The 57,671-nt window shown below is 53.2% G+C and carries 59 protein-coding genes (1 of these 59 only partly in view); 3 read left to right on the forward strand and 56 right to left on the reverse strand.

Annotated elements, in window-relative coordinates; translation table 11 throughout:
* The first annotated feature begins 90 nt into the window (after positions 1–90).
* Positions 91–717: an acetate uptake transporter family protein gene (locus tag IT084_RS02810; protein WP_195710931.1), complete on the forward strand. Its 627-nt coding sequence runs from the start codon at positions 91–93 to the stop codon at positions 715–717.
* Positions 718–966: 249 nt separating this feature from the next.
* Here the strand turns inward: IT084_RS02810 and IT084_RS02815 are convergent, their stop codons facing one another.
* From IT084_RS02815 to IT084_RS02950, 28 genes are all read right to left on the reverse strand, one after another.
* Positions 967–3,465, reverse strand: a complete 2,499-nt coding sequence (locus IT084_RS02815; RefSeq protein ID WP_195710933.1) for a sugar phosphate nucleotidyltransferase — start codon at positions 3,463–3,465, stop codon at positions 967–969.
* A 22-nt stretch (positions 3,466–3,487) separates the two neighbouring features.
* Positions 3,488–4,729, reverse strand: a complete 1,242-nt coding sequence (locus IT084_RS02820) for a glycosyltransferase family 4 protein (RefSeq protein ID WP_195710935.1) — start codon at positions 4,727–4,729, stop codon at positions 3,488–3,490.
* Between the two features lie 144 nt (positions 4,730–4,873).
* A complete protein-coding gene (locus tag IT084_RS02825; protein ID WP_243276721.1) occupies positions 4,874–5,245 on the reverse strand; it encodes a carbohydrate-binding protein in 372 nt (123 codons plus the stop codon).
* Positions 5,246–5,372: 127 nt separating this feature from the next.
* Complete coding sequence (nifV, locus tag IT084_RS02830; protein WP_243276723.1) at positions 5,373–6,530, reverse strand: homocitrate synthase; 1,158 nt, start codon at positions 6,528–6,530, stop codon at positions 5,373–5,375.
* Between the two features lie 247 nt (positions 6,531–6,777).
* Positions 6,778–8,220: an Asp-tRNA(Asn)/Glu-tRNA(Gln) amidotransferase subunit GatB gene (gene gatB / locus IT084_RS02835; protein ID WP_195710937.1), complete on the reverse strand. Its 1,443-nt coding sequence runs from the start codon at positions 8,218–8,220 to the stop codon at positions 6,778–6,780.
* Positions 8,221–8,240: 20 nt separating this feature from the next.
* A complete protein-coding gene (gene gatA / locus IT084_RS02840) occupies positions 8,241–9,695 on the reverse strand; it encodes an Asp-tRNA(Asn)/Glu-tRNA(Gln) amidotransferase subunit GatA (RefSeq protein WP_195710939.1) in 1,455 nt (484 codons plus the stop codon).
* Between the two features lie 24 nt (positions 9,696–9,719).
* Positions 9,720–10,001, reverse strand: coding sequence for an Asp-tRNA(Asn)/Glu-tRNA(Gln) amidotransferase subunit GatC (gene gatC, locus IT084_RS02845; protein ID WP_195710941.1), 282 nt, complete (start codon positions 9,999–10,001; stop codon positions 9,720–9,722).
* Positions 10,002–10,090: 89 nt separating this feature from the next.
* Positions 10,091–12,109 carry an NAD-dependent DNA ligase LigA gene (gene ligA, locus IT084_RS02850; RefSeq protein ID WP_195710943.1) on the reverse strand — a complete coding sequence of 673 codons (2,019 nt, stop codon included), beginning with the start codon at positions 12,107–12,109 and terminating at the stop codon, positions 10,091–10,093.
* A 14-nt stretch (positions 12,110–12,123) separates the two neighbouring features.
* Positions 12,124–14,295 carry a DNA helicase PcrA gene (pcrA, locus tag IT084_RS02855; protein WP_195710945.1) on the reverse strand — a complete coding sequence of 724 codons (2,172 nt, stop codon included), beginning with the start codon at positions 14,293–14,295 and terminating at the stop codon, positions 12,124–12,126.
* A gap of 92 nt (positions 14,296–14,387) precedes the next feature.
* Positions 14,388–14,777, reverse strand: coding sequence for a phosphoribosyl-AMP cyclohydrolase (gene hisI / locus IT084_RS02860; RefSeq protein ID WP_313885408.1), 390 nt, complete (start codon positions 14,775–14,777; stop codon positions 14,388–14,390).
* An 81-nt stretch (positions 14,778–14,858) separates the two neighbouring features.
* Complete coding sequence (gene hisF / locus IT084_RS02865; protein WP_195710949.1) at positions 14,859–15,617, reverse strand: imidazole glycerol phosphate synthase subunit HisF; 759 nt, start codon at positions 15,615–15,617, stop codon at positions 14,859–14,861.
* Complete coding sequence (hisA, locus tag IT084_RS02870) at positions 15,586–16,353, reverse strand: 1-(5-phosphoribosyl)-5-[(5-phosphoribosylamino)methylideneamino]imidazole-4-carboxamide isomerase (protein WP_195710951.1); 768 nt, start codon at positions 16,351–16,353, stop codon at positions 15,586–15,588. The genes hisF and hisA overlap by 32 nt, the downstream gene beginning before the upstream one ends.
* Positions 16,347–16,961 carry an imidazole glycerol phosphate synthase subunit HisH gene (hisH, locus tag IT084_RS02875; protein ID WP_195710953.1) on the reverse strand — a complete coding sequence of 205 codons (615 nt, stop codon included), beginning with the start codon at positions 16,959–16,961 and terminating at the stop codon, positions 16,347–16,349. The genes hisA and hisH overlap by 7 nt, the downstream gene beginning before the upstream one ends.
* 26 nt (positions 16,962–16,987) lie before the next feature.
* Positions 16,988–17,587: an imidazoleglycerol-phosphate dehydratase HisB gene (hisB, locus tag IT084_RS02880; protein WP_195710955.1), complete on the reverse strand. Its 600-nt coding sequence runs from the start codon at positions 17,585–17,587 to the stop codon at positions 16,988–16,990.
* Positions 17,580–18,668: a histidinol-phosphate transaminase gene (hisC, locus tag IT084_RS02885; protein WP_195710958.1), complete on the reverse strand. Its 1,089-nt coding sequence runs from the start codon at positions 18,666–18,668 to the stop codon at positions 17,580–17,582. The genes hisB and hisC overlap by 8 nt, the downstream gene beginning before the upstream one ends.
* A gap of 6 nt (positions 18,669–18,674) precedes the next feature.
* Positions 18,675–20,159 (reverse strand): histidinol dehydrogenase, encoded by a 1,485-nt coding sequence (gene hisD / locus IT084_RS02890; protein WP_195710960.1) that lies wholly within the window; start codon positions 20,157–20,159, stop codon positions 18,675–18,677.
* Positions 20,160–20,240: 81 nt separating this feature from the next.
* Entirely contained in the window at positions 20,241–20,555 is a 315-nt protein-coding gene (locus tag IT084_RS02895) for a YerC/YecD family TrpR-related protein (protein ID WP_195710962.1), read from the reverse strand.
* 174 nt (positions 20,556–20,729) lie between these two features.
* Positions 20,730–21,995, reverse strand: coding sequence for a phosphoribosylamine--glycine ligase (gene purD / locus IT084_RS02900; protein ID WP_195710964.1), 1,266 nt, complete (start codon positions 21,993–21,995; stop codon positions 20,730–20,732).
* Positions 21,996–22,016: 21 nt separating this feature from the next.
* Positions 22,017–23,555 carry a bifunctional phosphoribosylaminoimidazolecarboxamide formyltransferase/IMP cyclohydrolase gene (gene purH / locus IT084_RS02905; RefSeq protein WP_195710966.1) on the reverse strand — a complete coding sequence of 513 codons (1,539 nt, stop codon included), beginning with the start codon at positions 23,553–23,555 and terminating at the stop codon, positions 22,017–22,019.
* 202 nt (positions 23,556–23,757) lie between these two features.
* A complete protein-coding gene (purN, locus tag IT084_RS02910; protein ID WP_195710968.1) occupies positions 23,758–24,366 on the reverse strand; it encodes a phosphoribosylglycinamide formyltransferase in 609 nt (202 codons plus the stop codon).
* Positions 24,367–24,719: 353 nt separating this feature from the next.
* Entirely contained in the window at positions 24,720–25,760 is a 1,041-nt protein-coding gene (purM, locus tag IT084_RS02915; protein ID WP_195710970.1) for a phosphoribosylformylglycinamidine cyclo-ligase, read from the reverse strand.
* 20 nt (positions 25,761–25,780) lie between these two features.
* A complete protein-coding gene (gene purF / locus IT084_RS02920; protein ID WP_195710972.1) occupies positions 25,781–27,217 on the reverse strand; it encodes an amidophosphoribosyltransferase in 1,437 nt (478 codons plus the stop codon).
* A gap of 392 nt (positions 27,218–27,609) precedes the next feature.
* Positions 27,610–28,317, reverse strand: a complete 708-nt coding sequence (gene purC, locus IT084_RS02925) for a phosphoribosylaminoimidazolesuccinocarboxamide synthase (RefSeq protein WP_195711403.1) — start codon at positions 28,315–28,317, stop codon at positions 27,610–27,612.
* A gap of 23 nt (positions 28,318–28,340) precedes the next feature.
* Positions 28,341–29,633 carry an adenylosuccinate lyase gene (purB, locus tag IT084_RS02930; RefSeq protein WP_195710974.1) on the reverse strand — a complete coding sequence of 431 codons (1,293 nt, stop codon included), beginning with the start codon at positions 29,631–29,633 and terminating at the stop codon, positions 28,341–28,343.
* Entirely contained in the window at positions 29,630–30,163 is a 534-nt protein-coding gene (purE, locus tag IT084_RS02935; protein ID WP_195710976.1) for a 5-(carboxyamino)imidazole ribonucleotide mutase, read from the reverse strand. Before purE ends, purB begins: the two co-directional genes overlap by 4 nt.
* A gap of 285 nt (positions 30,164–30,448) precedes the next feature.
* Positions 30,449–31,990, reverse strand: a complete 1,542-nt coding sequence (gene guaA, locus IT084_RS02940) for a glutamine-hydrolyzing GMP synthase (RefSeq protein WP_195710978.1) — start codon at positions 31,988–31,990, stop codon at positions 30,449–30,451.
* Between the two features lie 18 nt (positions 31,991–32,008).
* Complete coding sequence (hpt, locus tag IT084_RS02945; protein WP_195710981.1) at positions 32,009–32,551, reverse strand: hypoxanthine phosphoribosyltransferase; 543 nt, start codon at positions 32,549–32,551, stop codon at positions 32,009–32,011.
* Between the two features lie 139 nt (positions 32,552–32,690).
* Positions 32,691–33,386 (reverse strand): hypothetical protein, encoded by a 696-nt coding sequence (locus IT084_RS02950; protein ID WP_195710984.1) that lies wholly within the window; start codon positions 33,384–33,386, stop codon positions 32,691–32,693.
* 156 nt (positions 33,387–33,542) lie between these two features.
* Between IT084_RS02950 and IT084_RS02955 the strand changes: the two genes are divergently transcribed.
* Both IT084_RS02955 and IT084_RS02960 read left to right on the forward strand, forming a co-directional pair.
* The gene (locus IT084_RS02955) at positions 33,543–33,863 is read left to right on the forward strand and encodes a nucleotide pyrophosphohydrolase (RefSeq protein ID WP_207744395.1); all 321 of its coding nucleotides are present in this window, start codon (positions 33,543–33,545) and stop codon (positions 33,861–33,863) included.
* The gene (locus IT084_RS02960) at positions 33,864–35,174 is read left to right on the forward strand and encodes a DUF1015 domain-containing protein (RefSeq protein ID WP_195710988.1); all 1,311 of its coding nucleotides are present in this window, start codon (positions 33,864–33,866) and stop codon (positions 35,172–35,174) included. It begins immediately after the preceding gene.
* Positions 35,175–35,350: 176 nt separating this feature from the next.
* Here the strand turns inward: IT084_RS02960 and fliY are convergent, their stop codons facing one another.
* The 28 genes from fliY to fliG form a co-directional block, all read right to left on the reverse strand.
* Positions 35,351–36,619 carry a flagellar motor switch phosphatase FliY gene (fliY, locus tag IT084_RS02965; protein ID WP_195710990.1) on the reverse strand — a complete coding sequence of 423 codons (1,269 nt, stop codon included), beginning with the start codon at positions 36,617–36,619 and terminating at the stop codon, positions 35,351–35,353.
* The gene (fliM, locus tag IT084_RS02970) at positions 36,606–37,607 is read right to left on the reverse strand and encodes a flagellar motor switch protein FliM (RefSeq protein WP_195710991.1); all 1,002 of its coding nucleotides are present in this window, start codon (positions 37,605–37,607) and stop codon (positions 36,606–36,608) included. The genes fliY and fliM overlap by 14 nt, the downstream gene beginning before the upstream one ends.
* Positions 37,608–37,621: 14 nt before the next feature.
* Positions 37,622–37,987: a response regulator gene (locus IT084_RS02975; protein WP_195710992.1), complete on the reverse strand. Its 366-nt coding sequence runs from the start codon at positions 37,985–37,987 to the stop codon at positions 37,622–37,624.
* Positions 37,988–38,010: 23 nt separating this feature from the next.
* Positions 38,011–38,625 carry a chemotaxis protein CheC gene (locus IT084_RS02980; protein WP_195710993.1) on the reverse strand — a complete coding sequence of 205 codons (615 nt, stop codon included), beginning with the start codon at positions 38,623–38,625 and terminating at the stop codon, positions 38,011–38,013.
* A 26-nt stretch (positions 38,626–38,651) separates the two neighbouring features.
* Positions 38,652–39,422 carry a protein-glutamate O-methyltransferase CheR gene (locus IT084_RS02985; RefSeq protein ID WP_195710994.1) on the reverse strand — a complete coding sequence of 257 codons (771 nt, stop codon included), beginning with the start codon at positions 39,420–39,422 and terminating at the stop codon, positions 38,652–38,654.
* Positions 39,422–39,922: a chemotaxis protein CheD gene (locus tag IT084_RS02990; RefSeq protein WP_195710995.1), complete on the reverse strand. Its 501-nt coding sequence runs from the start codon at positions 39,920–39,922 to the stop codon at positions 39,422–39,424. Before IT084_RS02990 ends, IT084_RS02985 begins: the two co-directional genes overlap by 1 nt.
* 18 nt (positions 39,923–39,940) lie before the next feature.
* A complete protein-coding gene (flgG, locus tag IT084_RS02995) occupies positions 39,941–40,717 on the reverse strand; it encodes a flagellar basal-body rod protein FlgG (RefSeq protein ID WP_195710996.1) in 777 nt (258 codons plus the stop codon).
* A gap of 24 nt (positions 40,718–40,741) precedes the next feature.
* Positions 40,742–41,512 (reverse strand): flagellar basal-body rod protein FlgF, encoded by a 771-nt coding sequence (gene flgF / locus IT084_RS03000; RefSeq protein ID WP_195710997.1) that lies wholly within the window; start codon positions 41,510–41,512, stop codon positions 40,742–40,744.
* Complete coding sequence (locus IT084_RS03005) at positions 41,509–42,285, reverse strand: FliA/WhiG family RNA polymerase sigma factor (RefSeq protein WP_195710999.1); 777 nt, start codon at positions 42,283–42,285, stop codon at positions 41,509–41,511. The genes flgF (IT084_RS03000) and IT084_RS03005 overlap by 4 nt, the downstream gene beginning before the upstream one ends.
* A gap of 13 nt (positions 42,286–42,298) precedes the next feature.
* A complete protein-coding gene (locus tag IT084_RS03010) occupies positions 42,299–42,949 on the reverse strand; it encodes a flagellar brake protein (protein WP_195711009.1) in 651 nt (216 codons plus the stop codon).
* A 15-nt stretch (positions 42,950–42,964) separates the two neighbouring features.
* Positions 42,965–43,843, reverse strand: coding sequence for a MinD/ParA family protein (locus IT084_RS03015; RefSeq protein WP_195711011.1), 879 nt, complete (start codon positions 43,841–43,843; stop codon positions 42,965–42,967).
* Positions 43,830–45,059, reverse strand: coding sequence for a flagellar biosynthesis protein FlhF (flhF, locus tag IT084_RS03020; protein WP_195711013.1), 1,230 nt, complete (start codon positions 45,057–45,059; stop codon positions 43,830–43,832). The genes IT084_RS03015 and flhF overlap by 14 nt, the downstream gene beginning before the upstream one ends.
* Entirely contained in the window at positions 45,049–47,130 is a 2,082-nt protein-coding gene (gene flhA, locus IT084_RS03025; RefSeq protein WP_195711015.1) for a flagellar biosynthesis protein FlhA, read from the reverse strand. Before flhA ends, flhF begins: the two co-directional genes overlap by 11 nt.
* Before the next feature lie 16 nt (positions 47,131–47,146).
* Positions 47,147–48,211 carry a flagellar biosynthesis protein FlhB gene (gene flhB / locus IT084_RS03030; protein WP_195711017.1) on the reverse strand — a complete coding sequence of 355 codons (1,065 nt, stop codon included), beginning with the start codon at positions 48,209–48,211 and terminating at the stop codon, positions 47,147–47,149.
* The gene (gene fliR / locus IT084_RS03035; protein ID WP_195711019.1) at positions 48,211–48,984 is read right to left on the reverse strand and encodes a flagellar biosynthetic protein FliR; all 774 of its coding nucleotides are present in this window, start codon (positions 48,982–48,984) and stop codon (positions 48,211–48,213) included. The genes flhB and fliR overlap by 1 nt, the downstream gene beginning before the upstream one ends.
* Before the next feature lie 7 nt (positions 48,985–48,991).
* Positions 48,992–49,261, reverse strand: a complete 270-nt coding sequence (fliQ, locus tag IT084_RS03040; RefSeq protein ID WP_195711021.1) for a flagellar biosynthesis protein FliQ — start codon at positions 49,259–49,261, stop codon at positions 48,992–48,994.
* A gap of 28 nt (positions 49,262–49,289) precedes the next feature.
* A complete protein-coding gene (fliP, locus tag IT084_RS03045) occupies positions 49,290–50,057 on the reverse strand; it encodes a flagellar type III secretion system pore protein FliP (protein ID WP_195711023.1) in 768 nt (255 codons plus the stop codon).
* Between the two features lie 64 nt (positions 50,058–50,121).
* On the reverse strand, positions 50,122–50,475 hold the full coding sequence (gene fliO, locus IT084_RS03050; protein WP_195711025.1) for a flagellar biosynthetic protein FliO: 354 nt from the start codon (positions 50,473–50,475) through the stop codon (positions 50,122–50,124).
* Positions 50,468–50,860: a FliM/FliN family flagellar motor switch protein gene (locus IT084_RS18100; protein WP_195711028.1), complete on the reverse strand. Its 393-nt coding sequence runs from the start codon at positions 50,858–50,860 to the stop codon at positions 50,468–50,470. Before IT084_RS18100 ends, fliO begins: the two co-directional genes overlap by 8 nt.
* A gap of 41 nt (positions 50,861–50,901) precedes the next feature.
* Positions 50,902–51,402 (reverse strand): flagellar basal body-associated protein FliL, encoded by a 501-nt coding sequence (fliL, locus tag IT084_RS03060; RefSeq protein ID WP_195711030.1) that lies wholly within the window; start codon positions 51,400–51,402, stop codon positions 50,902–50,904.
* Between the two features lie 113 nt (positions 51,403–51,515).
* On the reverse strand, positions 51,516–52,286 hold the full coding sequence (flgF, locus tag IT084_RS03065; protein WP_195711031.1) for a flagellar basal-body rod protein FlgF: 771 nt from the start codon (positions 52,284–52,286) through the stop codon (positions 51,516–51,518).
* A gap of 74 nt (positions 52,287–52,360) precedes the next feature.
* Positions 52,361–52,753, reverse strand: coding sequence for a TIGR02530 family flagellar biosynthesis protein (locus IT084_RS03070; RefSeq protein ID WP_195711033.1), 393 nt, complete (start codon positions 52,751–52,753; stop codon positions 52,361–52,363).
* Positions 52,754–52,846: 93 nt separating this feature from the next.
* The gene (locus IT084_RS03075; RefSeq protein WP_195711034.1) at positions 52,847–53,461 is read right to left on the reverse strand and encodes a flagellar hook capping FlgD N-terminal domain-containing protein; all 615 of its coding nucleotides are present in this window, start codon (positions 53,459–53,461) and stop codon (positions 52,847–52,849) included.
* A gap of 14 nt (positions 53,462–53,475) precedes the next feature.
* Positions 53,476–54,249, reverse strand: a complete 774-nt coding sequence (locus IT084_RS03080; protein WP_195711035.1) for a flagellar hook-length control protein FliK — start codon at positions 54,247–54,249, stop codon at positions 53,476–53,478.
* Between the two features lie 659 nt (positions 54,250–54,908).
* On the reverse strand, positions 54,909–55,340 hold the full coding sequence (fliJ, locus tag IT084_RS03085; protein WP_195711036.1) for a flagellar export protein FliJ: 432 nt from the start codon (positions 55,338–55,340) through the stop codon (positions 54,909–54,911).
* 4 nt (positions 55,341–55,344) lie between these two features.
* On the reverse strand, positions 55,345–56,661 hold the full coding sequence (gene fliI / locus IT084_RS03090) for a flagellar protein export ATPase FliI (RefSeq protein ID WP_195711037.1): 1,317 nt from the start codon (positions 56,659–56,661) through the stop codon (positions 55,345–55,347).
* Between the two features lie 6 nt (positions 56,662–56,667).
* Positions 56,668–57,432: a FliH/SctL family protein gene (locus IT084_RS03095; protein WP_195711038.1), complete on the reverse strand. Its 765-nt coding sequence runs from the start codon at positions 57,430–57,432 to the stop codon at positions 56,668–56,670.
* Positions 57,416–57,671 carry the final stretch of a flagellar motor switch protein FliG gene (gene fliG, locus IT084_RS03100; RefSeq protein ID WP_195711039.1) on the reverse strand. 758 nt of this gene lie beyond the right edge of the window, so only the last 256 of its 1,014 coding nucleotides appear in the window; the start codon falls outside the window, past its right edge; the stop codon is at positions 57,416–57,418. Before fliG ends, IT084_RS03095 begins: the two co-directional genes overlap by 17 nt.

Below are 57,671 nucleotides of genomic sequence, written 5' to 3' on the forward strand. Positions count from 1 at the left end.
TCTGGTCGCTCCGGGAGGTGATAAAGAACAAAGTCCTGAAAATTTTGATTAAATATTTAAAAAAATAAAACAATTAAGGAGGTTTTGTTTATGTCACATGGACACGGACCGGCTAATCCGGGGCCGGCAGGACTGGTCGCTCTCGCCATGGCATGTTTTACTTTTTATGCCATTCATACCGGTAAAGTGGAAGGCTCCGCCATCGCATTGCTTGGTATTTGGTTAATCGGTGGTTTTGTAGTGCAGGTAATTGTCGGCGTCATGGAGTTGAATCACGGTAATGTGCTGGGTGGCAACATCTTTACATTTTTCTCGGCCTTCTTCATGCTGGTAACCGGACTCGAACTAATCTTTAAATTCTTTGCCGTTCAAAACGGCTGGAAAGTCGACGCTCGCATCGACGGATGGGCGTGGCTTGCTCTGGCCATAGCGCTGTTGACCTGGACCCCGGGTTATTTCAAGGCGCCATTAAGCCTGTGCGCCGTGGTGCTTGCCCTTGACGTGGCCGTCCCCGTGGTAGCGCTGATGGATCTGGCCGTATTGGGGCATGAGTGGCACGTTGTATCTGGAAACTTCTTGCTGATTGCCGGTATTTTCGGGCTTTATACCGCCATGGGCGTGGTTCTGAACACCGTATTTGAAAGAACGGTTATTCCGCTGGGCGGGCCGATTATCAAACCCAAGGCAGTTGGTACATCCGCCGCCGCCAAGAGGTAAATGATATAAAAAAGGGGGTTTTGAAGCTCCCTTTTTTTTGTTCCATTCTTTACGAAAATCATTAGGTACTCTTATCTATTGGGCGATCCGGTGATTTCTAAAGGGGTCATGGCTCAGGGATATGACGCGCTGGGTACCGCATCCAGTTCTCCACTCACTCCAGAAATCAACCGGATCGCCCTCCATGGTTGTATTTTTCACCCTGTCGGTGCTGCGCAAAAGCGGCGCGGGCGCATATTCTGCTCGCGGTTAGACGATCTTTTTAACCGGCCCGACAATTTGGTTTATTTTTTCGATATAAAAATCGGCCAGTGATTCGGCCACTTCCATGGTGATTCCTTCGCTGAAAACCCGACAGATCGGTTCTTCGGGGTCCGGCAGTACCAGCGCCCAACCGTCCTGGTGATATACTTTGACTCCGTCATGTAATTCCAAGTTGTTTTCCGGCAATTCTTCAATCAAGCTCCTAATTACCGTACCTTTTGCTTCCCAGGGAACTTGAGTTTCTTTCTTTTCCATGAAAAATGTCGGAATTTCATCGATGAAATCAGCGAGATTAACATTTTCAGTTGCAATGTATTCCGCAATTTTAATGATCGCCGCCAGCGCATCAAAATGAAGCATGGATTGAGTGATTCGCCGCTCGGCGTCATTGCCGGTTCCATTGTCGTGAACAATCAATTTTTCATAAAAATCTTGCACCGCGGTTTTTGTGCGCACCACCCGGGCCCCGTACTTGTCAGCAAGCAAATCCACCGCCCGGGGAGCGGTAACCGGCACCACCACCGTTCCACCGCGGGAGCGCAATACCATTAGCGCCGAAAGCGCCACGAGCATATCTTCCTGGATAGTGCGTCCAAGGTTGTCAATCAACGCCAAATGGTCGGCTCCCGCATCAATAATTACACCCAGGGAAAGACCACGTTCAATTACCAGTCGGGAAACATTTCTGGCAAGTTTTCTGTATTCAGTCCAATTTACGGGGTAATGAGCCGGTTCTGGCTGATCGATTCGATCCAGCTTGATATTTAATTCCCGGCAGACCGGCTCGAGGAACAAACCCGAACAGTTGGGGTCGTATGCGACAGCAAAACCAAGCCCCGCCCGTCGAATAGCATTTGTATCGATTTTTCTCAACAGCGATTGGATATATGTTTCCGGCATCTCGGAGACAAACCTGGTTTCCGAAATTTGCGCGCATTCCGCCCGCTTGAAATCTTCCCGCATAAGCAGGTTTTCCACTTTACGCTCCAGGCTCCTGGAAATATTACCACCGTTGTGGTTTGTGAATATGATGTTCAAAACGTTGGGTTGCCTGGGCGAAACCCTTACATGGATTCCCCCGTCGCACTTAAGTTTTCGCACGGCAAAACGGTGCATGGGCGTGATGCCGTCCGCTATGCTGTACACCTGCGCACCCGCGGATTGCAGGCCGCAGATTACGGCATCCTTGATCATACGGGACGGGGTGTACACGTCACTGCTTACGCATACACTGGCCCCGGAACCAAGCGCGGATGCGAACGCCGCGGCTACGCGGGCGGCGTATTCCGGCGTAATTTCCACATTCACCATGCCGGAAACTCCCTCCATTCCGAACACGCGCCTCGGCACCCGGTTCCCCCAAATCATGCTTTCGCGAACCACAGTGCCCGTTTCCACTATCTTGTTCGGCCACAGTTTGACGTCCGGGTTGATGACGCATCTTTCCCTGACAACCGAATCGCTGCCGACCACAACTCCCTCGTAAACATAACTTCCGGCATGCACCTGCACCCGGCTGCCCAAAACCGCTCCCCGCAAGTGGACTCCCGGGGCAATAAAAACATTGTTCCAGAGCACGCTTCTTTTTATCGAAGCGTTTTCCTGAATGATACTACCGGTACCTATTACGGTAAACTGATCGACCTTGACTCCCTTACCGATCGTTGATCCCTTGCCGATATATACAGGGCCGGTAATCCCGGCGGATTCATCGATATGCACATTTTCTTCAACAAAAATACCCGGACGGATCTCCGTTGCATTGACGGGCAGCCCCACCAGCCCGGAAAGAAAATCATGGTGGGCTTGCAAATATTGTTTCAGATCACCGATATCACACCAGTACCCGGACAGCACCGCGCCGTACAACGGTTCGCCTTTGCTCATCAACAGCGGGAACAGGTCCTTGCTGAAGTCGAATTGTTGATTGTCCGGTATGTAATCCAGGACCTCGGGTTCGAGGATATATATACCCGTATTTACGGTGTCGCTGAAAACTTCCCCCCAGCTGGGCTTCTCCAGAAACCGGGTGATTCTGCCATCCTGGCCGGTTATAACCACCCCGTATTCCAGCGGGCAGCTGACCCTGGTCAAAACCAGCGTGGCCTTGGCTCCTTTTTGCCGGTGAAAATCGATGGCCTTGGAAAGATCGAAATCCGTTAAAGCGTCACCGCTGATTACCAAAAATGTACGGTCCAAAAAGTCCTGGGCATTCTTAACGCTTCCCGCCGTTCCAAGAGGAACGTCTTCAATAAAATACTTCAAGTGGACGTTGAAATCGCTCCCGTTTCCAAAGTAACTGCGGATTTCCTCCGGCATGTACTGCAGAGTGACCCCGATATCACTAAAGTCATGCCTTCTCAGCAAATTGACTATGTGCGACATGATCGGGCGGTTCAAAACAGGGACCATTGGTTTGGGTATGCTGCAGGTGAGGGGTCTCAAACGGGACCCTTCTCCACCGGCCATAATAATCGCCTTCATGACAATTCTACCTCCTTATTGATTACGAATACCTTCCCAAGACCCTGGAAAATCGCTCGATAAAACCGCACTGCCTGGCGTTCCAGTCGGTGAGGCGATGCTCCTCCCACACTTTTCTATAGGTGTCGAGCGTGCCGGCCGCAATATCCCGCCAGTTGAATTGTCTTTTTACTTTCTGATAAGCGTTTTGTTGTAACTGTTGCGCCAGTTGAGGGTTGTGCAATATCCTGAGGATCATGTCCGCCAAAGACCGCGGGTTGCCAGGATAGGCCTTGAGGCCGTCGTAATTGTGCGTCACGATTTCACTTAAACCGCCGGTGTCCGAAATAACCACCGGCGTTCGGGCGGCCATGGCTTCCAGGGCAACGATGCCGAACGGTTCATAAAGACTGGGAAACACGGCAACATCGGCCCAGCTGTACAGTGAATTGCGGGTATACTCGTCAATGTAACCGGTAAAGTACAACCTGTCGGCAATGCCCAGGCGGGAAGCCTGGTTTTGTAATTCGTTGAGGCAAGGACCTTTTCCGGAAATGATAAATTTCGTATTGGGCACTTGCGCCAAAATCATAGGCACGGCGTCAAGGAGAACTTGAACTCCTTTTTCTCTTACCAGCCTGCCGACATAGAATACAATTTTTTCATCCGGAGCGGCGTAATTATTGCGGGAAATATTGTTGTTTTTTGGCACAAAGTTATCGGTATCCACGCCGTTGGGTATGACTACAACCTTGTCGTCGGGGATTTGGAACACATATTTCAATTCTCCCAGCATGTAATGGCTGCAACAAATAACGCGCCAGGCCTCGTAACAGAGCCACCATTCCACGTCGCTGATATGCCTTTGGGTGTCGTTATGCAAGCCGTAATTCCTGCCGTACTCAGTGGCGTGGATGGTGGCTACCAGTGGTATCCGGTAGGCGTGTTTCAAAGCCCTTGCCGTATACGCCACCAGCCAGTCATGCGCGTGGATAATCTGGAAGCGGTCATTTTCGCCGAATATGGAAATGGCCCGCTCCAGCAGCGCAACGTTGAACTGTGCCACCCAGGTGGTAAAGTCCGGTGAAGATACGCTGTATGGAATAACACGATGCACATTAACCCCGTTAACTCTTTCAAATTCCGGAATATTCGGGTCACCCATGGTGAAAAGATGAATTTCCACCCCCATGGCGGAAAGCGCCCTGGTTAAATCGTAAACATGTTGCGCCAAACCACCAACACTTTTGGGGGGGAATTCCCAGGAAAGCATGGCTACACGCATCAACCGACCTCCCTACAACAATAAATTGACAACATTTATATTTTATGTTAAAAGACACTAATTTATTTATGGAGTTTATTTAAATGTGTTAATGAAATAAAAAACCTGCCGTTTGATGGCGGCAGGAGGAGAAACTTTTGTTGATTAATGGCGCCTGCCATTATGAATCTCAAAGCTCCAGTTTATCCCGTTATTGTTATCCCAGTTTCCATACCCGTCGTGGAAACAAAAATTAAATCTTTCTTCATCCGGTATTTCCAAGGTTTTTACCCATCCCCAGCCCGTACGGGACATCCGGTAATCCTGCACGTTCCTCCAGTCCCTGGCGCTGCCGTAACCGACATGCAAGTATACTTGAGTGGCGCCGCTGGCAGCCAGCAGTCCATCGTATAATATTGTTATTTCTTCGCCGCTGGTGATGGGAGTGGGATCCACCACTACCCCTCCCGGGTAGCGGGCGTCATGCATGGCTTTTAATTTGCTTTCCGCGGGGTTGAAGTTGATGGGACCGGACAATATTATCGCCTCCGATTAATCTATTCTACAGGACTATTATCTATAAAACCGGCCTTTTTTATGCGAAAAAAAACACCCTTTGCAGGGTGTTTTACATTACCAATGATTATTCCAGTTTATTACATACTTAATCCCTTTTTGTACCCCCGTAGTAGTCCTCGTAAATGTACATGAGTTCCTTGTCGAATAAAGGTCTCTTCAGGGAAACGGTGTAAGACCGGATTTTGGGCAATAATTCCTCGGCCTGGTGCTCGGTCAGGCGAATGCCGTATTCGGCGTATTTTGCCTTGAGCGCGGCCGTACCCGAGTGTTTGCCCACCACGATCTGCCTTTCCAGGCCCACCTCTTCGGGCAGGAAAGCCTCGTATGTTTTGGGGTTCTTCAGCGCCCCGTCGGCGTGGATGCCCGATTCATGGGCAAACATATTGGAGCCCACGATGGCCTTCCAGGCCGGCAACTCACGGCCGGAAGCACGGGAAACATATTCGGCCACTTCCCGGAAAATCTCCGTTTTAAAGCCCAGGTCCACTTTAAACAGGTGCTTTAGCGCCATGACCACTTCTTCCAGGGCGGCGTTGCCGGCCCGCTCGCCCAGGCCGATGACGGTGACGCCCACCCAGTTGGCGCCGGCCAGCACCCCCGCCAGGGCGTTGGCGGTGGCCATACCGAAGTCGTTGTGGGTATGCATTTCAATATCTATGTCCACGGCCTCGCGGATTTTTTTAATATTATTGTAAGTAGTGAACGGTTCCAGGATACCCACGGTATCGCAGTAGCGCAACCGGTCAGCGCCGGCTTCCTTGGCGGCCCTGGCGAATTGGATTAAAAATTCCGGGTCGCTGCGGGAGGCGTCCTCCGCGTTGACGGAAATATACATACCTTCCTTTTTGGCGAACTCCACCGCCTTGACCATGTTTTCCAACACCCATTCACGGCTTGTTCTCAGCTTGTGTTCGATGTGGATATCGGACGTGGAAATGGAGATCGCCACAGCGTCCACTCCGCAGTCGAGGGAATGCTCGATGTCCTTGATTACCGGGCGGTTCCAGCCCATAATGCTTGCTTTAAGGCCGGACCGGCAGATTTTTTTGATCGCTTCCTTTTCGTCTCCGCCCATGACCGGTACTCCCGCTTCAATCTGGTGCACGCCAATTTCATCCAAAAATTTGGCGATTCTCACTTTCTCCCTGTTGGCAAACACAACACCCGCGGTTTGCTCCCCATCCCGCAGGGTCGTATCAACAATGTAAATGTCGTTAACCGGAGGGGTTAAAAGTTCCATCATTATAATTTGCCTTCCTTTCCAGTTGATTAATTTATAATTTATATTTAGCATATTATGTATGCCAAAATTAAAAACTCAAGATTAATATTATCATAAAAACTCATTCATGAAAAGATTTAGAAAGGGATAATGCAGTATACATGAACATCTTCCAGCTTGCATAAATAATGTATAAAATGTATTGGAGCAGGGATGCTCCCTGCTCAACGTTATGAAATCCACAAAATTATGGTTTGCATACCGTGCATCACTTATCCAATTTTTCCTGCAGTAATTTATTCACCAGCCCGGGGTTGGCCTTGCCTTTGGTGGCCTTCATTACCTGGCCCACCAAAAACCCCAGCGCCTGTTTCTTGCCCCCCCTGTAGTCATCCACGGACTTGGGGTTGGCGGCGATCACTTCTTCCACCACCTTTTCGATTAATCCTTCGTCGCTGATCTGTACCAACCCTTTTTCTTTCACGATGGCGTTCGGGTCTTTACCGGTGTTGAACATTTCCTCAAACACCGTTTTGGCAATTTTACCGCTTATGGTGCCCTTCTCCATCAGCTCCAGCAATTGGGCCAGCTGGGCCGGTTTTATTTTAACTTCATCAATTTCCACGCCGCCGGCGTTCATCATTCTTAGCAGTTCGCCCATCACCCAGTTGCTTACAGTCTTGGGGTTGTTAAATTTATTAACGCATTGTTCATAAAAATCGGCCAGTTCCCTGGAAGATGTGAGCACGCCGGCATCGTACGCGGGCAGGCCATAATCGTTGATGAAACGGGCTTTGCGCTGGTCGGGCAACTCCGGAAGAGTCGCCTTGATTTCATTTACCCACTCCTCGGAGATAACCATGGGAACCAGGTCCGGGTCGGGAAAATACCTGTAGTCATGCGCTTCCTCCTTGCTGCGCAAGGAAAGAGTGACGCCTTTTGCCTCATCCCATGTTCTGGTTTCCTGGGTAATTTGGCCGCCTTCTTCCAATATCTCAATCTGGCGCTCAATTTCGTAAGTCAAGGCCTTGTGTAGCGCTTTAAAAGAATTCATATTTTTAAGTTCTGTTTTGGTGCCGAATTCGGCCTGTCCCACCGGCCTGACGGAAACGTTGGCGTCACAGCGCAGGGACCCTTCCTGCATTTTACAATCGCTGACACCCGTGTACTGGATAATTGCTTTGAGTTTTTCCAGGTAAGCAATGGCTTCGTCGGCGCTGCGCATATCCGGTTCCGAAACAATCTCGATCAGCGGTACGCCGGTCCGGTTATAATCCACCAGGGAATAGGGCGTAGTGGAAATGGTGCCCTGGTGCACCAGTTTACCGGCGTCCTCTTCCATGTGAACTCTGGTGATCCCGATACGCTTGACGTTCCCGTCCACATTTATTTCCAGGTAACCATGCTCGGCTATGGGCAGGTCATACTGGGATATCTGGTAGTTTTTTGGCAAATCCGGGTAATAGTAGTTTTTACGGTCGAACTTGGAAAAGGAGGCAATTCTGCAATTTAAGGCCAGGCCGGCTTTAATGGCGTATTCAACCACCTTTTTATTGACTACCGGCAATACGCCGGGCAGTCCCAGGCAAACAGGGCAAACATGATGATTGGGGTCGGCACCGAATTCGGTACTGGAGTTGCAAAAAATTTTTGTATTTGTTTTTAACTCAACGTGTACTTCCAGGCCGATAACGGCCTCGTATTGGGCCAAAGTGGCACACCTCCCGGGTTTTATTCAGGAAAATTGCGGTGGTGGTCGGTATTTTGTTCAAAGGCGTAAGCAACGCGGAGGAGCTCTCCTTCGCCAAACGGCTTGCCCATCAGTTGCAGCCCCACCGGCAGGTGATCAACCATTCCGGCCGGAATGGATATGGCAGGAATGCCGGCCAGATTGACGGAAAGCGTGCAAATATCCACCATGTACATTTGCAGCGGATCGTCAATTTTTTCGCCGCGCTTGAATGCGGTGCCCGGAGCGGTCGGACCCAGCAGCAGGTCGAATTGCTCGAAGGCCCGGTCGAAATCATTTTTTATCAAGGTACGAACTTTCAGGGCCTGGTTATAGAAAGCATCGTAGTAACCGGCGGACAGCGCGTACGTGCCCAGCATAATCCGCCGCTTGACTTCCGGACCGAAGCCCTCGCTGCGCGTTTTCATAAACATGTCCACCACATCTCCGGCCCGGTCCGCCCGGTAGCCGTAGCGCACCCCGTCGTACCTGGCCAGGTTGGAACTGGCTTCAGCCGGCGCAATCAGGTAGTAGGCGGGCAGAGCATATTCGGTGTGGGGCAGTGAAGTCTCTTCCACTTCGGCGCCTAGGCCGGTTAAAACATTGATGGCCCCGGTAATGACTTCCTTTACTCCGGTGTCAATTCCTTCCCCCATGTATTCCCTGGGCACACCTATTTTCATGCCCTTGATGTCACCGGTGAGAAACGAGGTATAGTCCAGTTGCTCATACGGGGCTGAGGTGGAATCAAGCGGGTCGTGCCCGCAAATGACATTGAGCAAGAGGGCGCAGTCGGTGACATCCCTGGAAAACGGGCCGATTTGGTCCAGGGAGGACGCGTATGCCACCAGGCCGTACCGGGATACCGCGCCGTAAGTGGGCTTCATGCCCACGACGCCGCAAAACGACGCAGGAAGGCGAATTGAACCGCCGGTGTCGGAACCCAGGGCCAGGATAGCTTCACCCGCAGCAACGGCAGCGGCCGAACCACCGCTGGAGCCCCCCGGTACCCGGCCGGTATCCCACGGGTTGCAGGTGGGGAAAAAAGCGGAATTTTCGCAGGATGAACCCATGGCAAACTCGTCCATGTTGGTCTTGCCGGTCATGACAACCTGTTCCTTATTTAACTTTTCCATGACCGTTGCGTTATAAGGCGGTATGTAATTATATAGAATTTTGGAAGCGCAGGTGGTGCGCACGCCCGCGGTACAGATATTGTCCTTGACTGCCACGGGTATCCCGGCCAGGGTCGGCAGTTCCTCGCCCGCGACCCTGGCCCTGTCCACCTGCCGGGCTTGCTGAATGGCCTGCTCCCTGGTCAGGGTGATATAAGCGCGAATTTTTTCCTCCACCTGATCAATGCGGTCAAATACCGCCCTGGTTAATTCCTCGGCGCTGATTTCTTTATTCACCAGCATGTCGTGCAACTGGTGCGCAGTCAGGTAGTATAAATGCAAAACAATTCCCTCCAACTTCAAATACTATATAATCCTGGGCACTTTGAAAAAATCGTCCTGCCGGTCCGGGGCGTTGGCCAGCACTTTTTCAGGCGGCAGGTGTTCTCCCACCCGGTCTTCCCGGAGCACGTTTTGCAGCGGCAATACGTGTGCGGTGGGCGGTACGTCTTTGGTATCCAATTGTTGTAATTTGCGCGCGTGCTCCAGGATATCGCTCAATTGCCTTGAATAAACTTCTTTTTCTTCACCGGTTAGTTCTAAACGGGCCAGAAGAGCCACGTGTTCAACTTCCTTGATGCCGATCATGATCGCACCTTCCTTTTTCTCAAAAAACTGACATTATTATAACAGGGGCATTGCCCCGAAACAAGATATATTGGTTGGCCGCTGCCGGCCTACTCCCCGATCAGATCCAAAAATTCCCGCTCGTCAATAATTGCAACGCCCAGCTGAACAGCTTTGTCGTACTTGCTGCCCGGGCTGTCACCCGCCACCACGTAATCCGTTTTTTTGCTGACCGATGAGGATACTTTGCCGCCCCGGCTTTCGATCAGCTTTTTGGCTTCATCCCTTTTCAGCGAAGCCAGGGTGCCGGTCAAGACAAAAGTTTTTCCTGCCAGTTTGCCGTTTTGCGCTGCTGCGGTTGTTTTTTCGGCAACCACATTGACCCCGTTTTTCACCAGCCGTTCGATTAATGCCCGGTTTTGCGGTTCATGCATGAAGGCGATCACGCTTTCAGCAATTTTGGGGCCGATTTCCGGGATGGCCACGAGTTCTTCATAACCGGCATCCATGATTCTGCGGATATCACCGAAATGTTCCGCCAGAATGCGCGCAGCCCTTTCACCCACGTGCCTGATGCCCAGGGCGAAGATCAGCCGGTGCAGCGGATTGCTCTTGCTTTCTGCAATGGCGTTGATCAAGTTTTCCGCCGATTTGTCGGCAAAGCGTTCCAGGCCCTTCACCTGCTCAGCCGTGAGGCGGTAGAGGTCGGAAACGTCGCGGACCAACCCCGAGTCCACCAGTTGCTTGACCACGGCGGGCCCCAAACCGGCTATATCCATGGCGCCCCGGGAGGCAAAATGAATCAAGCCTTCCAGTAATTGCGCGGGGCAGGCGGCGCCCGTACAGCGGTGGGCGGCTTCATTGGTCTGGCGCACAACTTCCGCGCCGCAGGCCGGGCAGGCGCGGGGCATGGTGAATATTTTTTCCGCGCCGGTTCTTTTTTCTTTTAATACCTCCACAACCTCGGGGATGACATCCCCGGCCTTGTGCACGATCACCCGGTCCCCGATTCGGATGTCCTTATCCCGGATAATGTCCTCGTTGTGCAGCGTCGCCCGGCTGACGGTGGAGCCCGCCAGAAAAACAGGTTCCAGTATGGCGGTGGGTGTGATTACCCCCGTTCGCCCGACGCTGACGATAATGTCCCGGACGGTGGTTTCGGCCTGTTCGGGTGGAAATTTGAAAGCGACGGCCCAGCGGGGGCTTTTCATGGTTGTACCCAGCAAAGCCTGTTGCGCAAGTGAATTGACTTTAATCACCATACCGTCTATGGCATAGGGCAGTTCCGCCTTCCTGTTCTGCCAGATCCGGCAGTAACTGATCGCCTCATCAATATTGCGGCAAACCTGGTAATGAGTGTTGACGCGCAGGCCCAACCCCTCCAGGAATTTTAAAACCTCGCTGTGAGAAGCCGGCGCTTCCCTGTGTGCAAATTCCATCTCGCCGGTGCCATAAACAAATATAGTTAGATTTCGCCCGGCCGTAACCGCAGGATCCAGCTGGCGAAGGGAACCGGCAGCGGCGTTGCGCGGGTTGGCGAAGGCCGGCTCGCCCCGCTCTTCCCGCCGCGCGTTGAGTTCCACAAAGGATTTCTTGGGCATGTACACTTCGCCCCGGACTTCCAGCAAATCCACAGGTTGATTCAGCCTGAGCGGTATGCTCCTGATTGTTTTCAAGTTGGCGGTGATATCCTCACCATTTTCACCGTCGCCGCGGGTGGCCCCACGCACGAAAATACCATTGCGGTAGGTCAGGGATACCGCCAGGCCGTCAATTTTCAATTCCACCACGTAGTCGTAAGGTTCACCGCCCAGAGCGCTTTTTACCCGGCGGTCGAATTCCCGCAAGTCTTCCTCGCTGAAAGCATTGGCCAGACTGAGCATCGGTACGGCATGCCTGACGGTGACAAAACCTTCCCGCGGCTTTCCACCCACCCGCTGCGTGGGCGAATCAGGAGTTATTAAATGAGGATATTCCCGTTCCAGTTGCTGCAATTCGGCCATCAGCCGGTCGTACTGCGCGTCGGTAATCGTTGGCGCGTCCAGAACGTAATAGCGGTAGTCATGCTTTTCAATTTCCCGGCGCAGCGCTTCTATTCTGCGCTTGATTTCCTCGTGTTCACCGCCCATGGCGATTCCCCTTTCTAGGGTTGTTCCAGCGGGGCATAACGGGCCAGCAATGTTTTTACACCCAAGCCGGGAAAATCGATTTTCAGCTCGGTGCTGTCGCCCTTGCCCCTGACTTCGATAATCGTACCCCGGCCCCATTTTCGGTGGTTCACCTGTTCCCCGGGGCGATAATCTTTATTCTTGTCAAACACCCCGGCGCTGTTGTTTTTAGTATTGACCTTTGCCGGTTTTTCTTGTGGACCGCCGGATAATATTTTTTCCACGGGGTCCCCGGTGCTCAGCAACGCTGGAGGCAGTTCCCGCAAGAAACGTGATGGTTCGTTCACACGGGTGTAGCCATAGAGTGTACGCTGCCAGCAATGGGACAGGTACAATAATTCTCTGGCTCTGGTAATCCCGACATAACACAACCTTCTTTCTTCCTCCAGTTCCTGCCTGTTTTCCAGCGACCGGGAATGCGGGAAAACGCTTTCCTCCATCCCGACTAGAAAAACAACTGGAAATTCCAGGCCTTTGGCGCTGTGCAGCGTCATCAGCGTCACGTGATCGGCGTCTTCCTCGTACTGGTCCAGGTCGGTTAGCAGCGCAAGCCCGGCCAGAAAATCTTCCAGGTTGCCGTCCTCCGCCCGGCTGTCATACTCGCCGGTGACGGAATAAAATTCCCGGAGGTTTTCCAGCCTGGTTCTGGACTCCACGGTGCGCTCCTGCTCCAGGGCCTGCCAGTACCCGGTTTCCTCCAGCACCATTTGAACCAGCCGGGTGACGGGCAGATCGCACATCCGCTCCCTTAAATCACGCATAACCCCGCCCAGGGCGCGGGCGGCGGTACGTGCCTTGCCGGTAAGCCCCGGAATATCCAGATCATTTTCCAGTAAGGTCAGGGGCGGAATTCCAGTTTCGTCCGCCGTGGCAAAAATTTTATTTAAAGAGGCCGCGCCGATGCCCCTTTTGGGTTCATTGATGATGCGCCGCAAGCTCACCCTGTCCCCCGGGTTGACCAGCAGCCGCAGGTAGGCAAGAAGGTCCTTGATTTCCTTGCGTTCATAAAATCGCAGGCCGCCCACGATGACGTACGGTATTCCGGCGGCCAGGAATTTTTCCTCCAGCACCCGGGTCTGGGCATGGGTCCGGTAGAGCACGGCAAAATCGCCGTACGGCCTTTGTTTCGCATGGTGCCAGCGGGTAATCCGGTCCACCACGAAATTGGCCTCGGCGTGTTCGTCCCTGGCCGTATACACCACAATAGGGTCTCCCGCCGGGCCGGCGGTCCACAAGTTTTTCTTTTTACGGTTCCGGTTGTTGCTGATGACCACGTTGGCCGATTCCAGGATAGTGCGGGTGGAACGATAATTTTGTTCCAGGACGATCACCCGGGCATCCGGGTAATCCCGTTCAAAACTGAGAATGTTCTGGATATCCGCCCCCCGCCAGCCGTAAATGCCCTGGTCGGGGTCACCCACCACACAGAGGTTACGGTACTGTTGGGCTAACAGATTAACCAGTACGTACTGGGCGTGGTTGGTATCCTGGTATTCGTCCACCAGGACGTATTTGAACCTTTCCTGGTAGTACCGCAGTATATCCGGGTTGTTTTGCCAGAGAAGCACGGTTTGCATCAGCAGATCGTCAAAATCCAGGGCATTGTTTTGTTTCAGCTTGGCCTTGTACAATTGATAAACCTGGCAAACAGTTCGGCTGAAATAATCATATGATTTTTTTTCCAGCTCCGCGGGCCCGTAAAGCATGTTCTTGGCTTGGGATATGGCCGCCAGCACGGCGGGCGGGGCGAACTTTTTATCGTCCAGGTTTAACTCCTTCAAGCATTCCTTGATTACCGTCTTCTGATCGTCCGTATCGTAAATCACAAAGTTTGGCAGGTACCCGGCAAATCCCGCGTGGCGGCGCAGTATGCGCAAGCAGGCGGCGTGAAAAGTGCACACCCAGAGGTCATCAACCATATCCGGCACCACGGCGGCTATCCGGTCACGCATTTCCCGCGCCGCCTTGTTGGTGAAGGTGATGGCCAGAATATTGAAGGGGTCGACGCCCCTCTCCCGGATCAAGTAAGCAATTCGAGTGGTAAGGACCCGGGTTTTGCCGCTGCCCGCCCCGGCCAGAACCAGCAGGGGCCCGTCGCCGTGTGTTACTGCCTCTCTCTGCGCTTCGTTGAGGGCGGTTAAATCCATAAATCTATTGTTACCTCCGCAAATAATATTTTAAACGCTTACCCAATTATATAGAAACAGCAAAACGCCACCTTGCGGTGGCTTTAATGATGTTAGCTTTTGCCGTATACCTTCTCAGGGTCAAACAGGGGCTCGCCCTTTATCGTAACGGTGCCGTCGCCGGACAGCTGGTAATGGAAACAGCTGTAATAGCCCTCGTGGCAAGCGGCGCCCTTTTGCTCCACAAGTATCAGCAAGGTGTCCCGGTCGCAATCAAAAAATATTTCTTTAACTTTTTGCACGTTGCCGGATGATTCTCCTTTATGCCAGAATTTCCGCCTGCTTCTGCTCCAAAACCAGGTTTCGCCCGAGGCCAGCGTTTTGGCCACGGCTTCGCTGTTCATGTAGGCCAGCATGAGCACTTCCCCGGTGTTGTAATCCTGCACAATGGCGGGTATCAGCCCGTCCTGGTTATATTTCAATTCTTCCGGTTTTATCCGCACGCAACACACCTCGTTTAATTAATGGTACTTTTCCCCGGTGTTCATTATTTGTGGTGTTTTTCATTTAATAATACCGCGTAACTAAATTCTTACCGGTACCCCGTGCTTGTCCAAAAACTGTTTTGTTTCGGCAATGGAATAGGTGCCGAAGTGAAAAATGGAAGCTGCCAGCGCGGCGTCGGCCTCACCTGCGGTAAGGCCCGTGAGAATATGCTCCAGGTTTCCCACGCCGCCGGAGGCGATGACAGGTATGTTTACCGCCCTGGCGATGGCCCGGGTTAACGGAATGTCGTAACCATCCCTGGTTCCGTCCCTGTCCATGCTGGTTAACAAAATTTCCCCCGCCCCAAGGCGTTCCACTTCCACCGCCCAGGCCACCGCATCAATACCGGTGGGGGTACGTCCCCCGTGGATATATACTTCCCATTTTTCCCCGCCCACATTACGCGCGTCTATCGCCACCACAATGCACTGGCTGCCGAACCTGGCCGAAGCTTCGGCGATTAGCCGCGGGTTTTTCACAGCGGCTGTGTTTATTGATACTTTGTCCGCTCCGGCGGAAAGCATTTCCCGGATATCCTCCAGAGTGCTGATGCCGCCGCCCACGGTGTACGGAATAAACACCTCGGACGCGGTTCGGTACACCATGTCCAGAACAGTTTTTCGCCCCTCGGCGGAAGCGGTGATATCCAAAAATACCAGTTCGTCGGCACCCGCCCGGTCATAAAACGCGGCCAATTCCACCGGGTCTCCCGCATCCCGCAAATTAACGAAATTGGTGCCCTTGACCACTCGACCGCCGGTGACATCAAGGCAGGGTATAATTCGTTTCATCAACATGAGATCGACCTTTTCCCCCCCCCACCGCCAGCGCTTCGTCAAAACTAACCGTGCCGGCGTAAAGGGCCTTGCCGATGATGACCCCTTCCACTCCCATTGACTCAAGCTGGCTGAGCGCAATAATATCTTCGATGGTGGATACCCCGCCCGAGGCAATTACTTTAAGTTTGCTTGCCTGAACCAGCTTTTTAATGGCCTCCAGATTCGGGCCCTTTAATGTGCCATCCCGGGAAATGTCGGTAAAAATAACCCGGTTTACGCCCATCCGGTAAACCTCACCGGCCAGTTCCAGCGTGTCCTTTTCCGCAGTCAACCCCCATCCTTCAATGGCCACCTTGCCGTCACGGGCGTCAATGCCTACTACGATGTGATCCCCGAAGCGGGCGCAGGCTTCCGCCACAAGCGCGGGATTGCGAATGGCCACCGTGCCGAGGATAACTCTGGACACTCCCATTTGCAAAAGTTTTTCCACCGTTTGCAGGTCGCGAATGCCTCCCCCTACTTGTACCGGGATATTGACCGCCCGGATGATATCACCGATGGTTTCCAGGTTTCTGGGCGTTCCCGCAAAGGCGCCGTCCAGGTCCACCACGTGCAGGTAACGGGCGCCGCTGCCTTCCCACATACGGGCTACGGCCACCGGGTCATCGGAATAAACCGTCATACGGTCCAATTTACCCTCCACCAGGCGTACACACTTCCCAGCCCGCAGGTCTATAGCCGGGATAATCAACATGTTTCAACCAACCTCCCAAAGTTTTGCAAAATGCGCAGGCCCAGGGCGCTGCTTTTTTCCGGGTGAAATTGAATACCGAACACATTATCTTTAGCCGCGACGGAAGTAAACTCAATTCCATATTCGGTGGTACCTGCCACAAGTTCAGGGGCGGCAGGTTCAACATAATAAGAATGCACAAAATAGAAAGCAGCGTTGTCGTGAATTCCCGCAAACAGCGGGCAATTCTTGTTCCTTATGGACAGGGTGTTCCAGCCCATGTGCGGGATCTTCAGCACGGGCGGCAATTTGCACACCCGCCCGGGAAATATCCCCAGACCCGCGGTGTTGCCCCATTCCTCGCTGGATTCAAACAATAGCTGCAGGCCGAGGCAAATGCCCAGGAACGGTTTTCCTTCCTTGATAAACCTGTATATTGCATCCACCATACCCAGCTGTTGCAGGTTACGCATAGCGTCGGCAAAGGCCCCGACGCCGGGTAGAACCACGCCGCCGAACTTGTCCAGTGTTGCCGGGTCACCGGTTACTTCCACGCTTATGCCCATTTTCTCAAAGCCTTTGGCCACACTGCGCAAGTTGCCCATACCATAATCAATAATGCCAATCAAAACACTTTCCTCTCCCCCAAAATTAATTAAAGCACGCCTTTGGTGGAAGGTACCCCTCCCGCCGGGTCTTTAACCGCGGCGGCTAAACGGATGGACCGTCCCAGCGCCTTGAAGACAGCCTCAATGATGTGGTGGGTGTTTTTACCGGCCAGCAGCCGCACATGCAGGGTCAGCGCGCCGTTAACGGCGAATGCGCGCAAAAATTCTTCCACCAGTTCCGTATCGAAATTACCAACCCGGGGCACGGGCAAAGGCACATCGAAGCCAAGATAACCGCGCCCGCTGAAATCGAGAGCCACCGCAACAAGGGACTCGTCCATGGGCAGCAGGACGTGGCCGTATCTTTCTATCCCTTTCTTATCACCCAGCGCCTCCTTTACGGCCAGTCCCAGGCAGATACCCACGTCCTCCACGGTGTGGTGCGCGTCCACCGCCACGTCGCCCCGGGCTTCCAGCTCCAGGTTCAGTCCTCCGTGCGCGGCCAGCAACACCAGCATGTGGTCCAAAAAGGGCACCCCGGTGTTGACCGCGGCGCTACCGTTCCCATCCAGGTCAACAGAGACCGAAATGCTGGTTTCGACCGTTGTACGGTTGATTTGTGCTTGGCGAGCATTTTGTCTATTCATCAATGTTCTCCCCCAGGGTGGTAATAACCTCCCGCAAAGACTGTAAAAATATTTCGTTTTCCCGCGGCCGGCCCACGGTAACGCGCAGGTAACCGGATAATAAGGGGTCGCCGAAGTTTCGCACCAGTACCTTTTTTCCCAGCAGGCCATGAAAAATGTCGGAGGCCGAATAATTTGTACTGAACAACAGGTAATTGGCGTCCGACGGGTAAACCCGCACGCCCGGAATTTGTTGCATCCCGGCGAATAATTGCTCGCGCGCGGCCACGATTTGTTCCACATGCCGGGCAAAGATTCCGCTGTTGCGCAGTACCGCCAGTGCGGCCAGTTGGGAAAAAGTATTCAGGTTAAAAGGCTGTTTAACTTTATGCAAAAGTCGTAGTACTTCGGGCCGGGCGAGCAGGTAACCCACCCGTAAGCCCGCCAGGCCGTATGCCTTGGAAAAGGTCCGTAAAATAACGAGGTTGGGGTGTTTCTCCAGTAAAGGTAAAAAGTCGGCTCCCCCAAATTCAACATACGCCTGGTCCACCACCACCGGGCAGCGACAATTGCCCAGAATTGAGGTTAATTGCTCCGCGGTCGCCGAGTTGCCCGTGGGGTTGTTGGGGGAACAGATCACCACCAGGCCGGCACCGTCGCCGGCCTGGATAATTTTTTCCACCGGCAGGTCGAAATCATCTTCCCTGTTTATTTCCACTACTTCCGCTCCGGACACTCTGGCATGGATGCCGTACATGGAAAAGGTCGGCGTGGCGATAATCACCCGGTTGCCGGCTCCGAAAGTAAGCATTATGTTGAGAATTAATTCGTCCGACCCGTTTCCCGCCATAATGTGATCCGCCGGGACACCGCGACGCAAAGCAAGCTCCCGCAGCAGTTCTTCCGCCATCGCATCGGGGTAGCGGGTAAAAGACTGGGGACCCAGTGCGGCAAACATTTGCCGGGTGATTTCCGGCGGAAAATCAAAGGGGTTCTCGTTGGCATCAAGTTTAATTACACCGGGGTAGGCTACAGAATGATACGGGGTCAATTCCTTCAAGCAATCCCGAACCAGCCCCTCCGGATTAAAAACATAGCTCACCCGAAATCAACCCCTTTCTTTTTTGTTTCCGCCGTGATCATTGTTGAAACCATTGAAGCCGCCCGCATCAACACTGTGCAGGCTGCCGAAGCCCGGTTTAAAACGCTCCCAACCCGGCAGTTCCCTGGCACCCAGATCACTCTGGGGAACTGCGGAGTAATGAGTTGGTGCTGCGCCGTTCTTCGGTTGTACTTCTTCATTTCCGGGTTGTGCTGCAAGTCTGATCTTGACGGCCGCGGCATGGGCGTCCAGCCCTTCCATCATGGCCAGGGTGACAATGTATTTGCCGTCCCGCTGCAGCGCCCTGGGAGAATAGCCGATGATACTGGTTTTTTTCATAAACGTGTCCACATTGAGCGGTGAAAAAAACCTGGCCGTACCGCCCGTGGGCAGCACGTGGTTGGGCCCGGCAAAATAGTCACCCACCGGTTCGGGTGAATACTGGCCCAGGAAAATCGTCCCGGCGTTGCCCAGCTTGCCCAGCCACATGTAGGGGTCGCGCACCAGCAACTCCAGGTGTTCGGGAGCGAAAGAATCAGCAACTTGCACGGCCTCGGCCAGTGTACCGGTGATGACGATGGCTCCCCTTTCTCTAATGGATTTTTCTGCCACCTCCCGCCTGTTTAAATTTTTCAACTGGTCGATGAGCGCCTGTTGAACATTTTGTGCCAGGCGGGTGGACGGGGTCACCAGGACCGCGGAAGCCATCTCGTCATGTTCCGCCTGGGCCAGCATGTCCGCAGCAACGAATTCCGGCCTGGCCGTTTCGTCCGCGATGATCAGCACCTCGCTCGGCCCGGCCAGCATGTCAATGTCAACCATGCCGAAAACTTGGCGTTTGGCCGCAGTGACATAAATATTGCCGGGCCCGACTATTTTATCCACCTTTGCTATGGTCTGCGTTCCGTAAGCCAGCGCGGCAATTGCCTGGGCTCCGCCTGCGCGGTAGATTTCCGTGACGCCGGCCTCGGCTGCGGCCACCAGGGTATGGGGGTTAATCGAGCCGTTGCGGCCGGGCGGGGTAACCATCACAATTTCCCGCACTCCCGCCACAGCGGCCGGAATGGCGTTCATTAAAACCGAGGAGGGGTAGGAGGCTTTGCCCCCGGGCACGTATATGCCCACCCTGCGCAGGGGCAGAAGCAACTGTCCCAGCAGTGTGCCGTCGGATTGCGGGTCGATCCAGGAATTTCTGAGCTGTTTGCGGTGAAATTGCACAATGTTTTGGGCAGCCTTGCGCAGGGCAACCAAAAAATCCTCGCTCATGCTGTTATAAGCGGCCTCGATCTCATCCGGCCCCACCCTGATGCCGGACGCCTCCAGGCGAATACCGTCAAGCCGGGCGGTGGCGGCGCATAACGCTTCATCCCCGCCTGTTCTAACAGAATTCACGATATCCCTTACCGCATCGTCAACCTTTTCCAGGTCAAGGGTTCTTTTATGTAATAAACCGGTGAGAGCATCATCCCCCGGTCTGATCACTTGAATCAATAAAGCACCTCCTTTAATACGTTAAAGCAATAACATAATAAAATATTAAATTACCCCCATGTTACTGTCAACATTTTTTTGCTATTCCACCCGCTCGTTTTTCACAGGGTTTAATCTTTCCAGCACGATCTTGTAACCGTCCGCCCCGTAATTCAACGACCTTTTAACCCTGCTGATGGTGGCAGTGCTGGCCCCGGTGCGCGAGGCAATCTCGCCGTAAGTAAAGTTGGCCTGCAGCATTCTGGCCACTTCCAGCCGCTGGGCCATTGATTTTATTTCGGCCACCGTGCAGACATCCTCAAAAAACTGGTAGCACTCGTCGATGTTCTTTAACTGCATTATCGCCTGAAAAAGCTGGTCGATTAAAGGTTCCCGCAGTTTTCCGGTATAAGTCACTCGATTTTCCTCCCGGAAACAATTTAATTCCCAATTAGGTTATTATTTCTACCTTTCTTATATGCAATTCGCTGGCAAACCGTCAAATCCTTTCACATGGCAAAGTGTTAAACAAAAAAAGATAACCGGTCTTGCGACCGGATATCCCGAATTATTTTTGACTTGCGCAAATCGTCATCTGGCCAGAGCTTTTTTACCGATATCCTTGCGGTAATGCATATCGTTGAAATGCACTTTGGATACTCCCTGATAGGCCAGCTCAATGGCTTCCGGAATGCTTGCAGCCCTGGCGGTGATGCCGATTACGCGGCCGCCCGCCGTAACTACCCGGTTGCCCTTCAGGGCGGTACCGGAATGAAAAGCCACCACGTTTTCCGGCAAATTATCCAGGCCGGAAATTATTTCCCCCTTGCGGTATTCGCCGGGGTAGCCCTGGGAGGTCAGCACCACGCAAACCGATGCCCCGTCATTCCAGCCGATGTTGATCTTATTTAATTCACCGGCCAGCAGCGCTTCAATCACGTCCACCAAATCCGATTGCAGCATCATCATGATGGGCTGGGCCTCGGGGTCGCCGAACCGGGCGTTGAATTCGAGGACCTGCGGGCCCCTGTCCGTGATCATCAGTCCCGCGTAAAGCACCCCGCGGTACGGGCGGTCCTCGGCAGCCAAACCGCGCACGGTGGGAATCAATATTTTATCCACAACCTCCTGCCTCAGCTCCGGAGTGATAACCGGCGCCGGCGCGTAAGCTCCCATCCCCCCGGTGTTGGGCCCGCAGTCGTTGTCGTAGACCTGTTTGTGGTCCTGGGCGGGAATCATGGGCACCACGTTTTCACCATCGGTGAAAGCCAGCATGCTGGCTTCCTCGCCCCGCAGGCATTCCTCCACCACAACGCGGTTGCCCGCCGCCCCGAAAGCCCTCTGCTTCATAATGTAATGCACCGCTGACAGGGCAGTCTGCTCGTCCTCCGCAACGATAACACCCTTACCGGCAGCCAGCCCGTCGGCCTTGATCACGCAGGGAGCGCCTGTTTTTTTAATGTATTCCTGTGCTGCTTCGGCGTCCTCAAAAACGGCATGCCGGGCGGTGGGGATGCTGTATTTTTGCATGATTTCCTTGGCCAGGACCTTGCTGCCCTCGATTTCCGCGGCCCTTTGCCGGGGGCCGAACACCGGGAAGCCCTCTTTTTCCATCGCGTCCACCAGGCCGGCCACCAGGGGCGCCTCCGGCCCCACCACGGTCAGGTCGAATTTGTGCTGCCGGGCCAGATCCAGGATGGCCGGTACATTTTCAGCATTGATGTTCACACATTCCGCCAGTTCGGCAATACCGGCATTGCCCGGCGCGCAGAATATCTTTTTCACCCGGGGACTACGGCTCAATTTCCACGCCAGGGCGTGCTCCCGGCCCCCGCCCCCCACGATTAAAACCTTCAAGTTATCTCCCCCTGAAAAGAATTAATGTCTGAAATGGCGCATGCCGGTGAAGACCATGGCAATGCCGTTTTTGTCGGCCACCTCTATGGATTCGTTATCACGCAGGGAACCGCCGGGCTGGATCACGGCGCTGATCCCTGCCGCCGCCGCTTCTTCCAGGGTGTCGGAGAACGGGAAAAACGCGTCCGAAGCCAGAACGGCTCCCCTGGCCGCTTCTCCCGCCTGTTTCAAGGCGATGCGGGCCGAGGTGACCCGGTTCATCTGGCCGGCGCCCACACCGAGCACCTTTTTGTTTTTGGCCACCACGATTGCGTTTGATTTAACATGTTTAACCACGGTCATGGCAAACAGCAGGTCCTCCAGCTCCTGCTCACCGGGAGCGCGCCTGGTAACCACCTTCATCCTGTCCCTGTCCACCACGCCCCGGTCAAAATTCTGGACCAGCAAACCGCCGTTGACTTTGCGCAATTCAAAGCGGTCGGAGCTTTCATTTAACGGGCCGGTTTTCAGAATGCGTAAATTCTCCTTTTGTTTTAAAATGGCCAGGGCGTCCTCGTCGTAATCCGGGGCGATTACAGCTTCCAGGAATATTTTGTTCATTTCTTCGGCCGTGGCCGCGTCCACCTTGGCATTAAAAGCGACAATGCCGCCGAAAGCCGACACAGGGTCACCTTCGTACGCCATTTTATAGGCGTCCACCAGTGTACCGGCGCTGGCCGCACCGCACGGGTTGTTGTGCTTGACGATGACGGCGGAAGTTTCAGCAAATTCCCTCACCGCCTCCAGGGCGGCATTCAAATCCAAAATGTTGTTATAGGAAAGTTCCTTGCCGTGCAGTTGCACGGCATTGCCCACGCAAGCCCCGGTTACCGACGGGTCGTGATAAAACGCCGCGCTCTGGTGGGGATTTTCACCATACCGCAAGGTTTGGACCAGGTTGTACCGGCTTTGCCAAACAGGTGGAAAAACGTTGTCCGTTTTGTTGAGAGCGGAAAGGTAATTTGCAATGGCGCTGTCGTATGCGGCGGTATGGGCAAAGGCTTCCCGGGCCAGGTCCAGGCGAAATTCCTCGCTGATTTCGCCGCGTTTGACGGCCTCCAGCACCTCCGGGTAGCGCTGCGGGCTGACCACCACCAGTACATACCTGTAGTTCTTGGCCGCCGCGCGCACCATGGCAGGCCCGCCGATATCAATATTTTCAACGGCCTCTTCCAGTGTAACTCCGGGTTTGGCCACCGTTTCCCTGAACGGGTAAAGGTTCACCACCACCAGGTCGATGGGGGTAATGTTATGTTCCCTTAATTGGGCCAGGTGCTCGTCCGTACGCATGGCCAGAATGCCGCCGTGTACCCGGGGGTGGAGTGTTTTCACCCGGCCGTCCAGGATTTCCGGAAAACCGGTAACATCCGTTATGTAAGTGACGGGTATGCCGGCTCCGCGCAGGGTCCTGGCCGTGCCGCCGGTCGATACTATCTCAATGCCGGCACCGGCCAGTGCCCGCGCAAACTCCACCAGCCCGCTCTTATCGGAGACGCTGATTAACGCCCGTTTTATCGCCATCTTTTTACCTCCTATCTCAATATTTTCAATAAAGCTTTAACTAGCTCTTATTAACTGCGCTTTTCAAAAATTTATCAACCTGGGCGGTCCAATCCACAATTCACCCCTTGCTCACACTATCATGTCTCCCGGGGTCTGTGCCCCAACATTCCTTTGTTCAGCACAATGGAGGCGGGTGGGAAACCGGTAGAATGTTCAACGCCTACTTAATATAAACTTTCCGACCCCTGACCTCCAGCTTGCCTTCACAGAAAAGCCTGATCGCCTCGGGGTAAATCCTGTGTTCCTGCTCCAAAATGCGCTCCGCCAGGGTGTCCGCGGTATCGTCGTCATAAACGGGCACAACCGCCTGCAGGATGATGGGGCCGGTATCCATTCCCTCGTCCACAAAGTGCACCGTGCAGCCGCTGAATTTCACCCCATAGCACCAGGCCTGTTCCTGGGCGTGGAGGCCGGGGAAGGCGGGCAGCAGGGCGGGGTGAATGTTCATGATCCGGCCGGGGAAAGCGTCCAGCAATCCGTTTCCCACCAGCCTCATGTACCCGGCCAGGCAAACCAGGTCCACCCCGTGTTCCTTCAAAACGCCGGCTATTTGACGCTCGTACTCCGCTTTGCCGGGAAAATCCCCCATGTCTACGTGCACCGCGGGTATGCCCGCCCGGCGGGCCCGCTCAAGGGCGAAGGCGTTCCCATTGTCGCTGATGACAACCGCCACCCTGGCCGGCAGCCTTCCAGCGGCGCAGGCGTCAATAATTGCTTGGAGGTTGGAGCCGCGGCCCGAGGCCAGCACCCCCAGATTCAACTTGTTCATATTCTCCCCCCGAGAGTAATAAAATGATTACCGGTACTTGTATCCGGCGCTCCGGCGGTTTCTTTCGTTCGTTTCGCAATTTTACCCTTGAGGCCGGTGAAGCTTGTAGTTAACGCTTGCAATCCCGCACTCAGCTGGTCAGCTGAGAGCGGGACCTAACTACTTCTTCACGCCCTAAGGGGGCATGGCTCTTGGGGATATGACGTGTTATTGGGGACATACCTCCGACCAAAAAGCCATGACCCTAAAGAGGAGGTGTGTCCCCTGACCTCTTTTCCGCATCCAGTGCTCCACTCACTCCAGAAATCCGCCGGAGTACCTGCCGCTGTGGTGTTTTTGCAGCAAAATCACAATTATAACAGGTGCACCTTACCGTCTCCTTCTGTAACCCGGCCCACCAGCCTTGCGTCTTCACCGCACCTGTTCAGTTCGTCTATCACATCACCGGCTAGCTCTTTTTCCACCACCAGCACCATGCCAACACCCATGTTGAAGACCCGGTACATTTCGGCGGCATCAACGGGGCCCTCCCGGGCAATAATCCTGAAAACGGCTGGCACCTCCCAGGTGCCGGTATCAATTTCCACGGCGGTTCCCGGCGGCAGGATGCGGGGCACGTTTTCCACCAGTCCCCCGCCGGTGATATGGGCAATTCCTTTTATTTTAAATTTATTTAGCAGGGGCAGGACGACCGGCACGTAGATCCGCGTCGGACGCAGCAATTCCTCGCCCACGGTGCAACCCAGCTCGCGTTCCACTTGTTCAACCCTGCCGGCAACCATTTCCAGCAGCACGCGGCGGGCCAGGGAATAGCCGTTGCTGTGCAGCCCCGAGGAAGGCAGGCCGATCACCGCATCGCCCGGTGTAATCGCGCTGCCGTCAATGATATCTTTTTTTTCCACTACTCCCACCGCAAATCCTGCGATGTCGTACTCGCCATCCCCGTAAAAGCCGGGCATTTCGGCGGTTTCCCCACCGATCAGGGCGCAGCCGGCCCGGCGGCAGCCCTCGGCTACTCCGGCCACGATATCCGCCACCTTTTCCGGTTCCAGCCGGCCAATGGCCAGGTAATCCAGGAAAAACAGCGGCTCCGCTCCAAGGGCTAAAATATCGTTGACGCACATGGCCACAGCGTCAATACCAATAGTATCGTGTTTATCCAGCATGAAAGCCACGCGCAGCTTGGTGCCGACGCCGTCGGTGCCTGAAACCAGGACGGGCTCGTGATACTTTGCGGTATCCATTTGAAAAAGCCCCCCAAAACCACCGATACCCGCGAGCACGCCGGGCCGAAAGGTGCTCCGGACCGATTTTTTCATCAACTCCACGGCGCGGTTCCCCGCGTCGATATTAACGCCAGTATCCGCGTAGGTGATCGGTTTTTGCTCGGACATAATTTCCCCCGTTTCCATGATCATTCCAGGCTGTATTTTCCGGTTTCCTTGGGTTTGGCCACCTCCACTGGGTAGTTGCCGTCAAAACAGGCAGTGCAGAAGTTGTCCCGGGAGTTGCCGAATATGTTTAAGAGCCCGTCCAGCGACAGGTAATACAGGCCGTCGGCGCCTATGGAGCGGCAAATTTCCTCCAGGGATAACCGGGCGGCAATCAGTTCGTCCTCGTTGGAAGTGTCGATCCCGTAATAGCAGGACCTGGTAATGGGCGGCGAACTCAGGCACATGTGCACTTCCTTGACCCCGCAATCGCGCAGCATGGCCACGATTTTGCCGCTGGTGGTGCCCCGTACGATGGAATCGTCCACCATGACCACTCTTTTACCGTTTAAAACTTCGCGCACCGAATTAAGCTTAAGCCTTACCCCCAGGTCCCTCATTTCCTGGGAGGGCTGAATGAAAGTTCTGCCGATGTAGCGGTTCTTCATCAAGCCTTCCTCAAAGGGGATCCCTGAAGCTTCGGCAAAACCGCGGGCGGCCGCCGTTCCCGAATCGGGCACCGGTATGACTATATCCGCATCCACCGGGTATTCACCGGCCAGCACCCTGCCCATTTCCCGCCGTACCATGTTGACGTTGAAGCCGTCAATAAAGCTGTCCGGGCGGGCAAAGTAAATGTACTCGAAAATGCAGTGCGCGCGCTTGCGCGGTTTAAGCACCTGGATGGACTCCAGGCCGTTTTCGTCCATAACCACGATTTCACCCGGCTGCACATCCCGGATCAACCCGGCCCCCACAGTGTCAAGGGCGCAAGACTCAGAGGCCACCACGTAACCCTCACCCAGCGTGCCCAGGCACAACGGGCGGAACCCGTGCGGGTCGCGCACGGCGATAAGCTTGTTTTCCGTAATGATGACCAGTGAATACGCGCCCTTAATGTCAATCATGCACTTGACTAAAGCGTCTTCCAGGCCGTTTTGCGCGGACCTGGCGATAATGTTGACAATAACCTCGCTGTCGGTTGAGGATTGAAAAACCGAGCCGGTGGCCATCAGCCGGCTGCGCAGTTCGGTAACATTGGTGAGATTGCCGTTGTGCGCCAGACCCAGCATGCCCCCGGCATAGCGGAACAACAGCGGCTGGGCATTGACGGGGTGGCTGGCGCCGGTGGTGGAGTAACGCACGTGGCCGATGGCGATATGCCCGCGCAGGTTGTTCAACTGGTCTCCGGAAAACACTTCCGACACCAGGCCCATCCCTTTGTACAGCTGTACTTTTTTACCGTCGGCGACAGCGATGCCGGCGCTTTCCTGCCCGCGGTGCTGCAATGCGTAAAGGCCGTAATACGTAAGCCTGGTCACGTCATGCCCCGGGGCGTAAATGCCGAAAACGCCGCATTCCTCCCTGGGCTTGTCCGGCAACAATATTCCGTTTGTTGATCCGGGCCGGCAACCTGCCATAACTATCTCCCCCAGCATTAAATTTAAATAATGATTTTGCTGCAAAAACCGGTACTCGTATCTGGCGCTCCGGCGGTTTCCTCCGTTCGTTTCGCAATTTTACCTAAATGGTTGGAGCAACTTTTAGCTAACGCTTGCAACTTACTGCCCAACTACTTCTTCACGCCGCTAAGGGGTCACGGCTTTGAGGATATGACGGTATCGTTGGGGACATACCTCCGACCCCAAAGCTTTGCCCTAAAGAGGAGGTGTGTCCCCTGATCGCTATTCCGCATCCAGTGCTCCACTCACTCCAGAAATCCGCCGGATCGCCTGTAGCTGTGATGTTTTTGCAGTGAAATCAATAATAAAAAAATTTTCCAACCACCAACCACTAACTACCTACCACCACTTTACCGGCCGGTAAGGCGGCGGTAAACTTCGCGGTATGCTTCCTCCACGTTCCCCAGGTCCCGGCGGAAACGGTCCTTGTCCAGCTTCTCCCGGGTATTTTTATCCCAGAACCGGCATGTATCGGGGGAAATTTCATCGCCCAGCAGCAATTCTCCTTTATGCAAGCCGAACTCCAATTTAAAATCAATCAGATCCAACTCCCGCTCGGCCAGGTGGGAGCGCAGCACATCGTTGACCTTTAAAGCTATTTCCCTGATCCGGGCCATCTGCTCGGGGGTGGCCAGGCTCAAGGCCCGGATATGGTCGTCGTTGATCATGGGGTCGCCCAGTTCGTCGCTCTTGTAATAATATTCCACCACCGTATGCGGCAGTATGGTCCCCTCTTCCAATCCCAGGCGCTTGGCCAGGCTGCCGGCGGCGATATTGCGCACCACCACTTCCACCGGAATGATTTGCAGCGCCTTGACCACCATTTCCCGGTCGGATTTTTCCTCGACAAAGTGTGAATCGATACCGTTTTCAGCCAGCATGCGGAAAAAATAGGCCGAAATCCGGTTGTTCAATTCACCTTTGTTGGCGATGGTGCCTTTTTTCAGCCCGTTGAACGCTGTGGCATCATCCTTGTACTCCACCCAGTAATAATCCGGATTGCCGGTGCGGAAAACCTTTTTGGCTTTACCTTCATAAACCAGCTCTTTTTTTTGCATCATTATTAACTCCTCCCCGGTTTTTACAGGCCGAAACGGCTGTAAATTTCGTCTACGTGTTTGAGGTGATAACTGTAGTCAAATAAATCCTTGATCTCCTCCGCGGACATGAAACGCATTACCTCTTCGTCGCCCAGCAGCAACTGTTGAAAGCCGGTTCCGGTATTCCACGACCGCATGGCGTTGCGCTGCACCAACTCGTACGCCTTTTCCCTGGTTAAACCCTTGTCCACCAGTGCCAGCAGCACCCGCTGGGAGAAAATCAGCCCGTGAGTTCTTTCCAGGTTCTTTTTCATGTTTTCCGGATAAACAATCAGGTTTTCCATGATGTTGGTGAACTTGTAAAGCATATAGTCCAGGGCGGTGGTGCTGTCCGGGATGATCACCCTTTCCACCGAAGAATGGGAAATATCCCGCTCGTGCCACAGCGTGACGTTTTCCAGGGCTGCCAGGGCATTGCCGCGCAGGATCCGGGCCATCCCGCTGATCCGTTCAGTGGTGATGGGATTGCGCTTGTGGGGCATGGCGGACGACCCTTTCTGCCCCTTCTTGAAATATTCCTCGGCCTCCAGGATGTCGGTCCGCTGCAGGTTTCTGATCTCGGTCGCAAACTTTTCAAGGGAACTGCCCGCCACGGCCAGGGTGGTCATGAATTCGGCATGCCTGTCCCTTTGCAACACCTGGGTGGACACCCGGGCCGGTTTCAGGCCCAGCTTGGCGCATACGTATTCTTCCACGGACGGGTCGATGTTGGCATAGGTCCCGACGGCCCCCGAGATTTTCCCGGCGCTGATGGTGTCAACTGCTTTTTTCAGGCGCTCGATGTTGCGCTCGGTTTCCGCCACCCACAGCAGCATTTTCAGCCCGAAGGTGGTGGGCTCGGCGTGGATGCCGTGGGTGCGCCCGATCATGATGGTATAGCGGTGCTCCCGGGCTTTGTCCAGTAAAACTTCCCGCAACTTTTCCATGCGCCGCAGTATTTGTTCGCCCGCTTCCTTGATCTGTACCGCCAGGGCGGTATCCACCACGTCGGAGGAGGTCAAACCCAAGTGAATGTACTTGGAAGCGTCACCCACGTGCTCGGCCACGCAGGTCAGGAACGCAATTACGTCATGATTGGTGACTTCCTCAATTTCTTCGATCCGTTCCACTGTAAAACCGGCCTTTTCCTTGATCTCCCGCAGGGCTTCGGCCGGTACGATGCCCTTTTCGGCCAGCGCCTCGCAAACGCATATTTCCACGTCCAGCCACTTGCGATACTTGTTCTCCTGTGACCAGATGGCCTTCATTTCCGGCAACGTGTAGCGCTCGATCAACCCTTGTTTCCCCCCATCTTTTCCAAATACCCGTCAATCCCCAATTCCTGCAACAGTGCGGATTTTTCCTCCACCTGCCGGGCCATTTTCTCCTTGTAGGCGATAATTTTCTCCCGAATGTCCGGCCTTGCCGCGCCGATGATCTGCGCCGCCAGGATGCCGGCGTTCCTGGCCCCGTTGATGGCAACGGTGGCCACGGGTATACCGGGCGGCATTTGCACAGTGGCATAAAGCGCATCCTGGCCTTTTAACGCGCCGGAGGCAACCGGTACGCCGATCACCGGCAGCGGTGTATGCCCCGCAATTACCCCGGCCAGGTGCGCCGCCCCGCCGGCTCCCGCGATGATCACCTGCAAACCGCGACCGGCTGCTGTCCGGGCATAGGCCGCGGTTTTTTCCGGTGCCCGGTGGGCGGACGATATGACCATTTCCCACGGCAACCCGAACTCGTCCAACACCTTCGCCGCTTCCCGCATTACCGGCAGGTCCGAATCACTGCCCATGACTATCCCTACCAACGGCTCGCTCATTGTCTGCCTCCTTGATAAATAAATCTCTTTTTATTAGTAATGCTGTAAAACAGGTATAAAATACAAAAGCCCGGGGGCAGGTTTTACTGGAGTGAAACCTACCCGCCTGGGCTTTTATCCCGAACGGTGTAGCTGCGGCTGGGAAACCCCCGCAACACAGCCTGTACCGCTTGGTCCGAACCGCCGCCGGGGCGCGGCGTGGAACCCTAGGTACACTTTCTCTCACTGGCTATTTAAAATATCTTTCCAACTTAATCTTAACCCATAATCATTAAATCAGTCAAGTTATTCCCACTCAATCGTCGCCGGGGGCTTGGAGGTTATATCATATACCACCCGGTTGATTTCCTTCACTTCGTTGACAATGCGATTGGAAATGCGTTCCAGCACTTCGTAGGGTATTTTGGCCCAGTCGGCGGTCATCCCGTCGTGGGAGCACACAGCCCTGACGGCCACGGTGTGCGCGTAGGTGCGCTCGTCACCCATTACGCCGACACTGCGCAAATCCGGCAGCACCGCAAAGTACTGCCAGATTTCCCGGTCCAGCCCGGCGCGGGCAATCTCCTCGGTGACAATGGCGTCGGCTTCCTGTAAAATGGCCACTTTTTCGGGGGTAACCTCCCCGAGGATGCGCACGGCCAAACCCGGCCCCGGGAAAGGCTGCCGCCAGACGATGCGGGCCGGCAGACCCAGTTCTTCACCCACCCGGCGCACTTCGTCCTTGAACAGCCAGCGCAACGGCTCAATTAACGACAGGCGCATATCTTCCGGCAAACCGCCCACGTTATGGTGAGACTTAATCACCGCCGCCGTGGCCGTGCCGCTTTCCACCACATCCGGGTAAAGGGTGCCCTGCACCAGAAAATCTATTTCACCCAGCTTTGCGGCTTCCTCCTCAAACACGCGAATAAATTCCTCACCGATAATTTTCCTTTTCCGCTCCGGGTCGGTTACGCCACGCAACTTACCCAGGAAACGTTCCCGGGCATCCACGTAAACCAGGTTGATGTTGAACCGGTCCCGGAATATTTCCTGCACCGACTCGGCCTCACCCTTGCGCAGCAGGCCGTGGTTGACGAAGACGCAGGTCAGCTGGTCGCCCACGGCCCGGTGCACCAGCACCGCCGCCACCGAGGAATCGACGCCGCCGCTGAGAGCGCAAATCACTTTCTGATTGCCTACTTTTTCCCTTACTTCGGCCACGGTCTGCTCGATGAACGAGCCCGTGGTCCAGCTGCCGGTGCAGCCGCAAATGTTGAACAAAAAGTAGCGTAATACATCCTGCCCCTTTGGTGTGTGCACCACTTCGGGATGGAATTGCACCGCGTACAAGCGGCGTTCCCGGTCGGCCATGGCGGCCACCGGGGCAGTTGAAGTGCTGGCCAGCACTTTAAAACCGGGCGGCGGCGCTTCCACCAGGTCACCGTGGCTCATCCAGCACTGGCCCCGCTCACCCATACAATCCAGAAGTCCCGAACCGGGCGTAATTTCAATTTCCGTTTTGCCGTATTCGCGCCGGTCGGCCCGGGCTACCTTGCCGCCCAGCTGGAATGCCATCAGCTGCATACCGTAGCAAATGCCCAGCACGGGTATGCCCATTTCATAAATAGACTTGTCCACCACCGGAGCGCCCTCCTGGTAAACACTGGAAGGACCCCCGGAAAAAATAATTCCCCTTGGCTTTTTGGCTTGTATTTCCGCCAGAGGAGTAATATATGGCAGCATTTCACAAAAAACATTACACTCGCGAATGCGGCGGGCGATCAGCTGGCTGTACTGGCCGCCGAAATCCAGAACAATCACAAGTTCCTGTTCGGGAACAGGCATGGTTAATGGTCCCCCCTATTATCTTCCCTTGTAGACTCCCTTTTTCAGCACATAGATTTCCGGCAGGTTGCGGTATTTTTCCCTGTAGTCCAGCCCGTACCCCACCACAAACTCATCGGGGATGGAGAAGCCGTTATAATCCACCGGAACGTTTATTTCGCGCCGGGACGGCTTGTCTAACAAGGTGCAGACACGAACGCTGGCCGGCCCCCGGGCTTTTAAGATTTCCAACAGGTAATTCAAAGTCAACCCGGTATCCACAATATCCTCCACGATTAACACGTGCCTTCCCTCGATATTTTGTTCCAGGTCCTTTAAAATACGAACGACGCCCGTTGATTTGCTGGAGGCCCCGTAACTGGAAACCGCCATAAAATCAATCTGGACGTCAATGGACATGGCCCGGATCAGGTCGGCCATAAATACGCTGGCCCCCTTTAAAATACCGACCACCAGCGGGTACTTGCCGGAATAATCCCTGGAAATAGCGCGCCCCAATTCATCTATTTTTTCTTTAATTTCCGCGGCTGAAATTAATATTTTTTCCACATCCTGGTGCAAAGGATCTCCCCCTGACGTCAAAATCTGGGTTATTATAACAAACTGTTTGAAAAACTGTCAATACGGGGTTTGAGGGGCTTGAGGGGCATTTACCTGAGCATATTGTATCCCAAATGATAATCAAATTCCACCTCTTTCTTTACATGTTGGGGGGCGATATTTTGATTTGTTTATTAAAATCAAACATCTCCAGGGTAATTTCCAGCTTATCTTTGCTGCCGTTTTTTCCGGTTGCACTGATGTGAGCTTTTTTAATCACCTGCTGTTTGGGGTCCAGCCAAACCCGGTAGACAAAATCATCGTAGTTTAATTCCATGAGCGAGTTCTGGACAATGGGGCGCAGCTCGAGTACTATGAGCTTGGTTCCCTTGACTTCCTCTGACTTAATCTTTTTAATAACCGGGACATCCTTGAAATTAAAGTTGCCCAGGGGATTGAACTCGGTGATGAATAGTTCCGAGTCGGCCATTTTGTTGCCCTCCAGGCAGGACCAGTTGTCGGACCAGTAGCCCTTGATGAATGTTTTGTCTCCCGTGTGGATGAATTCCACGGGCATATCCTGCATGGTACCGGTGATATGAACACTGTCCGGGGCGACCCGCTCGCCTTTCACGTCCGAAATTACCGAACCGCCGATTTTGACAACCATATTGAAACGAAAAGAACTACTGGTCAGCGTTTTATCCATGGCCGCTGCAAACAGTTCTTCGGGCGGCACGCGCACCCTGGCCAGGTAGGCGCTCGCACCGCGGTAGACCCCGAACAGCAATAAAACAATGCCCAGAAATAGAATCAGCCACTTGGGATTAATTACCAACCAGCGCTGTTTAACCAATGGTTTTTCACTCTCCCCGATTATGCTTTAACAATTTATACGGGGAGAACGGGGGAAATATTCCTTTTGGTAAAGCCATCCTGTTTTTTATGCCACTCTTGTGTTAAAATAGGAATATTGCATAAACAGGGAGGTTCTGTAGTGGACGTTCTTGAAATGCAGAGGGAGGTCGACCGCTGGATCGGACAGTTCGAGGAAGGGTACTGGCCGCCCCTGGCCATGTTGGCCCGCCTCACCGAGGAAGTGGGCGAACTTGCCAGAGAGATTAACCACCGGTTCGGCACCAAACCCAAAAAACCGGAGGAACCGGAAGGAGACCTGGCCCTCGAGCTGGCGGATATTCTGTTCATCATCATCTGTTACGCCAATTCACTGGGTATAAATTTGGAGAAAGCATTCAACAAGGTAATGGAAAAATACCGGCAGCGTGATTCCGAAAGATGGACAAGAAAAGTTGAAAACCGGGAGGAAAATTAAATGGCCACCATTATTCCCTTGCGCGGGTTGAGGTACGACCAAACCAAAGCAGGAAACATTAAAGACCTTGTCACCCCGCCCTACGACGTGATTGACGCGGCCGCCCAGGAGGAATATTACAACCGCAACCCCTACAATATCATTCGCCTGGAATACGGGAAAAAATTTAATGAAGATAATGAGACTAACAACCGCTATACCCGCGCGGCTGAATTTTTTAATCAATGGCAATGCGAGGGCGTATTGCGCCCGGAGAAAGATCCCGCCGTTTACCTGTACCGGCAGAAATTCACCGTGGAAAATAAATCCCTGGTGCGCACGGGCATTATTTGCGGCGTTAAACTGGAACCTTATGAAAACGGGGTGGTATTGCCCCACGAGGAAACAATGCCCAAGCACAAAGCCGACCGGCTGGCCCTGATGCGGGCGTGCGGCGCCAATTTCAGCCCCATTTTCGGGCTTTACAGCGACCGGGAGCGAAAGGTTGATGTTTTGCTGGATGAAGCGGTTGAAAACTCACCGCCGGCCGTCAGCTTTATCGATGAATTTGGTCACGAGCACCTGCTCTGGGTTGTTGATGACCCGCAGGTGGTGCGGCAGGTGCAACAATTAATGGCGGCGCAGCGCATCTTTATCGCCGACGGGCACCACCGTTACGAAACGGCGTTGAATTACGCCCGGGAAAACCCCGACAACCCCGCCGCCGGCTACGTGATGATGACGCTGGTCAACCTGTTTGACCCCGGTCTGGTCATCCTGCCCACACACCGTCTCATTGTGCACAGTGCAATAGAAGTGCAAACATTACCTTCCGTGCTGCAGGAAGACTTTCAGGTTGAAAAGACCCGGGGGACCGGCGTGGACGGTATTGCCGGGTTACTGGCGGAACTGGCCGGGCTGGACGAGCAGGCCGGCACCAAGAGACGGCAGGTTTTCGGCCTTTACCTGGGCGGGGGGAATTTATATACAGTGGCTTTAAGGGATCAAAAAGTGATTAATGAAAAGATGCCCGCCGACCACTCGGCTGCCTGGCGGCAGCTGGACGTATCCGTGTTGCAAAAACTGATCCTGGAAAACTTTCTAGGCATTGACGACAAAGCCCTGGCCGGCGGAGAAATTGTCCGGTATACCCGGGACGCCCGGGAAGCTGTCCGGGCTGTGGATGAAGGCAGGTGCCGGGCTGCTTTCCTGATGAACCCCACTTTAATTGCGGAAGTGACGGAAGTGGCCGGTAACGGGGAGAAAATGCCGCAAAAGTCAACCTTCTTTTATCCAAAGCTGATTACCGGCCTGGTTATAAACAGGTTTTAAAATAGGCACTATGCCGCAAAAGGAGCACCATCAGAAGACCACCAGAGGCATGAAAAAATGCCACAGCAAGAGGCGAACCGGTGGCTTTCTGGAGCGAAGGGAGCGGAAGAAACCACCGGTTCGCCAGATGCAAAGTTAAAATGGCTTGTTACACAAGACAAGCCGGGATGGGCAGTTTATTTGCCCAGGCTGTTGATTCTCTCCCGGGTGGAGATGATACTGGTGATTTTTACGCCGAAATTTTCATTGACCACAACCACTTCGCCCTTGGCCACCAGTTTGCCGTTAACCAGCACATCAACCGGTTCATCCACCATGGTTTCCAGTTCGGTAATCGCCCCCGGGGTCATGGACAAAACTTCCTTTATGCTTTTTTTGGTCCGGCCCAGGACTACGGACACTTTTAGCGGTATATCCAGGAGCAGGTTCAATTTTTGGGGGTCAATATGCGCCGTGTCCGCCCGCTCCCACGCTTCCGGCGCCGGCGTTGCATCCTTTTGGACGTCACGTTGTCCCGGTTCAACAGCGGTATCTGGAATTAACTCCTCTACCGGCTCCGGTTTCCAATTAAAAAGTGCCTCATCTTGATGTAATACTTCTTTAACATCCGAAGTTGGCTGCGTGCCATCGCCTGTTGTTCCCGCATCTAACAGTCCAAAATTCTCTAATAGCAGCTTGGCCTGTTCCCGGGCATTTTGAATGTCAATAATCTGCATGATATTTGTATCAAGCAAGTCCTCAATGTTCATGCGAAAAGATATAACAACAATGGGATCGTTAAACGGCAGGTCCACGTTCATTTTATCGGTTTCCTGCACCAGGGTGGTTTCCGGCGGCGCGATATTGATGCTTCTATTCATCAGATCGGCCAGCGAGGTGGAAGCAGTACCGATCATCTGGTTCATGGCCTCCGCTGCGGCACTGATTTCCATCTCGGATATTTCATCGGGTAAATCAGTGCCGTCGCCGCCCATCATCAAATTGGCCATGACCATAGCGTCCCGCAGTTTAATCACCAGGACGTTATAACCGGTAAACCCTTCCTTGAATTGCACCTTGATGATGATTAAGGGCACGTTGTAACCGCCCAAAAAATCTTTTTGCCGGGTAATTATAACCTCGGGGCTGGTGATCAGCACCCGCCTGTTCAGGAGTTGCGAAAGAGTGGTTGCGGCTGAGCCCATGGAAATATTACCAATTTCACCCAGGGCGTCCTTTTCCTCCGGCAATAGTTCGAAACGGCCCGGGTCATCCTCAGTGTTGCCCGTAGGGGGCACATCAGCCGGCTCGCCGGTCAGGTGTGCACCGGCGTGGATATGCCCGTCCATGCCGGGTGTTTCACCAGGCTGCCGGTTTTCCGGATCCGAGGGTTGCTCCTGGTCCCGGGCGGCGGCTTTTAGCAAAGCATCTATTTCATCCTGCTGAAGCAACTTATTTTCCGTCATTATTACCTTCCCTTTCAATTAATGAAACGACCTGGACAGCCAGATTGTCGCCCACTACCCCCACCTGCGCGCCAAACTTCAAACTGTCGCCGACAAACACATGCAGGTCGCTGTTGACATCCTTATCCAGCATAATCACGTCTCCGACCTGGATTTGCAGAAAATCTTCCACTGTTATCCGGGTTTCCCCAATTACAGCGGTAATATCCATCTCGCACTGGTTCAACCAGTACACAATGTTTTTATAATCTTGCTCCGTGCCCGAGGTGAATTGCCGGACGAACTGTTGCCGTACCGACAACTTGGAAATAACGGGATCCAGTACCACATAGGGCAAACAAAGGTTGATCATACCCTGGTCGTTTTCCCCCATGGTAATCGTAAAAGTCAATAACGCCACCACGTCATTCGGCGAATACAGTTGTTGCAAGCGCGGGTTGGTTTCAATTGAGCGAACCGCGGGTTTCAACTCCACGATATCCTGCCAGGTGGGGACCAGATAGTCAAGCATGCGCGACATTAGCCGTTTGGTTACCTGGATTTCAATATCAGTTAGTTCCCTGCTGATATCACCGGCAGTGCCGCTACCACCGAACATCAGATCGATAACGGGAAAAATAAAACCGGTATTGGCTTCCAGAATGGCCGGTCCGTTCAAAGGCGACAACTCGAAAACGGTGAGCACGGTAGGTGTGGGGATGGACCGGACAAATTCATCGTAAATAATCTGCCCAATTGAAGCCAGCTCAAAACTAATATTGGTGCTGAGGTATCCCGATAAAAAGCTGGACAGGTGCCTGGCGAAATGCTGGTGCAGCATTTCCAGGGTTCTCAAATGCTCCTTGGAAAACTTGTTCGGGCGGCGAAAGTCGTAGTTCTTTATTTTTGTCGCCGCGCCGGTGGGCTCCAATTCCTCCACCGGAAGTTCGCCCGTGTTCAACGCCTGCAATAAGGAATCTATTTCGTTTTGGGAAAGGATCTCCTGCATTGATCATCCTCCAACTACCTGCTCATAACCCTCTCAATGGCCTGAAGAATTCGATCCTGTTTGAACGGTTTGACGATGAAATCCATAGCCCCGGCCTGGATGGCCTCCATTACCATGGCCTGCTGTCCCATGGCGCTGCACATGATGATCCTGGCGTTGGGATCGATTTTTTTAATGGCCTTGACGCTTTCAATACCATCCATTTCCGGCATGGTGATGTCCATGGTGACCAGATCAGGTTTTACTTCCGTGTACAGTCTTACAGCCTCGGCGCCGTTTTCGGCTTCGCCCACAACTTCATAACCGTTTTTGGTGACAATATTTTTAATCATCATCCGCATGAAAGTTGCGTCATCAACTATGAGAATTCTAACCGACATATTCTCCCTCCGTTCAGGTTATGCTATATACCCAGGGCTTGAAACAACTTGGCAATAGAATTGGGTTCGGAAAGCAGAAAAAAGTGCCCGCTGACTTTTTTGTCATCCCTGAATAACTGGGTTTCAATGGCGAGGATGCTGTTTTCATCCGGATTGCTGCTGGAAAGAACCAGGGAAGTGAACACCGCTGCCAGCATGTCAAAAGCAAATACCGGTACCGAGGTGCCAATCTGCAGCTGGGTAAAGTCACTAATGGCCGTAACAAAGGCGCCGGTTAAAATGTTGCCGATTTCATTGATGGTGGAAGTAACCATGTCATCAAGTTGAACAGTGGTGCCCTCCTCCAGCCCCATTAACATATCGGCCAGGCGATAAGTGCTGGTTTCATTGAAGATGTAAAAAACCAGGCCTTTTATATCGCCGTGCAATTTCAAGCTGACGCAGGACACCAGTTCCTCATACCCGCCGATAAGTTCAATGGCTCTTTCAAAGGAAATAAAATCGGCATGCGGAACACCCAGGCCAATTTTGTGGTCCAGCATTTGGGCCAGTGAAGTTGCCGCGTGGCCCAGCCCGATATTGCCGATCTCCTGCAGGGCATCCATTTGCAGTTTGGAAAAGACACCGGTTTCGGTCATTTAATCAATCCTTTCAATACCCAACCTTATTTAACCTTTTTATAAAAACAGGGCGCCAGTTTTTCATAACCCAAATCCTTGTAATTAAAAATCATCTCGCTGCCGCCGATAAACAGAATTCCTCCCGGATTGAGGGAATGATTAAACTTTTTATAAATCCCGTCCTGCGCCTCCCGGGTGAAATAAATGGTGACATTGCGACAAACGATCAGGTCGTAACCTTTCTGATAATCATCTCCCAGCAGATCATGGTAACGAAATACTACTTTTTTCTTAATGCTGTCTTTTAACAGGTAAAAGTCGCCCTGCTTGGTAAAGAAACGCTCTAATCTATTTTTGCTGACATTCTTTAAGCCGTCCCGGTTATACCTGGCCTCCGCCGCTTTTTTCAAAACCTGGCGGTCAATATCGGTGGCGTCAATCCTGCTCCTGGCGGAAAGCCCCATTTCCTCCAGGATGATGGCGATCGAATAAGGTTCCGACCCGTTGGAGCAGGCGGCGCTCCAAATTTTTACCATACTCCGGCCGTGAAACAACCCGGGTAAATATTTATGCTGCAATTCTTCAAATCGCTGGGGGTCCCTGAAAAATTCGGATACGTTGATGGTCAGGTGATCCAAAAATTTTTCATAGCTCTCCCGCTGACCGGTTAGTTGATTGTATAGTTCCCCGTAATCACGCAGCTTTAATTTGCTTAAATACGAATCCAGCCGGCGTTGCAGTTGCTTTTCCTTGTAAGCGTTAAGATCCAGGCGGAAAGTGGTCTTGACCTTTTTTTTAAATTCCTCGAAATCCATTAAATCACCTTGATGCTTTGGCCAATGGTGCGGATCATTACTTCTCCCGTGTCAATATCCAGGTACATGGTTCGACCTTTGTTTCCGCCCACGTCTTCTCCGGCAATTTTTATTGACATATCTTTTAAAATTTGGCGGGACATTTGAATATTCCTCTCACCAATATTAAATAGTTGATTTGCACCGGCCCCGGTAAACATTTGGGCCCCGCCCACCAGTTTGGCCAGGATTCTGCTCTGCACGGCGCCGTGCTTGAGCAAATCCCTGATCACAAGCGGTATGCCGAGGTCGGCATACTTTTCGGGCTTATTGATCCTGGAAAAATCCTTGCTGTTGGGCAACATGATATGAAGCAGGCCGCCGACTCTGACCAGCGGGTCCCAAAGGCTGACCCCGACGCATGAACCCAGCCCCAGGGTTACCAGGCGATGATGTTTGCCGGCAATTTTATATTCGCCAATGCCGACATGGATATCATTTATATTTTTTGCAACTTGCATTCCATCACCTGAATTGATTTATTTTTGCAGGTTATTGGCAATATTCCACATCTGGTCGGCAGTGGTTATTGATTTGGCGTTCAGTTGAAATACGCGCTGGCTTTCAATTAACAATTGCATTTCCTCCACCAGATCGACGTTGGAATTCTCAAGATAACACTGCATTATCCTGCCCGCCGCTTCTTCCCCGGGAGCCACGACGACTGGTTCGCCGCTTTCCCCGGTTTGTCCGAATAAGTTGTCACCCACGGCCATAAGCCCTTCCGGTCTGGGAAATAGAGCCAGTTCAATTTGCCCTATTTCCAGGACCTTGCCCCCGGCATCCTCGCAAGTAATCCTGCCCGATTCATCCACGGTCAAACGGTTGTAGCTTTCAGGCAGTTCTTCCTCAATCAGGGCGTAGCCCTTGCTGTTGACAATTCGCCCGTTTTCGTCAACATGAAAGCCGCCGTCCCTGGTATAAAACACTTCCCCATCCTCACGGACAACCCGGAAAAAGCCGTTGCCCTCAATGGCCAGGTCGAGGTTGCGCCCGGTGTAGGTAACAACCCCCTGGGTAAACCGGCGGGTTGTACCGGAAACTCCCGTGCCGCTGCCCTGGGTTGGAGGCGTGGCTTCCGCCTCCAGCACCGGCAAGCCTTGCGACGCCAGGCGCTGGCGCAGCAATTCCTTAAAATTTACCGACTGCCGCTTAAAACCCGTGGTGTTGATATTGGCAAGATTATTGGCGGTCACGTCCATTCTTTGCATCTGCGCGGCCAGCCCGGACATGCCGTTATATAATGTTCGCAGCAATACGATCACCCCCGGAAGGTAAAATTATCTAACTGTACCCACTTTATTGATGGCCAGGTCCAGCAAGCCATCCTGGGCCTGGATGATTTTCTGGCCTGTTTCATAGGCCCGCACGGCGTTGATCATATTCACCGTTTCCTCCAGCGGGTCAACATTGGCGCCCTCCAAATAGCGCTGCATTATTCCTGGGTTCTCCACCGCTTGGGGCTCCTGGCCCGGGGCCCGGAACAGGCTGTTGCCGGCACGTTCCAGTGTATTGAGATCATTAAAGGCTGCGACGGCCAAAGTATCAATCACCTCGCCATCAATGGCGATATTGCCCTTTTCGTCAACAGTAAAACTTTTATTTTCCGTAATCTGAATGGGACCGCCTGTGCCCATAACCCGGTAACCGTCGCCGTTAACCAGGTACCCCTCCTCATCCAGTTTAAAATTTCCGTTTCTGGTATAGTAAAGCTCATCCCCGCTGTCCGGGTCGGACAGGGTGAAAAAACCCGGCCCGGACAACGCGAAATCGGTGTCGTTTCCGGTTTCCCGCAACATGCCCGGTGAAAAATCCGTAACCACTTGTTTTATTGCCGCGCCCTGGTTTGTTTCACCGATCACTGCACTGCTTAAACCGCCCGGCACGGCGCGTTTATTGCCGAGCTGAATCAACTTGGGAAAAGATTCCGCCATAATCCTGTCTTTTTTATAACCCGGCACGCCGGCGTTGGCCAGGTTATTGGAAACCGCATCCATTCTGGCTATCTGCAGGTTCATCCCTGCGGCGCTGGAGTAAATTCCTCTAATCATATCCGGACTCCTTTCTTGCGGGCGGAATAAGTTGTGCCCCGGTGATAAAGCTTTTCCCTCAGCCTTTGCAGCGCCCTGGCATGTAGCTGGCAAACCCGGGATTCGGTAATCTCAAGGATGCTGCCGATTTCTTTTAAAGTAAGTTCTTCCTGGTAATAAAGGGCCAGCACCAGCCGGTCCCTGTCCGGCAAGTCCTTGATTGCCTCGGCCAGGATTTCTTTTTCATTTTTTTCCGTTACAACTTCCAGCGGGTCCGGGCTATTGGGATCGCTGATCAACTCCCCGAGGGCACCGTCGTTTTCAAAACCGGCCGCTTCATCCAGGGAAACGGGAAAAGCATTATAATATTCCGACGCCAGCCGCCTCAACCTGGCGCTGTCCATCCCCATTTCGGCGGCCAAAGCCTGTTCATCCGCTTTCAAACCCTTCTGTCGCAGTTTTTCTTTCGTATTGCTCAACTGGTGAAACTTCTGCCACTTGCTGCGGGGCACCCAGCTTTGTTTCCTGATTTCGTCCAACATGGCCCCGCGAATTCTGGTGTAGGCATAATTTTTAAACTCGGTGCCCAGGTTGCGGTTATATTTCTCGATGGCGTCCAACAAACCGATAACGCCGTACCCTTCCAGGTCCTCCTGGGTCATGGCGGGTGAAGCGCTAACGGCCAGGCGGCCCGCCAGGTACTTGACCAGCCCCAGGTGTTTCAACACCAGTTGTTCCTTCAGCGAAGGATCCCGGGTTTTACGGTAACTTTCCCAGATATCGAAACCGCCCATTTAATCACCTCGCTCAGAGCAGGCGTTTTTGTTGGGCCATTTTTTCAAAAATAAACCGGACGATTTTATCTTCCTGGCCGAAGTTAATGTTTTCAAATTTGATCCCCAGGTGGTACAACTCTTTGCCGGGGTCAACCTTTTGGGACCGGACCACCCGGGCCGCCAGTTCCATCCGCTCCGGCCTGCTTCGCAATGGCAGCGTAAATATAACCTTGATCAAGGTATTTTCCTTGATTCGCTTCCGCACCGCGATTTTCATGCCGCCGCCGCTTATGTCCACGGTGGTGGCCTTTTTGTATGTCATCGCCTTGTTGTCCCTCTCCAGCACCGCGTATTGGATGTCCATCATCACCTGCAGGCGCACGTGCATCCTTTGCTGCACTCTGTTGATTTCAGCGGGGTAAGCCAGGCGGTAAAGAATAATATTGTCCCTTGCCTCCCCCAGCACCCGGGTTTCAAACATGTAACTGCTTTCGTCCAGGGTAAACCGGACCGTCACCTCGTCATTCCTGCGCAACACCATGGGGCGCTCCTTGAGATAAGGCATGGCAATACTGATGACACCGTTTTTAATATCCTGGATGCTGGAATTAAACAGATCTTTACTATCCTTCTTGGCCACCTGGATTTTTTGACTAATGCGAAGGGTTACCTGTTCCGGCAAAATTTTAACCTCCTGTTACCTGAAAAGCCTGCTGAGTTTGCTGATAAACCCCTTCAGGCCGCTTTCCTCTTCAACCATCCATTTTTTATCTATGAGCGAGAAGGCAATTTTTTTCACGGCCAAAGCTGCCCTGGATGTTGGGCTTGCCAGTATAAAAGGCGATTGTTGTTTTACCGAGCTGACAATTGTTTGATCGTAACATATATCCCCAAGGTAATTCAGCCTGATGGTCAGATATTTGTCGACCAGGTGATTCATCCGGTAGACAGTCTCATTGGACTCGCCGTAACTGCGCACTTGATTGACGATAAAATGAACTTCCCGGTGCAGGTTGAACCTGTCCAGCACCTTGATCAGGCCATAAGCGTCGGCCAGCGACGTGGGCTCTGGTGTAATAACCAGGATCACTTCATCCGCCGCTGCGCAAAACGCCAGCACATCTTTGGATATTCCGGCCCCCGTGTCGATCAAGACAATATCGGCCATCCGGTCCAGTTTTTCCAAATTTTTCACCAGGTTTGAACGTTGCTTTGCTGTAAGGTTGGCCAGCTCCAGGAAACCCGACCCGCCGGAAATGATGCTGATTCCTCCGGGGCCCGGAAAGAGGATGTTTTCTATGGATACATCCCGGTATAAATGATCATAAAGGGTCCGGCGCGGGGTGACGCCCAGCAATACGTCCACGTTGGCCAACCCCAGGTCGGCGTCAAATATGATCACCCGCCGGCCGGCCTGAGCCAGGGCGATGGCCAGGTTGACCGTGATATTGGTCTTTCCGACGCCGCCTTTGCCGCTGGTTATGGTAATAATCCGCGCACCCCGGGCGGGCACTGGATTTTCCGAGGGGGGCGCTTCTTTATCTTCCCTGATGAATCCGCGCTTAATAATCCTCATCCAGCACAACGCCCCCGAGAATAATTTCGGCAAGCCGCTTGGGAGTAATTTTGTCGATATCGTCCGGCACGTTTTGCCCGTTGGTCACGTAAGTTACCGGCACACCGGTATTACAAACCAGGTTCAGCATGGAACCGTATGTATCCGTTTCATCCAGCTTGGTCATGATGATTCCGTTATACCCCACCGGCCTGAAATCATTGGCAATTCTAACCAGGTCGCGGTTTTTGGTGGGAGTGCTTAAAACTAGCAGAATATTCTGGGGTTCAGTTACGGCGCCGGTAAAGGAGTGCAGTTCCAGCACCTGACTTTTATTCAGGGACGGCCTGCCCTCGGTATCGATAAACACAACATCCTTGTCGCGGTGTGATTCCACGGCCCGGGCAAGCTCCGCCGGGGTCATCACCACCTCCACCGGAACCCCGATGATATCGCCGTAAAAGTTCAGTTTTTCCACGGCTCCGAACCGGTGGTTGAATACCGTGATCATGGCGATTTGCTTGTTCTCCACCACTTTGAGCCTGGTGGCAAGCTTGGCCAGGGTCAGGGTTTTCCCCACCCCGGTGGGCCCGATAAACGTATTGACTCTGGCCTTGTTTTCCTTGTTGTAAGCATGCTTAACCAGCTCTACTATTCTGGCCTTTAAATGTACCCTGAAAATGTCGTCGGAACTGAACTGTTCCTGCTCAGGGTTGGAGGTAAAATCTTTAAACAAAATATCAATGATGGCATCGTCAACTTCCATCTGGCGAAGTATTTTTTTCCATTTATCCACAACCCCGGATCCCAAACCGGCATCCTCCTTGTCCATTTCTTGCCGTAAAATAATTCTGAACCAGTTATTTTCCCTGTCACCGGAGATGGCAACAATGGGATCCGGCAGCTTGGCCGGTACAATGCTTCCCGGGATGATCCGCCGCGGCGTGGCAGGTGTATGACCCGGGGGATCCACAGCCTCCGGCCGGGTCCGAACCGTTCCCGCGTTGACCAGGGGCGGCTGTTCAGGCGGTTCAATGGCATTTTGGGGTTTCGGATAATTCACCGGAATATCATCCACCGCCGCGGTAACCTCTATTTTACGGGGTCCGAACAGTTGCCTGAGGCTTCTAACCGGCTCCCTGGCGGTATTGATGATCACGGCGTCTTCCCCCAACTCCCGGCGAATTTGTTGCATCGCCTGTTGCATATCGGTTGCCACGAATTTTTTAATTTTCATCCATTACCACCGTCCCAACGGCTTCAATCTCAATTTCAGGGATAATTTCATTAATGGACAGCACTGCCGTGTCCGGCATCTGGCGGTTCAAAAACCGCCTGAGGGGCAGGCGCAGTCGCGGCGAACACAGCAATACCGGCGAGTAACCCCGGCCCGTTGCCTTGGCAAGCGTGCCGGCAATGGCATCCAGAACCCTGCGGGCCAGGCCCGGTTCCAGCACCGGGTAATTACCCAGCTGGGTGGGTTGAATAGCGTCCGCCAGCATTTGCTCAAGCTTGGGGTGTAAAGTGATTACCTGAAGCTTGTTGTCCCGGTTCAGCAGGCTGCGGCAGATGGTGCGGGCAAGCGCCTGGCGCGCGTGCTCAATTAAAAAGTCCAGGTCTTTATTCATGCGGGCGCCGTCCCCCAGCGCCTCAAGGATAGTGATGATATCCCGGATGTTGACGTTTTCCTTGAGCAGGTGCTGTAATACTTTTTGCACTTCGCCCACCGTCATCAGTTCGGGCACGAGCTCATCAACCACTGCAGGATTGCTTTCCCGGACCACATCCAGTAGCTCCTTGACATCCTGGCGGCCGAGCAACTCATGGGCATGCTTTTTGATAAATTCGGTCAAATGCGTAACCAGCACCGTGGAGCAATCCACTACGGTAAAGCCTTCCATTTCCGCCTGGTCCTTTTTGTCCCCGGTAATCCACCAGGCGGGCAGTCCAAAGGTGGGCTCGGTGGTGGGAATGCCCGGCACGTTGATTTCCTGGCCGGCGGGGTTGAGCGCCAGAAAATGTCCGGGCATCAATTCGCCGCCGTCAATTTCCTCCCCCCGGATTTTAAATACATAGCGGTTGGGCGGCAGTTGTAAATTATCCCTGATGCGAATCGGCCGCACGTAAACACCCATTTCAACGGCGGACTGCCGGCGGACGGTGGCGAGCCTTTGCAGCAGATCCCCACCGGATTGCTCGTCGGTCAGGGGGATCAAATTATAGCCAATTTCAATTTGCAGCGGGTCGGTTTCCAGCAGTTGCAGCACGTTTTCCGGCTCCCGTTGCTCCCGCACCTGCTTCCTGGCCTGTTCCTCCCGGGCCGAAATTTCCTTTTGTCTTTGCTCGTTCAACAAGGTATATCCCAAAAAGCCCACCGAACCCGCCAGGATGAAGAACACCAGCCCCGGCATGGCCGGTATCAACCCGATGACAAATAAAATTCCCGCTACGATGAACAAAATTTTGGGGAAGTTTAAAAACTGCCTGGTTAAATCGGTGCCGAAACTGGCATCGGTGGTCGCCCGGGTGACCAGGATGCCGGAGGCGGTGGAAATCAATACCGCCGGGATCTGGGAAACCAGACCGTCCCCAATGGTTAAAATGGTATAGGTTTGCAGTGAACTCATGATATCCATGTTTTTTTGCAATACACCGATGGTGATGCCGCCGATGATGTTGATCACAATAATTACAATACCGGCAATGGCGTCGCCGCGCACGAATTTGCTGGCGCCGTCCATGGCGCCGAAAAAATCGGCCTCGCGCTGCAATTTACGCCGGCGTTCGCGGGCCTCCTCCTCGGTGATCAGGCCGCTGTTGAACTCGGCGTCGATGCTCATCTGCTTCCCGGGCATGGCGTCCAGGGTGAAGCGGGCCGCAACCTCGGACACCCTGCCCGCGCCGCTGGTAATGACCACGAACTGAATCACTGTGATAATGATAAATACGATTGCTCCCACAATATAATTACCGCCCACCACAAACTGGCCGAAAGCGTTGATGATCTTACCGGCCTGGGCGTCGCCGAGGATCAACCGGGTGGAGGAAATGTTCAAAGACAGCCTGTACAGTGTCGTCACCAGGAGCAACGCCGGAAATACGGAAAACTGCAACGGCTCGGTGGTGAACATCGTAATCAGGATGATCACCAGGGACACCGTAATGCTGATGGTCAAAAATATATCCAGCGCCAGTGGCGGCAGTGGAATAATGATCAGCAGCACGATGCCCAAAATGGCGGCGGCAACCAGTAAATCCGTATTCTTTTTAATCCGGCGCCCGAGATGGGCTTTGGTATAGGTTGTCATTACTTTCCTCCAAAAACTAAACCACTTTTCCTTTTAACCTGTAGACCATGGCGATAATTTCGGCGATGGCCCGGTAAAGTTCCACGGGTATTTCCCTGCCCACATCAACCTGGTAAAGCGCCCGGGCCACCGGCGGGTTCTCCACCACCGGGACATCGTTTTGCCGGGCCAGCCTTTTGATAACCGGCACCAGGTCACCGGCCCCCTTGGCCGTAACCACCGGGGCGCTCATTTCCTTTTCTTCGTACCTTACGGCCACGGCCACGTGGATGGGGTTGGTGACCACCACCGTGGCCCGGGGCACCTCCCGGCGAATGGCGTTCATAATCATCTCGCGCTGCCGGCGGCGCAGCCATGATTTAACCAGCGGGTCTCCCTCGGTCTGCTTGAGCTCGTCCTTTACCTCCTGCCTGGTCATGCGCAGGTTCTTGATATACTCGTACCGCTGGAACAGCAGGTCAAAAAAGGAAATAACCAAAAACGCGCCACCGCCGGCAAAGGCGGCGGCCAGCAGGGCGGCGGCAATGAGATCCAGCATTTGCGCCGGCGTTTTAAAGTAAATCAACAACATTTCGGGCAGCCGGGCTTTGACGACGAAATACACCACGGCGGCCACGATAATTATTTTTAAAGTATTTTTAACCAGTTCGAACAGGCTGCGCAGGCTGAAAATTCTCTTCAGGCCCTCCACCGGGTTCAGCCGCTCCAGCTTGGGCTGCAACACCTGGGGCGCAAACAGCACACCCACCTGCACCACGCTGGCCGCCACGGCAATTGCGACAATGCCCGCCAGCACCGGCATAATGACCAGGCACATCCGGGCCGTAAATCCAAGCGCGTAAAAAAGAAGGTTTTCAGCGGGCAAGTCCAAAGTTGGGGCGGCACGGTAATATTCCAACAGCAACCTCTGCATCGAGATGACCATGGAATCTTTTAAAAAGGCGATCATCGCCAGGGCAAAAAGCAGAATGATAGCGGCGCTGAGGTCCCGGCTCCTGGGAACCTGGCCTTTTTTCCGGGCTTCCCGTAACCTTCGCGGTGACGGGGCTTCGGTTTTCTGCTGCGAACTGCCGCCGGACATCAGGTCATTCCTTTCAACAAGGTTAGAATATCGCGCTCGATGACGCCGCAAAGCGAGTAAATGATGCGCACCAGCGCGGGAACCATCACGCTGAGGGTAATCATACCGAAAATAATCTTAATGGGAAAGCCCAGCATAAACACGTTGATCTGCGGAGCGGTGCGGGCCAGCAGCCCCAGTGTAACGTCAATTACCAGCATCACGGCAATCAGCGGCGCCGCTATTTGCACTCCGGTGTTGATCATCTGGGCAAACGCCTTGATGAAAAATAACGCTGTTGCGCCGCCGGCCTGCGCGACGTTGACCGGTACAACGTCAAAGCTTCCAACCAGGGCGGCGATGATCATATGGTGGCCGTTGAAACTCAGCAGCACGGCCAGCCCTAAAAGGTGCATGAACCGCGACATGATGCCCGCCATGGACCCGGATACGGGATCAAAGATGATGCTCATAAAATATCCGATGTGGATATCGATCAAACTGCCGGCGAAAACCAGCGCGTTTAACACCAGGCCTGCTATGTATCCCATCGCCAACCCCACCAGCGTTTCCCGGAACAGCGCGAAAATATAGTACCAGCCGTTGGTGATGTCAATCCCCGGCTTCGGGTCCACCAGCGGGAAAACGATTATTGCCACCAAAAAAGACAGCCCAACCTTGACCAATCCGGGGATGTTGGCCATGGAAAACAACGGCCCTACGGCAAAAAAGGCGGAAATCCTGGCCAGTACCAGCATAAACAGGGCAAGCTGGTTGATGTCGAACAATTCCATGTACCCCTTACCTGAGCAGGTCCGGAATCCGGTTGTAAACGCGGTTGGTGAAGTTCACCATCACCCGGGCGGTCCACGGCGCCAGCACGGCCAGGGTAATGAACACGGCGATGATTTTGGGCACAAAGGTGAGGGACTGCTCCTGGACCTGGGTGGTGGCCTGCAAAATGCTGATCACCAGACCCACCAGCAAAGAAACGGCCAGCGGCGGCAAAGCGATGATGCACACCATTAACAGCGCCTCCCGCACCAGTTCGATAATTAATGTTTCCGACATCTGACTTCCTCCCACCTTGCGCGCCCGGTTAGAAGCTTTCCACCAGGGTTTTAACCACCAGATACCAACCGTCAACCATTACAAACAGCAGTATTTTAAACGGCAGTGAAATCATCACCGGCGGCAGCATGAACATGCCCATGGACATCAACGTGCTGGCCACCACCATGTCAATGACCAGGAAAGGAACATAAATCATAAAACCAATCTGAAAAGCCGTTTTTAATTCGCTGATCACGAAAGCCGGCATTAAAACCGTGGCTGGCAAGTCCCGCTCGTTATCCGGCCTGTCCATGCCTGAAAGTTTGACGAACAAAGCAAGATCCTTTTCCCTTGTTTGCTTGAGCATGAAGGATCGCAGGGGCGCGTAGGCTTTTTCCCAGGCCTGCTGCTGGGAAATTTGATTATCCAGGTAAGGCCTGATAGCCTGCTCGTTAACCTGTTGAAACACCGGAGCCATAATAAATACGGTCAGGAACAGCGCCAGTCCGATGATCACCTGGTTGGGCGGGGTTTGCTGCGTGCCCAGGGCGCTGCGCAGCAGCGACAACACAACGACGATCCGGGTAAAGCTGGTCATCATCAATATAAACGCCGGCACCAGGGACAACAGGGTCAGCATGACCAGGATTTTAACGCTATTTACCACCTGTTCCGGCTCATCAGTGGGCTGAATATTCAGGTCGATGCCCGGTAGCGGCTGGGCGTACGCCTGGCCGGTATGATACAGCAGGATAAATGAAATAACCAGCAGTGGAAATATTACTATGGACAGTTTTTGCCGTAACAGTTTCAATGGTTGTTCCCGCCTTTTGCATGCTCCGCAGTATCTATCAGCCTGTCACAGCGGATTCGGAGAATTACTTTTTCGATTTATCGCCAAACGGTCCGAGGTATTTCAGCCATACTCCCGGCCCTGGCCGGCCAGGCAATTCTGTTTCTATTGCCGCAGGTAATTCGTCCATTTCCCGAACCACAACCATGCTGCCCTCCTGGTGGGCCAAAAGGAGGTACTTGTCCCCCACCTGGACCAGCGAGAGCCCGCATTTGGGGCCCAGGGACACCTGCTCCACAAGTCGCATCCGCTTTCCCCGGCCGTGCACCGGCAGATATTTGGCGCCAAAACCAAACTTTACCGCAAGGTAGGCCAGGCCGCAAATTAACGGCAACAGGATGATAATGCGCAACAGGGCCGCCAGCATTTCCCTATCCATCTTTGCCCACGCCTTTATCCGGATCATTATATGTTTTGGGGTCGTAGATGCGGTCCACCCGGATGCCCAGGTTATTACCGATAATAATAACCTCGCCCCGGGCGAAATCCCGCCCGTTGATTTTGAGATTGACGGTGTCGCCCGCCGGTTTGTCCAGTTCTATCACCGTCTCTTCCTTCATGTTCAAAATGTCCCTGACCGTCATGGACGCCTCACCCAGTTCGGCCCAGATTTCCACGGTGACATCATCGATAAAATCAACGGGCAGCCTTGATTGCGGCAAACCGGGATCAGCCCGTAGCGCGGGGTATTTAACTTTTTTAATTGACGTTTTCTGTTTGTGGAAATTGCCCAGAAAATCGTCCAGTTCCCGTTGAGTGAGCACGTTTTTCAATCTCCTTGGTATATTGACCAGTTAATTAGCAATTATTGGACTATGTACTGGGTAAAGTAAATTTTTTTCACCACGTCTTCGTTCAACCCGGCATTTATGGCCTTGATGAGTTCCCGTTTTAATTTGTCGGTGGCCTCCGGAGGGGCGACATCATCCACGGTCTTCTTGCGCAGGGTGAGCAAAATAATTTCAATGACCTGATGTTTCTTTTCACTGATCAGTTCTTCCATTTTTTTGTCTTCCGGGTACTCAATGGTAATTTCTGTTTTAAGGAAATGGTTGCCGTCCGCCAGGTTGATGACCATCTCGCCCAGATCCATGGAGGCCAGCACCACTTTCTCCTTCTTTTTCTCCTCTGTTTTGGCCTCTTTGTTATCGGGGTCGAAAAACTTAAAGTAGCCGATCACCATGCCCGCGCCTACCAGGAAGACGATCAGCATCATGACGAACATCAAGAACATGTTCCCCGGTCCCTGCTGTTTTTCCGGTGTTCCGTTCTTTTGTGTTTCTTTTTTGGGGGGTCGTAAAGCCATTTTCACTCACCCTAACTAAATTTATCGTACCGCCGGCCGGCATTAATTATTGATGCCGCGCCGTTTTCCCGCGCGCCGTAACGGCGCGCGGGAACAGCTCGGAAATTTGTTAGTTACCTTTTCAGCTGAATCAATTCCTCCAGCAAGGTGTCGGATACCGTAATCACCCTGGCGTTGGCCTGGAAGCCCCGCTGGGTGGTAATCATGTTGGCGAACTCGTCGGAAAGGTCGACGTTGGACATCTCCAGATAGCCGGAGTTAATTTTGCAACCAGCGTTAGTAGCTGTTGTGTGAGTTACTGTACCCGAAGAAACTGTCGCTTCGTACAGGTTATTACCCTTTTTACTAAGCCCCTCGTAATTCGGGCAGGTGGCTATGCCAATTTGTGGGGCACTGGCTGGGTCTGTATTTCCGTTTATATAAATCCTACCCTGATCATCTATTGAAATAGAATTAATAGAAGTACCCAAACTTGGCAATGTGTTGCCGTCAGCACCACAAACCTTTAATCCATCAGCATTAACTAACTGACCCGTGCTATCAATAAAAAATGCTCCATCTCTTGTGTAATATTTATTTGTTCCATCTGTTAATATAAACAGGCCGTTGCCTTGAATGGCCAAATCCAGCGTCCGGTTGGTGTTTTGCAGGGCGCCCGGTGTAAAATTAGCACTGGTACTGCCTATTTTAGATCCGGTGCCGATTTGCACGGGATTGGTGCTTTTACCGCCGCCCCTGAGTGTTTGGTAGATCACATCTTGAAAATTGGCCCGGCTGGATTTAAAGCCGGTGGTGTTGACGTTGGCAATGTTGTTGCCGATAACATCCATGCGCATCTGGTGCGCGCGCATACCCGATACGCCGGAAAATAATGACCTCAGCATGAATTTATACCTCCCGTAATGCGGCCGCCTCGGTCGTTCGGCAGCCGCTCAACCCCCCTGTTCGGACCGGGTTGTTATTGTTTTTTGATAATGATCGCTCCGTCTATGTTGGTAAAAATCCTGTCTTCCACATCATCACCGTGCATGGCTGTTACTATGGTCCTGTTTTTAATGCTTGCCACCATGGCCAGGTCTCCGTAGATCAGGAGCGATTCCCTGACTCCCTTGGATTCCGCCCGGTTAATCGCCCTGGTAATATTCTGCATGTCCCTTTCATTTAACATAATATCTCTTTCCTGCAGGCGCTGCCGGGCATGACTGGAAATCTTGACTTGAACTGCGGATTCAAGTTCCCGGAACAATAGATCCTGGAATTTTTCCCGGGTTGGATTGACTAACGGTTTCTTTTTGATTTGCTGCTGCTGGATTAACGGTTCCGGAACAACGCGTATTCCCTTAATTTCCAACTGTATTCACCTGACCTGGTTTGTTTGTTAAACGCCGGGATCCGGTTCGGAATCAGCGGACAGATTCGGTTCTTCCCCGGGGATTGGTTCAGGTTAATTCGCTGCTGCATCAGGAACATCGCCGATTTCAATAATCCGTTCAACCCCGAATACTTCGCCATCAACCATTACTGCGGCATTACCGTTTTGTAACAGCACTTTATCCACTGTTCCCTCAATTTCGCCGTTATCGTTTCGCACCTTGACCAGATGGCCAATCAATGCAAGATAGGGCAGCAGGTCTCCGCTGGTCCTTGCGGAAATCATGGTCACCTGTTCCAGGGTATACCTGTTGCCGTCCGGCGCATCACCAAGGTAAAAGTAAGGCTGTTGATTGTCAAACACTACGCCGCCGACGGTGCCGGTTATCAACTCTTCTCCGTCGGTCACCGTTACTTTTTGACCGATCAGGTCAAAGTAGCGGGCCATTTCATGTTTTTCCGCCAATTGTTCCATGCTCCGGCTGACATTGCACATCTGTTCCATCGTTGCCATTTGCGAAAGCTGGGTAATAAAAGTTGAGCTGTCTTGAGGGTTCATCGGGTCTTGATTCTTCAACTGCTCCACGAGTATTTTAAGAAACGCGTCCGGATCACCCAGGCCTTTTGGCTGATTTGTTGAATTTTGAGTCAAGTAATAACCGCTGCTTGAATTAACCGCTTCGGGCATAACGCACCTCCCCGCTAGACAAAGTAATTCAGCCGGTTGACACCGGTTACGAAAGACATTTCCACGGACGGCCCGGCAATGTCGTTGCCGTTAATCTTAATACTTTCGGGTGATGGACCGCGTTGCTTGTTAAATTGCCGGCCCTGGCCAAATTCCTGTCCACGGTACTTGTCCCCCAATCCCACGGAAACCGAAACATTTTGCAGGTTGAGCTGCATACCGGCCAGGGTTTCCCGCAGCTGGAACAACGAACTTTCTATCAAGTGCCTGGCATGTTCGGTGGCGGCTTGAAAATGCGTGGAAATGTTTCCTTCCCGGTAGGTAATCTTAATGATTACATCACCCAGGTTTTCGGGCTGTAAGCGCAACCTGACGTGTGACTGGCCCTGGCCGTCTTGGTTGACTTGCTCTACGATGGCTCTGGCCAGTTGAACGGTAAAATTGTTTTCCCCGGCTCGCACAGTTGGTATCACTTCCTGGCCTGCCGTTTTTGCTATTCCGGGCGCGGAATCGGGCACATTCATGGCAAGTTGAACGGCATCAGCTTGCTTTGCGGCATTGTTCTTTGCTGTTTCAGTCACGAGTGTTTGGCTTTCCGGAGCAATGTTTGCATTGTTTGGATTCCGTACTGGAATGGTTAAGATGCTTGCTTTACCGGGTGTATGATCTCCCGCTGTTGTACCTGAATCATTGCTTCCAACGGTATTTAACGGCCCGTTGTTTAATATCCCCGCTGATTGATTGCCGGTTTTATCCCGGTCACCGGAAGCCCCGGGTACTGATTCCATGCGCAGTGATACTCCCAATGGAAAGTTTGTAGCTGTTTTAGCCTGATCACCGGAAACCCCAGGCACTGATTCCCATATCTTTTGCCAAGTCCCTTCGTCCATCATTGGCATAATAGCATGCATAGCTTCTTGCGATTGAACATTGGCAACTTGATTCGGCTGAATTCCCGGAATCGAATTCTGAAGCATGCTTGGCCATTGTCTGGACCCGGCTAAAACAAAATTTTTGTTCCCGGACATGTTTGCCGCATTTTCCATTATGGCAATCAATTGCGGCAGTTGTTGAACTGCCATCTGTCCAACCACGCCTTGACCTGGCTTTTGATCTGCACATGGCTCTTGATCTGCACCTGGAAGCCCTGGCATGTAATTGTTACCGGCATTGCCAAATTCATTTGTTTCATTAATTAAAAGATTAATGATATCAGAGAAGCTTGCACCTTGATTGTCCGGTGAAGACCGCGTGCTTGTACCGGTTTCCGGTTTTGTGCCAGCACCAACTGCAGATAAATTTTCAAGTGACGTAATTTTACCCCCCTTTCTTTGGGATTTCCTTCGTAGTTAACAATAAGAGAGAGTTATATGTGCGTTTACCACCTCCCCATTCCTAAACTTATAAAAATGCAAATACAGGTTTTATTTGCAAAAGTTTTTGCGTCTTATATTTGCCCCCGGGCACACCGCAAGGCAGCTAGTTCGTCCAGTTCTTTTTGTTCCAACCTGGATACGGCCAGTTTATACGTACTGAACTGCTTTTCTTTTAATTTTTCTATGACGGTACGTTCCTGCATGGCCTGAACCAGGTTGTTACGGCAACGTTCCAATTTTTTATTGGAGCGATTAACTTCCAATTCCCTTTGTTTAACTTCGCAAGCCATAAATTCGCAATAGGCCAGTTTATTGAACCAATCAACGAGGCCTGCATGACAATCACTTTGCGCCACTCGCGCCAAGTTTTCCCTGGCCTCGGTTAGACGGCGCAATTTCCGGTTGTATTCTTCCAGCGCCCGGGCCTGTTCCAGCGCGGCCTGCTCTTCGCGAGCCTCCCGCTGCTTTAATACCGGTTCCAGGCGAAATTCAAATTTGCGCACAATATCACTTCCACATGCTTGTTAGTTGTTGAATCGATTTATCCAAAGGTACTTTTTCACGGGCGTCCTGGCGCAAAAAAGCGAGTATGCCGTCATGGAACTTGATGGCTTCATCTATGGCCGGATTGGAACCCGGCACATAAGCGCCTACGTTGATCAGATCTTCCGACTGCTTATACGTGGCCAGCAATTGCCTTAGCCTGGAGGCGGCCCGTATCTGGCGGTCATCAACAAGCTCCGGCATCAACCTGCTCACGCTGTTTAACACGTCGATGGCGGGGTAGTGGCCGCGCGCGGCAAGTTCCCGGGAGAGCACGATGTGGCCGTCCAGAATACCCCGCACCGCGTCGGCCACAGGTTCGTTCATGTCGTCCGCCTCCACCAGCACGGTGTAAAAGGCGGTGATGGTGCCCCTGGATGAAGTGCCGGAACGCTCCAGCAGCCTGGGCAGCAAGCTGAACACCGAAGGGGTATAGCCCCTGGTGGCCGGAGGCTCCCCGACGGCCAGACCGATTTCGCGCTGGGCCATGGCAAAACGGGTGACGGAATCCATAAACAGCATCACGTCTTTACCCTGTTCCCGGAAATACTCGGCGATGGCGCTGGCCACAAGGGCACCCTTTAGCCTGACCAGCGCCGGTTGATCGGAGGTGGCGGCCACCACCACCGAGCGGGACAAGCCGTCCGGCCCCAGGTCATTTTCGATAAAATCAAGCACTTCGCGGCCGCGTTCGCCGATCAAGGCGATCACGTTGAGGTCGGCGCTGCAAAACCGGGCCACCATGCCCAGCAATGTGCTCTTCCCCACACCGCTTCCGGCAAAGATGCCGATGCGCTGCCCCTTGCCGCAGGTCAGGAGGGCATCAATGGACCGCACACCGGTGGCTAAAACTTCCTTGATGCGCTTCCTTTTCATGGGATTCGGGGGGCTGTTGTTCACCGGCCATGTTTGATGAACGTCCAGGTATTTACCGTCCATGGGCCGGCCCAGGCCGTCCAAGACCCGGCCCAAAAGCGCCTCACCCACCTTAACTGTCAGGGACTCGCCCCGTGGCGCTACCAGGCAACCAGGGTAAATTCCCCCCAGTTCCCCCAGGGGCATCAAAACGGAGCAGTCTTCCTGGAAACCCACCACCTCGGCCTTGACGGGTTCTTTTTCCCCGGGCACAAAAATATCGCAAACTTCTCCAATGCCGGCGGTAACTCCCCGGACTTCCACGGTTAAGCCCACCACCCTTGTTACCTTGCCCGTGGAGGATAAAAGTTTTACCCGGCGGACTTTTTCCCTCCAGCTTTTTATTTCAGCATCCAGGTCATGCATTTTTGATCATGTCGACTCCCCTTTGATGGCCGAGATTAAGTTTTCCCACTTTGCCGTAATTCTGGCATCAACCTTGCCGAAATCCGTTTCCACCACGCAGCCTCCCCGTTCAATTTGCTCGTCGGTCAATATTTGCAACTCGGCTCTGGGAGGAAGGTGGTTGAGCAGCCGTTCCCGGTGGTTTTCACAAATTTGCAAATCCTCCGGGTTTACCCAAAGAACTACACTTTTGCGGTTGGTGACCAACTGCAATGCTTCCCCGGCAACGTTTAACACAATGTCGGGGTGGAGTTCCAGTTCCCGGGCCAGAATTTTTTCCGCAATTTCCAGGGCCAGCTCCAAAATTTCGTCTTTCAGCCCGGTCAGCTTTTCCCGGCGAACCTGCTCGGCCTGCGCCAGCACTTTTCCGGCGCCGGCCATGATCTTTTCAGTCTCAATCCGGGCCGCTTCCAGCGCCTCCCGGTACCCCCGGTCGTAACCTTCCCTGGCTGCTGCGGATTTGATCTTTTCAGCTTCCGCAATGGCTTCTTGCCGGGCCTGTTCTATGATTGAAGCCGCCTGTTCCCGCGCCGCGTCAACTATCGCCCCGGCTTCACGCCTGGCTTTCTCTATCAGTTGATCCGGATTTGCATCCCATTCCTGCTTTGCCTGAATTTGCTCGCCCTCCTGACGGACAAATAAAAATTCATGCCTGATATTCAGGTCATACATACCCTGAAGGGAACCGGAACCATTTCCTCCGTGCCGGATAATTTTATGTAATAATGGCATCCTCGCCACCCCGCGCGATTACAATTTCGCCGGCTTCGTCCAGCCGCCGGATGATTTGCACGATCTTCTGCTGCGATTCCTCCACATCTCTGAGACGTATCGGTCCCATGTACTTGATTTCATCCCGCAGCATGTCGGAAGCGCGCTTGGACATGTTTTTAAATATACGCTCCTGCACTTCCTCGTTGGTGCCGCGCATCGCCCTGGCCAGATCCTTGGGATCCACTTCCCTGAGCACG

It is taken from the genome of Desulfallas sp. Bu1-1 (assembly GCF_015594625.1).
Lineage (GTDB): Bacteria > Bacillota > Desulfotomaculia > Desulfotomaculales > Desulfallaceae > JADNRQ01.

Excerpts from the sequence above, each read along its gene's own strand:
- IT084_RS02810 (WP_195710931.1), top strand. The coding sequence starts at position 91 with ATGTCACATGGACACGGACCGGCTAATCCGGGGCCGGCAGGACTGGTC.
- IT084_RS02815 (WP_195710933.1), bottom strand. The coding sequence starts at position 3,465 with ATGAAGGCGATTATTATGGCCGGTGGAGAAGGGTCCCGTTTGAGACCC.
- IT084_RS02820 (WP_195710935.1), bottom strand. The coding sequence starts at position 4,729 with ATGCGTGTAGCCATGCTTTCCTGGGAATTCCCCCCCAAAAGTGTTGGT.
- nifV (WP_243276723.1), bottom strand. The coding sequence starts at position 6,530 with ATGATGGAACTTTTAACCCCTCCGGTTAACGACATTTACATTGTTGAT.
- gatC (WP_195710941.1), bottom strand. The coding sequence starts at position 10,001 with ATGATCGGCATCAAGGAAGTTGAACACGTGGCTCTTCTGGCCCGTTTA.
- ligA (WP_195710943.1), bottom strand. The coding sequence starts at position 12,109 with ATGGGCGGTGAACACGAGGAAATCAAGCGCAGAATAGAAGCGCTGCGC.
- pcrA (WP_195710945.1), bottom strand. The coding sequence starts at position 14,295 with ATGGATTTAACCGCCCTCAACGAAGCGCAGAGAGAGGCAGTAACACAC.
- hisF (WP_195710949.1), bottom strand. The coding sequence starts at position 15,617 with ATGTTGATGAAACGAATTATACCCTGCCTTGATGTCACCGGCGGTCGA.
- hisA (WP_195710951.1), bottom strand. The coding sequence starts at position 16,353 with ATGTTGATTATCCCGGCTATAGACCTGCGGGCTGGGAAGTGTGTACGC.
- hisB (WP_195710955.1), bottom strand. The coding sequence starts at position 17,587 with ATGAATAGACAAAATGCTCGCCAAGCACAAATCAACCGTACAACGGTC.
- purH (WP_195710966.1), bottom strand. The coding sequence starts at position 23,555 with ATGGCGATAAAACGGGCGTTAATCAGCGTCTCCGATAAGAGCGGGCTG.
- purN (WP_195710968.1), bottom strand. The coding sequence starts at position 24,366 with ATGAACAAGTTGAATCTGGGGGTGCTGGCCTCGGGCCGCGGCTCCAAC.
- purM (WP_195710970.1), bottom strand. The coding sequence starts at position 25,760 with ATGTCCGAGCAAAAACCGATCACCTACGCGGATACTGGCGTTAATATC.
- purF (WP_195710972.1), bottom strand. The coding sequence starts at position 27,217 with ATGGCAGGTTGCCGGCCCGGATCAACAAACGGAATATTGTTGCCGGAC.
- purC (WP_195711403.1), bottom strand. The coding sequence starts at position 28,317 with ATGCAAAAAAAAGAGCTGGTTTATGAAGGTAAAGCCAAAAAGGTTTTC.
- purE (WP_195710976.1), bottom strand. The coding sequence starts at position 30,163 with ATGAGCGAGCCGTTGGTAGGGATAGTCATGGGCAGTGATTCGGACCTG.
- guaA (WP_195710978.1), bottom strand. The coding sequence starts at position 31,990 with ATGCCTGTTCCCGAACAGGAACTTGTGATTGTTCTGGATTTCGGCGGC.
- IT084_RS02955 (WP_207744395.1), top strand. The coding sequence starts at position 33,543 with ATGCAGAGGGAGGTCGACCGCTGGATCGGACAGTTCGAGGAAGGGTAC.
- IT084_RS02960 (WP_195710988.1), top strand. The coding sequence starts at position 33,864 with ATGGCCACCATTATTCCCTTGCGCGGGTTGAGGTACGACCAAACCAAA.
- fliY (WP_195710990.1), bottom strand. The coding sequence starts at position 36,619 with ATGACGGAAAATAAGTTGCTTCAGCAGGATGAAATAGATGCTTTGCTA.
- fliM (WP_195710991.1), bottom strand. The coding sequence starts at position 37,607 with ATGCAGGAGATCCTTTCCCAAAACGAAATAGATTCCTTATTGCAGGCG.
- IT084_RS02975 (WP_195710992.1), bottom strand. The coding sequence starts at position 37,987 with ATGTCGGTTAGAATTCTCATAGTTGATGACGCAACTTTCATGCGGATG.
- IT084_RS02980 (WP_195710993.1), bottom strand. The coding sequence starts at position 38,625 with ATGACCGAAACCGGTGTCTTTTCCAAACTGCAAATGGATGCCCTGCAG.
- IT084_RS02985 (WP_195710994.1), bottom strand. The coding sequence starts at position 39,422 with ATGGATTTCGAGGAATTTAAAAAAAAGGTCAAGACCACTTTCCGCCTG.
- IT084_RS02990 (WP_195710995.1), bottom strand. The coding sequence starts at position 39,922 with ATGCAAGTTGCAAAAAATATAAATGATATCCATGTCGGCATTGGCGAA.
- flgF (WP_195710997.1), bottom strand. The coding sequence starts at position 41,512 with ATGATTAGAGGAATTTACTCCAGCGCCGCAGGGATGAACCTGCAGATA.
- IT084_RS03005 (WP_195710999.1), bottom strand. The coding sequence starts at position 42,285 with ATGGGCGGTTTCGATATCTGGGAAAGTTACCGTAAAACCCGGGATCCT.
- IT084_RS03015 (WP_195711011.1), bottom strand. The coding sequence starts at position 43,843 with ATGAGGATTATTAAGCGCGGATTCATCAGGGAAGATAAAGAAGCGCCC.
- flhF (WP_195711013.1), bottom strand. The coding sequence starts at position 45,059 with ATGAAAATTAAAAAATTCGTGGCAACCGATATGCAACAGGCGATGCAA.
- flhA (WP_195711015.1), bottom strand. The coding sequence starts at position 47,130 with ATGACAACCTATACCAAAGCCCATCTCGGGCGCCGGATTAAAAAGAAT.
- flhB (WP_195711017.1), bottom strand. The coding sequence starts at position 48,211 with ATGTCCGGCGGCAGTTCGCAGCAGAAAACCGAAGCCCCGTCACCGCGA.
- fliR (WP_195711019.1), bottom strand. The coding sequence starts at position 48,984 with ATGGAATTGTTCGACATCAACCAGCTTGCCCTGTTTATGCTGGTACTG.
- fliQ (WP_195711021.1), bottom strand. The coding sequence starts at position 49,261 with ATGTCGGAAACATTAATTATCGAACTGGTGCGGGAGGCGCTGTTAATG.
- fliO (WP_195711025.1), bottom strand. The coding sequence starts at position 50,475 with ATGGATAGGGAAATGCTGGCGGCCCTGTTGCGCATTATCATCCTGTTG.
- fliL (WP_195711030.1), bottom strand. The coding sequence starts at position 51,402 with ATGGCTTTACGACCCCCCAAAAAAGAAACACAAAAGAACGGAACACCG.
- flgF (WP_195711031.1), bottom strand. The coding sequence starts at position 52,286 with ATGCTGAGGTCATTATTTTCCGGCGTATCGGGTATGCGCGCGCACCAG.
- IT084_RS03075 (WP_195711034.1), bottom strand. The coding sequence starts at position 53,461 with ATGCCCGAAGCGGTTAATTCAAGCAGCGGTTATTACTTGACTCAAAAT.
- IT084_RS03080 (WP_195711035.1), bottom strand. The coding sequence starts at position 54,249 with ATGGAATCAGTACCCGGGGCTTCCGGTGACCGGGATAAAACCGGCAAT.
- fliI (WP_195711037.1), bottom strand. The coding sequence starts at position 56,661 with ATGCATGACCTGGATGCTGAAATAAAAAGCTGGAGGGAAAAAGTCCGC.
- IT084_RS03095 (WP_195711038.1), bottom strand. The coding sequence starts at position 57,432 with ATGCCATTATTACATAAAATTATCCGGCACGGAGGAAATGGTTCCGGT.